The organism is Glycomyces arizonensis DSM 44726 (assembly GCF_000482705.1).
In the GTDB taxonomy this organism is placed as follows: domain Bacteria; phylum Actinomycetota; class Actinomycetes; order Mycobacteriales; family Micromonosporaceae; genus Glycomyces; species Glycomyces arizonensis.
On sequence record NZ_AXWO01000003.1, the window covers coordinates 230,687 to 288,357 of the forward strand.

The 57,671-nt window shown below is 70.9% G+C and carries 44 protein-coding genes (2 of these 44 running past the window's edge); 32 read left to right on the plus strand and 12 right to left on the minus strand.

From position 1 onward, the window contains the following. The 11 genes from uvrC to H613_RS0105510 all read left to right on the plus strand — a co-directional run. On the plus strand, positions 1-368 hold the 3' portion of the coding sequence (gene uvrC / locus H613_RS24560; protein WP_245598472.1) for an excinuclease ABC subunit UvrC. The gene continues 1,516 nt to the left of window position 1, outside the view; the window shows 368 of its 1,884 coding nt (coding positions 1,517-1,884); its start codon lies beyond the left edge, outside the window; it ends in the stop codon at positions 366-368. An 83-nt stretch (positions 369-451) separates the two neighbouring features. Then, positions 452-1,351, plus strand: a complete 900-nt coding sequence (gene rapZ / locus H613_RS0105465; RefSeq protein ID WP_026923023.1) for an RNase adapter RapZ — start codon at positions 452-454, stop codon at positions 1,349-1,351. A 122-nt stretch (positions 1,352-1,473) separates the two neighbouring features. Beyond that, the gene (locus H613_RS0105470; protein WP_026923024.1) at positions 1,474-2,394 is read left to right on the plus strand and encodes a gluconeogenesis factor YvcK family protein; all 921 of its coding nucleotides are present in this window, start codon (positions 1,474-1,476) and stop codon (positions 2,392-2,394) included. Next, a complete protein-coding gene (gene whiA, locus H613_RS0105475; protein WP_026923025.1) occupies positions 2,395-3,381 on the plus strand; it encodes a DNA-binding protein WhiA in 987 nt (328 codons plus the stop codon). Between the two features lie 248 nt (positions 3,382-3,629). Further along, a complete protein-coding gene (gene gap / locus H613_RS0105480; protein WP_026923026.1) occupies positions 3,630-4,625 on the plus strand; it encodes a type I glyceraldehyde-3-phosphate dehydrogenase in 996 nt (331 codons plus the stop codon). 7 nt (positions 4,626-4,632) lie between these two features. Next, positions 4,633-5,829: a phosphoglycerate kinase gene (locus H613_RS0105485; RefSeq protein WP_026923027.1), complete on the plus strand. Its 1,197-nt coding sequence runs from the start codon at positions 4,633-4,635 to the stop codon at positions 5,827-5,829. After that, the gene (gene tpiA / locus H613_RS0105490; RefSeq protein WP_026923028.1) at positions 5,830-6,615 is read left to right on the plus strand and encodes a triose-phosphate isomerase; all 786 of its coding nucleotides are present in this window, start codon (positions 5,830-5,832) and stop codon (positions 6,613-6,615) included. It abuts the gene before it with no gap. Positions 6,616-6,875: 260 nt separating this feature from the next. Continuing rightward, entirely contained in the window at positions 6,876-7,121 is a 246-nt protein-coding gene (gene secG / locus H613_RS0105495; protein ID WP_211234720.1) for a preprotein translocase subunit SecG, read from the plus strand. A 103-nt stretch (positions 7,122-7,224) separates the two neighbouring features. Then, on the plus strand, positions 7,225-8,136 hold the full coding sequence (locus H613_RS0105500) for an NADP-dependent oxidoreductase (protein WP_026923030.1): 912 nt from the start codon (positions 7,225-7,227) through the stop codon (positions 8,134-8,136). A gap of 153 nt (positions 8,137-8,289) precedes the next feature. Beyond that, positions 8,290-11,139: a hypothetical protein gene (locus H613_RS0105505; RefSeq protein ID WP_026923031.1), complete on the plus strand. Its 2,850-nt coding sequence runs from the start codon at positions 8,290-8,292 to the stop codon at positions 11,137-11,139. Positions 11,140-11,350: 211 nt separating this feature from the next. Next, entirely contained in the window at positions 11,351-11,698 is a 348-nt protein-coding gene (locus H613_RS0105510) for an RNA polymerase-binding protein RbpA (protein WP_026923032.1), read from the plus strand. A 243-nt stretch (positions 11,699-11,941) separates the two neighbouring features. On the opposite strand, the gene pgl is transcribed toward H613_RS0105510, so the two are convergent. Genes pgl through tkt form a run of 6 tightly spaced genes read right to left on the minus strand, consistent with a single transcriptional unit; the run spans position 11,942 to position 20,134 of the window. Then, positions 11,942-12,688, minus strand: a complete 747-nt coding sequence (pgl, locus tag H613_RS0105515) for a 6-phosphogluconolactonase (RefSeq protein ID WP_026923033.1) — start codon at positions 12,686-12,688, stop codon at positions 11,942-11,944. Beyond that, positions 12,685-13,629: a glucose-6-phosphate dehydrogenase assembly protein OpcA gene (locus H613_RS24565; protein ID WP_051392984.1), complete on the minus strand. Its 945-nt coding sequence runs from the start codon at positions 13,627-13,629 to the stop codon at positions 12,685-12,687. Before H613_RS24565 ends, pgl begins: the two co-directional genes overlap by 4 nt. 55 nt (positions 13,630-13,684) lie before the next feature. Beyond that, positions 13,685-15,205, minus strand: a complete 1,521-nt coding sequence (gene zwf, locus H613_RS0105525; RefSeq protein WP_439330238.1) for a glucose-6-phosphate dehydrogenase — start codon at positions 15,203-15,205, stop codon at positions 13,685-13,687. A gap of 23 nt (positions 15,206-15,228) precedes the next feature. Continuing rightward, positions 15,229-16,833: a phosphoglucose isomerase-related protein gene (locus H613_RS0105530; protein ID WP_026923035.1), complete on the minus strand. Its 1,605-nt coding sequence runs from the start codon at positions 16,831-16,833 to the stop codon at positions 15,229-15,231. A 7-nt stretch (positions 16,834-16,840) separates the two neighbouring features. Further along, entirely contained in the window at positions 16,841-17,971 is a 1,131-nt protein-coding gene (tal, locus tag H613_RS0105535) for a transaldolase (RefSeq protein ID WP_026923036.1), read from the minus strand. 51 nt (positions 17,972-18,022) lie between these two features. Next, positions 18,023-20,134, minus strand: a complete 2,112-nt coding sequence (gene tkt, locus H613_RS0105540) for a transketolase (protein WP_051392985.1) — start codon at positions 20,132-20,134, stop codon at positions 18,023-18,025. Positions 20,135-20,311: 177 nt separating this feature from the next. Here tkt and H613_RS24570 point away from each other — a divergent pair, with 177 nt between their 5' ends. The 3 genes from H613_RS24570 (at position 20,312) to H613_RS24575 (ending at position 28,110) form a co-directional block, all read left to right on the plus strand. Then, complete coding sequence (locus tag H613_RS24570) at positions 20,312-21,298, plus strand: heme o synthase (RefSeq protein WP_084546375.1); 987 nt, start codon at positions 20,312-20,314, stop codon at positions 21,296-21,298. Positions 21,299-21,374: 76 nt separating this feature from the next. Beyond that, positions 21,375-24,746: a DUF4132 domain-containing protein gene (locus tag H613_RS0105550; protein WP_026923038.1), complete on the plus strand. Its 3,372-nt coding sequence runs from the start codon at positions 21,375-21,377 to the stop codon at positions 24,744-24,746. A gap of 91 nt (positions 24,747-24,837) precedes the next feature. Further along, positions 24,838-28,110: a DUF4132 domain-containing protein gene (locus tag H613_RS24575; RefSeq protein ID WP_156925840.1), complete on the plus strand. Its 3,273-nt coding sequence runs from the start codon at positions 24,838-24,840 to the stop codon at positions 28,108-28,110. A 68-nt stretch (positions 28,111-28,178) separates the two neighbouring features. Here the strand turns inward: H613_RS24575 and H613_RS0105560 are convergent, their stop codons facing one another. Beyond that, on the minus strand, positions 28,179-29,006 hold the full coding sequence (locus H613_RS0105560; RefSeq protein ID WP_026923039.1) for an SAM-dependent methyltransferase: 828 nt from the start codon (positions 29,004-29,006) through the stop codon (positions 28,179-28,181). Between the two features lie 240 nt (positions 29,007-29,246). On the opposite strand from H613_RS0105560, the gene H613_RS0105565 reads away from it, so the two are divergent. The 7 genes from H613_RS0105565 to H613_RS24580 all read left to right on the plus strand — a co-directional run bounded on the left by H613_RS0105565 (position 29,247) and on the right by H613_RS24580 (position 41,866). Beyond that, the gene (locus H613_RS0105565) at positions 29,247-32,498 is read left to right on the plus strand and encodes a DUF4132 domain-containing protein (protein ID WP_156925841.1); all 3,252 of its coding nucleotides are present in this window, start codon (positions 29,247-29,249) and stop codon (positions 32,496-32,498) included. Positions 32,499-32,549: 51 nt separating this feature from the next. Further along, positions 32,550-33,632 carry an ATP-binding protein gene (locus H613_RS0105570; RefSeq protein WP_026923041.1) on the plus strand — a complete coding sequence of 361 codons (1,083 nt, stop codon included), beginning with the start codon at positions 32,550-32,552 and terminating at the stop codon, positions 33,630-33,632. After that, positions 33,632-35,944, plus strand: coding sequence for a DUF5682 family protein (locus H613_RS0105575; protein WP_026923042.1), 2,313 nt, complete (start codon positions 33,632-33,634; stop codon positions 35,942-35,944). The genes H613_RS0105570 and H613_RS0105575 overlap by 1 nt, the downstream gene beginning before the upstream one ends. After that, on the plus strand, positions 35,941-37,065 hold the full coding sequence (locus H613_RS0105580; protein ID WP_026923043.1) for a VWA domain-containing protein: 1,125 nt from the start codon (positions 35,941-35,943) through the stop codon (positions 37,063-37,065). Before H613_RS0105575 ends, H613_RS0105580 begins: the two co-directional genes overlap by 4 nt. Positions 37,066-37,183: 118 nt before the next feature. Then, positions 37,184-39,106 (plus strand): YehQ family protein, encoded by a 1,923-nt coding sequence (locus H613_RS0105585; RefSeq protein WP_026923044.1) that lies wholly within the window; start codon positions 37,184-37,186, stop codon positions 39,104-39,106. A 150-nt stretch (positions 39,107-39,256) separates the two neighbouring features. After that, a complete protein-coding gene (locus H613_RS0105590) occupies positions 39,257-40,390 on the plus strand; it encodes a malic enzyme-like NAD(P)-binding protein (RefSeq protein WP_026923045.1) in 1,134 nt (377 codons plus the stop codon). A gap of 252 nt (positions 40,391-40,642) precedes the next feature. Then, positions 40,643-41,866 (plus strand): sulfotransferase family protein, encoded by a 1,224-nt coding sequence (locus tag H613_RS24580; RefSeq protein WP_051392987.1) that lies wholly within the window; start codon positions 40,643-40,645, stop codon positions 41,864-41,866. Here the strand turns inward: H613_RS24580 and H613_RS0105600 are convergent. Continuing rightward, on the minus strand, positions 41,844-42,809 hold the full coding sequence (locus H613_RS0105600) for an ADP-ribosylglycohydrolase family protein (protein ID WP_026923046.1): 966 nt from the start codon (positions 42,807-42,809) through the stop codon (positions 41,844-41,846). The genes H613_RS24580 and H613_RS0105600 overlap by 23 nt on opposite strands. Before the next feature lie 115 nt (positions 42,810-42,924). Between H613_RS0105600 and H613_RS0105605 the strand changes: the two genes are divergently transcribed. Next, the gene (locus tag H613_RS0105605) at positions 42,925-45,435 is read left to right on the plus strand and encodes an alpha-L-arabinofuranosidase family protein (protein ID WP_211234712.1); all 2,511 of its coding nucleotides are present in this window, start codon (positions 42,925-42,927) and stop codon (positions 45,433-45,435) included. A gap of 45 nt (positions 45,436-45,480) precedes the next feature. Here H613_RS0105605 and H613_RS0105610 read toward each other — a convergent pair whose 3' ends face one another. From H613_RS0105610 to H613_RS24585, 3 genes are all read right to left on the minus strand, one after another. Beyond that, positions 45,481-45,885 (minus strand): PIN domain-containing protein, encoded by a 405-nt coding sequence (locus H613_RS0105610; RefSeq protein ID WP_026923048.1) that lies wholly within the window; start codon positions 45,883-45,885, stop codon positions 45,481-45,483. An 8-nt stretch (positions 45,886-45,893) separates the two neighbouring features. Beyond that, positions 45,894-46,145, minus strand: a complete 252-nt coding sequence (locus H613_RS0105615) for a type II toxin-antitoxin system VapB family antitoxin (protein ID WP_026923049.1) — start codon at positions 46,143-46,145, stop codon at positions 45,894-45,896. A 107-nt stretch (positions 46,146-46,252) separates the two neighbouring features. Beyond that, entirely contained in the window at positions 46,253-47,248 is a 996-nt protein-coding gene (locus H613_RS24585) for a COX15/CtaA family protein (protein WP_051392988.1), read from the minus strand. 166 nt (positions 47,249-47,414) lie between these two features. Here H613_RS24585 and H613_RS24590 point away from each other — a divergent pair, with 166 nt between their 5' ends. From H613_RS24590 to H613_RS24595, 10 genes are all read left to right on the plus strand, one after another. Continuing rightward, a complete protein-coding gene (locus tag H613_RS24590) occupies positions 47,415-48,191 on the plus strand; it encodes a helix-turn-helix transcriptional regulator (protein ID WP_084546376.1) in 777 nt (258 codons plus the stop codon). A gap of 1 nt (position 48,192) precedes the next feature. Next, positions 48,193-49,626: a Fe-S cluster assembly protein SufB gene (sufB, locus tag H613_RS0105630; protein ID WP_026923050.1), complete on the plus strand. Its 1,434-nt coding sequence runs from the start codon at positions 48,193-48,195 to the stop codon at positions 49,624-49,626. Positions 49,627-49,659: 33 nt separating this feature from the next. Beyond that, complete coding sequence (sufD, locus tag H613_RS0105635; RefSeq protein WP_026923051.1) at positions 49,660-50,844, plus strand: Fe-S cluster assembly protein SufD; 1,185 nt, start codon at positions 49,660-49,662, stop codon at positions 50,842-50,844. Then, positions 50,841-51,176, plus strand: coding sequence for a non-heme iron oxygenase ferredoxin subunit (locus H613_RS0105640; RefSeq protein WP_026923052.1), 336 nt, complete (start codon positions 50,841-50,843; stop codon positions 51,174-51,176). Before sufD ends, H613_RS0105640 begins: the two co-directional genes overlap by 4 nt. Positions 51,177-51,189: 13 nt before the next feature. Next, positions 51,190-51,951, plus strand: a complete 762-nt coding sequence (sufC, locus tag H613_RS0105645; RefSeq protein ID WP_026923053.1) for a Fe-S cluster assembly ATPase SufC — start codon at positions 51,190-51,192, stop codon at positions 51,949-51,951. A gap of 29 nt (positions 51,952-51,980) precedes the next feature. After that, entirely contained in the window at positions 51,981-53,249 is a 1,269-nt protein-coding gene (locus H613_RS0105650; RefSeq protein ID WP_026923054.1) for a cysteine desulfurase, read from the plus strand. Beyond that, positions 53,249-53,716 carry a Fe-S cluster assembly sulfur transfer protein SufU gene (gene sufU, locus H613_RS0105655; RefSeq protein ID WP_026923055.1) on the plus strand — a complete coding sequence of 156 codons (468 nt, stop codon included), beginning with the start codon at positions 53,249-53,251 and terminating at the stop codon, positions 53,714-53,716. Before H613_RS0105650 ends, sufU begins: the two co-directional genes overlap by 1 nt. Then, positions 53,713-54,051 carry a metal-sulfur cluster assembly factor gene (locus H613_RS0105660; RefSeq protein ID WP_026923056.1) on the plus strand — a complete coding sequence of 113 codons (339 nt, stop codon included), beginning with the start codon at positions 53,713-53,715 and terminating at the stop codon, positions 54,049-54,051. Before sufU ends, H613_RS0105660 begins: the two co-directional genes overlap by 4 nt. A gap of 2 nt (positions 54,052-54,053) precedes the next feature. Then, positions 54,054-54,710: an acVLRF1 family peptidyl-tRNA hydrolase gene (locus H613_RS0105665; RefSeq protein WP_026923057.1), complete on the plus strand. Its 657-nt coding sequence runs from the start codon at positions 54,054-54,056 to the stop codon at positions 54,708-54,710. Between the two features lie 112 nt (positions 54,711-54,822). Beyond that, positions 54,823-56,310 carry a serine/threonine protein kinase gene (locus H613_RS24595; RefSeq protein ID WP_051392990.1) on the plus strand — a complete coding sequence of 496 codons (1,488 nt, stop codon included), beginning with the start codon at positions 54,823-54,825 and terminating at the stop codon, positions 56,308-56,310. Between the two features lie 7 nt (positions 56,311-56,317). On the opposite strand, the gene H613_RS24600 is transcribed toward H613_RS24595, so the two are convergent. Next, positions 56,318-57,671, minus strand: the 3' portion of a protein-coding gene (locus tag H613_RS24600; protein WP_245598475.1) for an MDR family MFS transporter. Its footprint extends 254 nt past the window's final position; 1,354 of the gene's 1,608 nt are visible here — the last part of the coding sequence; its start codon lies beyond the right edge, outside the window — the gene reads right to left on this strand; its stop codon occupies positions 56,318-56,320.

Here is a 57,671-nt window from a genome sequence, read left to right on the forward strand (position 1 = left end):
ACACCATCAACCTCGCCGGGCTCGCCAAGCGGCTCGAGGAGATCTGGCTGCCCGGCGAGGAGTACCCGGTCATCCTCTCGCGCACCTCCGAGGCCCTCTACCTCATGCAGCGCGTCCGCGACGAGGCCCACCGCTTCGCGATCTCCCTGCACCGCAACCGCAGACGCAAGCGCATGCGCTTCTCGGCGCTCGACGGCGTCCCCGGGCTCGGGGAGTCCAAGCGCAAGGCGCTGCTGAAGCACTTCGGCTCGGTCAAGCGCATCAGAGAGGCCGAGCTCGAAGACCTCGAAGCGGTCCCGGGCATCGGCCCGAAGCTCGCGGAGACCTTGCGGACACATCTGCGCAACCCCGATGACAACACCGATTGAGACGCGCATGGTAGCTATACGGGGGTCAGCGTCATAGCCGTGTCACAGCGGCATCAAGATCAATCTCGGGAATACTTGTGTCTATGAGTGCGCCATCTGAGCAGTCCGCGTTCCAGGACCGAAGCGACCTGGACCTCGTCATCGTCACCGGCATCTCCGGTGGGGGCCGATCGACGGTGGCGCGCGCCTTGGAGAACGTCGGCTACTACGTCGTCGACAACCTCCCGGAGTCGCTCGTGGCCCAGACCGCCGAGCTCGCCGCGGCGGGCGGCGCCGAGGTCAAGCGGACCGCGATGGTGCTCGACGTGCGCTCGCGCGCGTTCACGACCGACCTGGTCGGTGTCATCGAGGAGCTGCGCAAGGGCGGTTTCAAGCCGCACCTGGTGTTCGTCGACGCCGACGACGACGTGATCATCCGCCGCTTCGAGAAGGTCCGCCGAGCCCACCCGCTGCAAGGGGACGGACTGCTCGCCGACGGGATCGCCGCCGAGCGCCGCCTCCTGGCCCCCGCGCGCCAATCGGCCGACACTCTCTTCGACACCACCCACATGAACGAGAATCAGCTCAGGGCCAGGGTCGAGGAGACCTTCCTCGCCCCCTCGACCGCCGGACTCCAGTTCACCTGCATGTCGTTCGGGTTCAAGTACGGCATCCCGCGCGATGCGGACTATGTGGCTGACGTACGATTCCTTCCCAACCCGTATTGGGTTCCGAGCCTGCGCGAGCTCACCGGCGCCGACAAGGACGTCTCGGACTACGTCCTGCACCAGGAAGGCGCCGCCGAGTTCGTCGAAGCCTACGCAGGGCTGCTGCTCGGCACCACCCAGGGATTCGAGCGGGAAGGCAAGCGCTACATGACGATCGCGATCGGATGCACCGGCGGCAAGCACCGCAGTGTGGCCATCGCCGAAGCGCTCGCGAGCCGCCTCAACGCGGCCGGGTTCCCCGCGAACACCCACCACCGCGACCGAGGGAACGAATGACCCACTCCACAGCGGCACCGGCCGGCGCCAGGTCCCTTCCCGAGCGCCGACGCCGCTCCGCCCAGCGCGGCGGTGAACCCGCCGGCGCGCCGAGCTCCCGTCGCCGACCGGAGTGACGGCCCATGACCAGCGTCGTCGCGTTCGGCGGCGGGCGGGGTCTGTCGGCCTCGCTGCGCGCGCTCTCCAGGCTCGACATCGACCTGACGGCCGTGGTGACCGTCGCCGATGACGGCGGCTCCTCGGGGGCGATCCGCAAGTCCAGGCCGGTGCTGCCGCCCGGCGACCTGCGCAAGGCCCTGGTCGCCACCGCCGACCCGACCAGGGCCGATGCGGCGAATCTGTTCTCGCACCGCTTCGGCGGCGACGACTTCCTGACCGGGCACCCGGTCGGCAACCTCGTCCTCACCTCGCTGCTCGAACGCCGCGCCAACCCGGTCGCCGCCATCGCCGAGGCCGCCGACCTGCTCGGCTGCCGCGCCCGCATCCTGCCCATGTCGTGCGAGCCGCTCGACATCGAGGCCGACCTCGCCGAAGGTCGGGGCGTGCGCACCATCGTCGGCCAGCACGAGGTGGCCGTCGCCGACGGCGCGGTCACCGACGTCCGGCTCGTCCCGGCCGACGCCCCGGCCTGCCCCGAGACGCTCGAGGCGGTCGCCGCGGCCGACTGGCACGTCTTCGGCCCCGGCTCCTGGTACACCAGTGTCATTCCGCACTTGCTCTTGCCAGAGCTGCGCGAGGCCGTCGCCGCGGCCTCGGCCAAGCGAATCGTGGTGCTCAACCTCTCCGAGGAGAAGGAGACCGACGGCCTCACGCTCGCCGGGCACCTCGACGCTCTGGGGCGTTACGCCGAAGGTGTCCGGTTTCACTACGTCATCTCGGGCGATACCCGAACCCTCGACGATCCCGAGTCGTTGAACACTGCGGCACAATCGTTGCGGGCCGAATTGGTGGCGGCGGACCTCGCCGCGGACGTCGTCACCCACGACGTCGCCGCACTGGCCGCGGTAATGGGAAATCTGCTCGTCGAAGATGGTGGTTCATAAATGGCGATGACCTCGGAGGTCAAGGACGAACTCAGCCGGATCGAGGTAACGAAATCCTGCTGCCAGCGCGCCGAGCTCGGCGCGCTGTTCCGGTTCGCCGGCGGGCTCCACCTGGTCGGCGGCTCCAACGTCATGGTCGAGGCCGAGATCGACGCGGGCAACGTCGCCAGGCGCGCCAAGCGCATGATCAACGAGCTGTACAACTACGACTCCGAGGTCCACGTCCTCGTCGCGGCCGGGCTGCGGCGCACCAACCACTACCTGGTGCGCGTCATGGCCGACGGCCAGGCGCTCGCCCGCCAGATCGGCCTGACCGACCAGCGCGGCTATCCCGTGCGCGGCCTGCCCGCCCATGTCGTCGGCGCCTACCCGTGCTGCGCCGAGGCCGCCTGGAGGGGTGCCTTCCTGGCGCGCGGCTCGCTCACCGAGCCCGGCCGCTCGTCTTCGCTGGAGGTGACCTGCCCCGGCCCCGAGAGCGCGCTGGCGCTGGTCGGCGCGGCCCGCCGCCTCGGCATCGGCGCCAAGTCCAGGGACGTGCGCGGGATCGACCGCGTCGTCATCCGCGACGGCGACGCCATCGGCGAGCTGCTCACCAGGCTGGGCGCCCACTCGTCGGTCCTGACCTGGGAGGAGCGCCGCGTCCGCCGCGAGGTCCGCGCCACGGCGAACCGCCTGGCGAACTTCGACGACGCGAACCTGCGCCGCTCGGCCCGCGCGGCCGTCGCCGCCGCCGCGAAGGTCACCCGCGCCCTGGAGATCCTCGGCGACGACGTGCCCGACCACCTCGCGGGGGCCGGGAAGCTGCGCCTGGAGCACCGCCAGGCGTCGCTGGAGGAGCTCGGGACCCTCGCGGACCCGCCGCTCACCAAGGACGCCATCGCCGGCCGGATCCGGCGGCTCATCAACATGGCCGCCAAGCGCGCCGCCGAGACCGGCGTGCCCGGTCCGGACGACGTCGTCGCGGAGGAGGAAGCGCTCGCCGCGTGACGCGGAAGTCCACGACTGATAGCGCTTTCTTAACCGCGATGACATCGGCTTGTGGCGAGTGTGACATGATCGGGAAGTCCCGCCTGCGACCCGGTGGAAAACCGGGGCGGTAGGGTCGAAGAGTGCTCGGCGACGAGGCCGAACAGCGATCTGTTCCACCGTCGCTCTATGGCTGAATGGATCGCGTCCGAGACCGGCTCTGGTCTCAGTCAGATATTCGAATCCTGTTCTAGCGAGGAGATGGGCACGTGACCATCCGCGTTGGTGTCAACGGCTTCGGCCGTATCGGCCGCAACTTCTTCCGGGCGGTTCTCGCCTCCGAGGCCGACATCGAAGTGGTCGCCTTCAACGACCTGGGCGACACCGAGACCATTGCAAACCTGCTGAAGTACGACAGCATCCTCGGCCGTCTGCCGTACGAGGTCAAGGTCGGCCCCGGCGAGATCACCGTCAACGGCAAGACCATCAAGGCGTTCGCCGAGCGCGACCCGGGCGCCCTGCCCTGGGGCGAGGTCGGCGCCGACGTCGTCATCGAGTCCACCGGCTTCTTCACCGACGGGACGAAGGCCGCGGCGCACCTCAAGGGCGGCGCCAAGAAGGTCATCATCTCCGCCCCGGCGAAGAACGACGACATCACCATCGTGATGGGCGTCAACCAGGACAAGTACGACGCCGAGAAGCACAACATCATCTCGAACGCCTCGTGCACCACGAACTGCCTGGCCCCCATGGCCAAGGTCATCAACGACGCCATCGGCATCGAAAAGGGCCTGATGACCACCATCCACGCCTACACGCAGGACCAGAACCTGCAGGACGGCCCGCACAAGGACCCGCGTCGCGCCCGCGCCGCGGCCCTGAACGTGGTGCCCACCACGACCGGCGCCGCCAAGGCCGTCGGCCTGGTGCTGCCCGAGCTCAACGGCAAGCTCGACGGCTACTCGCTGCGCGTCCCGGTCCCGACCGGCTCGATCACCGACCTCACCTTCGAGGCCTCCCGCGAGGTCACCGCCGAAGAGGTCAACCAGGCCCTCAAGGCCGCCGCCGAGGGCCCGCTCAAGGGCATCATGTCCTACACGGAGGACCCGATCGTCTCCAAGGACATCGAGACCGACCCGCACTCGTGCATCATCGACTCCAAGCTGACCAAGGCCATCGGCAACCAGGTCAAGGTCTTCGGCTGGTACGACAACGAGTGGGGCTTCTCCAACCGCCTCGTCGACCTCGTCAAGCTGGTCGGTTAACGGCCTGATGAAGACGCTCGACGAACTCCTGAAGGAGGGCGTCAACGGTCGGCGCGTCCTCGTGCGCGCCGACCTCAACGTTCCTCTCGACGGCAAGAACATCACCGACGACGGCCGCATCCGCGCCGTCGGGCCCACCGTCAAGGCGCTCGCCGAGGCCGGTGCCCGCGTCGTGGTGTGCTCCCACCTGGGCCGCCCCAAGGGCGAGCCGGACCCGGCGTTCTCGCTGGCCCCCGTGGCCCAGCGGCTCGGCGAGGTCCTGGGCCGCGAGGTCGCCCATGCGAGCGACACCGTCGGCGAGGACGCCGAGGCGAAGGCCGTCGCCCAGAGCGACGGCGACGTGCTGCTGCTGGAGAACCTGCGCTTCAACAAGGGCGAGACCAGCAAGGACGACACCGAGCGCGCCGAGTTCGCCGGCCAGCTGGCCGCCTTCGGCGACGTCTACGTCGACGACGCCTTCGGCGCGGTCCACCGCAAGCACGCCTCGGTCTACGACGTGGCGAAGCTCCTGCCGCACTACGCGGGCTGGCTCATCGCCAAAGAGGTCGAAGTCCTCTCCGGGCTCACCGGCGACCCCGAGCGCCCCTACGTGGTGGTGCTCGGCGGCGCCAAGGTCTCCGACAAGCTCGCCGTCATCGCCAACCTGCTCGGCAAGGTCGACACGCTCGTCATCGGCGGCGGCATGGCCTTCACCTTCCTCGCCGCCCAGGGCCACGAGGTCGGCAACTCGCTGCTGGAGAAGGACCAGATCGAGACCTGCAAGAACTACCTCGCCGAAGCCGAGAAGCTCGGCGTGGAGCTCCTGCTGCCGACCGACGTCGTCACCGCGGCCGAGTTCGCCGCCGACGCCGAGCCGCTTGAAGTGAGCGCCGACGCGATCCCCGAAGGCCGCATGGGCCTGGACATCGGGCCCGCATCGGCCCGGCTGTTCGCCGAGCGGATCGCCGCGGCGAAGACCGTGTTCTGGAACGGCCCGATGGGCGTCTTCGAGTTCCCCGACTACGCGAACGGCACCAAGACCGTCGCGCAGTCGCTCGTGGACTCCGACGCGTTCACCGTGGTCGGCGGCGGCGACTCCGCCGCCGCGGTCCGCACGCTCGGCCTGCCCGAAGACGGCTTCAGCCACATCTCCACCGGCGGGGGCGCCAGCCTCGAGTACCTCGAAGGCAAGACCCTGCCCGGCCTGGACGCACTGGAGGACTAGATGTCTGAAACCCGTAAGCCGCTCATCGCCGGCAACTGGAAGATGAACCTCAACCACCTCGAGGCGATCGCGCTCGTGCAGAAGCTGGCCTTCAGCCTCACGCCCGCGCAGCTCGAAGCGGTCGAGACCGTCGTCCTGCCGCCGTTCGTCGACATCCGCAGCGTGCAGACGCTCGTCGACGGCGACAAGCTGACCGTCGGCTACGGCGCCCAGGACGTGTCGGCGCACCCGTCCGGCGCGTACACCGGCGAGACCGCCGCGTCGATGCTGGCCAAGCTCGGCTGCTCCTACGTGACCGTGGGCCACTCCGAGCGCCGCCAGTACCACGAGGAGTCCGACGAGCTGGTGGCCGCGAAGGTCCGTCAGGCGCTGAACAACGGCATCAGCCCGATCCTGTGCGTCGGCGAGGCCCTGGACGTCCGCGAGGCCGGGAACCACGTGCCGCACACGGTGAGCCAGCTCCTGGCCGCCGTGGACGGGCTGAACGAGGAGGAACTCGCGAACGTCGTGGTGGCCTACGAGCCGGTCTGGGCGATCGGGACGGGCCGCACGGCCACGCCCGATGACGCCCAGGAGGTCATCGGGGCGCTGCGCGCGGCGCTGGGCGAGAAGTTCGGCGCAGTGGCCGAGCGGGTCCGGATCCTGTACGGCGGCTCGGTGAAGTCGGCGAACGTCGCCCAGATCATGGGCAAGCCGGACATCGACGGCGCCCTGGTGGGAGGCGCGAGCCTCGACGCCGAGGAGTTCGCCAAGATCGTTCGGTTCCCGGAGCACGCGAACGCTTAGGGATCGAAGACGCAGCTTGCGGGCGCGCAGCGCCCGCGGGCCAGAGACTGTGGGGCCGCTGTACAAAGGCGTACGGCGGCCCCGCACCCGTTTCCTGGATATCGATCGTCGTCGAGCTCGTGCGGGCGCGAGGACCGGCCTCACCTGCTTGCTCGCAGGCAGACCGATTCCGACGCAAACCGGCCCGTGAGCTAGACTCGGGGCCGGATCCACGCCCGCGTGGACGCCGAACTGTTGGAGAGGACACTCGATCGCCGATGATGACGGTATTGACTTACGCCCTGCTGATCGTCCTGCTGCTGACCAGCGCCGGTCTGATCATGCTGGTGCTGCTGCACAAGGGCAAGGGCGGCGGCCTGTCGAGCATGTTCGGCGGCGGCATGTCGTCGATGGCCTCGGGCTCCTCGGTGGCCGAGAAGAACCTCACGCGCATCACGATCGCCGTCGGTGTCATCTGGTTCGCCTGCGTGGTCGCCTACGGCCTGCTCCTGAGGTCGATGGTCTAGCCGCAAGAAGCTTTCCGAAGGCCCCGCCGAGCCCCGCTCGGCGGGGCCTTCGGCTCTCCGGGTTTCTCTGATGCGGCTCTCGATCCGTGATGTCATTCCCGGTATGAAAGCAGTGATACTGCCTCGTTACGGCGGGGCCCAAGACCTTGAAGTGGCCGATGTGCCGAAGCCGCCTTGCGGGCCGGGCGAGGTGCTCATCCGGCTCAAGGCGACCTCGGTCAATCCCGTCGACTGGCAGCTCGGGGCCGGGCGCCTCGATTCGATCATCCCGGGGGAGTTCCCGCTCATCCCCGGCTGGGACGCCGCCGGAACCGTCGTCGCGGCCGGTGCCGAGATCACCGACTACGCCGTCCTCGGCTACGTCCGCCGGCCCGTCGCCAAATGGGGCACCTACGCCGAGTACACCATCGCCGAGCCGCGCATGATCGCCCCCAAGCCCGCCTCCCTGGACTGGGACTCGGCCGCCGGGCTCTCGCTGGTCGGCCTCACCGCCGTCCAGACGCTCGACGCCGTCGCCGTCAAGGACGCCGACACGATCCTCATCCACGCCGCCGCCGGGGGAGTCGGCTCGATCGCCGTCCAGGTCGCCAAGGCCCGCGGCGCGCGCGTCATCGGCACCGCGTCGCCGCGCAACCGCGACTACCTCGTCGCGCTCGGCGCCGAACCGGTCGAGTACGGCGACGGCCTGCTGGAGCGGGTGCGGAGGCTCGCCCCGGACGGCATCGACGCGGCGCTCGACGCGATCGGCGGGGAGGAGATCGACCTGTCGATCGAGGCCGGGGCCGACCCCTCGCGGGTCGTCTCCATCGCCGACCCGAAGGTCCGCGAGAAGGGCGGCAAGTACGTCTTCATCGATCCGAGCAGCGCGGACCTGCGCACCCTCACCTCGCTCGCCGAGTCCAAGCAGCTCATCGTCCCCGTCTCGGCCACGTTCCCGCTCGAGCGGGCCGCCGAGGCGTGGGAGGCCAGCCAGACCGGCAAGGCCCGTGGAAAAATCGTCCTGAAGATCGCATAACAGGCTCACCCGTCGGCCCCGTGCGCGATCCGCTCGCGCACGGGGCTTGCTGAACTGGGCTTATGCCGACACGGACGGTATACATGGCACACTGCTGATACATCACCCGTATCGCCGCGCCACATGAACGATCCCCACATTAGAGAGTCCCTCATGTCTGACTCCTCCCCGGAACTCCGCCAGACCCTCAACCGCATCCGCGCCGAACTCAGGGGCGAAGCCCGCTCGGCGGCCCTGGAACAGCACGTCGAAGCCGTCGCCGCCGCCGCCGATCGACCACTGCTCAACGAAGCCCTCGCCGATCTGGTGAACTCCTACGAGTTCTCGATGGACGCCTCCCGCATCCTCGTGCCGTTCGCGAGGCTGCTGCACAACTACGACACCGCTCCCGAGCATTTCGACGCGAACACCACGCACCGCGTCTACTGGATGTTCAAATGGGTCGTCTACAAGATGATCGATCACCCCGACGTCCCGCTCGAATCCGTAGAGGAATGGCTGAGCCGATTCCGATCCCGCTATGCCGAAGCGGGCCACTCGCTGCACCCCGTCCACGAAGCCGAGCAAGAGCTTGCCGAGCACCTCGGCGACGCCGAACGCGCGGCGAAGGCCCTCGCCGCGATGAGCGCCGCCGAGCCCGACCACATGAGCAACTGCGAAGCGTGCCGCTGCCACAATCTGGGCCGGATCGTGGCCTTCGGCGGCGAACACGAGCGGGCCCTCGAACTGTGGAGTCCGGTCCTCGAAGGAAACCTCCGCTGCGCGCACGAACCGCACGCGGCGCTCGCGAGCTCACTGCTGTCACTGGTCGCCCTCGGCCGCCTCGACCAGGCCCGCGCCAACCACATGCGCGGCTACCTGATGGTCCGCGACAAGGACGACATGGTCTACGCCGTTGCCAAGCACCTGCGCTTCTGCGCGCTGACCGGAAACGAGGCGCGGGCGGTCGAGATCATCGCGGCCCACAGCCGCTTCTACGACCTCCCACTCTTCCTGCATGAGCGCCGCCACCTGCTCGAAGGCGTGCAGGTGACGTGCGAGGCCCTCATGAGCCGCGGCATGGGCGACGCGGAGGTCTCCGGGCCGGAGAGCCGCACCTGGCGGGCCGAGGACCTCCGCGCATGGGCCGACGCCGAACGGCGCGCCATCAACGAACGCTACGACCGGCGCAACGGCAACGACGCCCAGTCGCGACTCTCCGATGAACGGGCGGCGTTCGAGGCCACGCATCCGCACGTCCCCCTGGGACTCAAGACGCTGACGGACGTCCCGCCGCAGCGCACCCCCGTGCGGGACGAGCAGCCCTCGCCGGAGCGCTTCGCGGCCGCCCTCGCCGAGGCGCGCAAGGCGACCGCCGACTTCGCCGAAGGCAGCGACGAGTTGTGGCGGCGCGTGGACCGGCTCGCGCAGGGGCTCGGCACCGAGCTCGAACCCGCCGACCTCGCCGAAGTCCTCGTCTCCCGCATCGACCTCGACGCCGGGCTGGAGCCCGCGCTCGAACTGGCCGCGAAGGCCCGCGAGGCGTTCCTCGCGGCAGGACTCGAAGGCAGGGCCCTCAGCGGCCAAGCCTCGGTCCTCGTCTGGAGTGTCCAGGCCGACCCCGAAGCGGTGCCCGCGGAGGCACGGCGCATTCTCGACGAGGCGCAGCGCCTCGCCGCCACCGATCCGGTGAACGCCGTCCGGGCCCGAGCGCTCACCCACATCGCGCTCCTGGAGCACTGCCGCCTCGGCGGCGGGGGCCCCGATGGCGAACTGCGCTCGGCCGTCGCAGCGGTCGACGCCGCCCTCGCCGAGCTGCCCGACGAGCCGCGAGCCGGGCAGATCCGGGCGAGGCTGACGTTGACGCTGGCGTCCATGGAGACGGAGTTCGAGCCGCGCATCGCCCTGATGGGGGCGGCGTTCGAGCAGGCGTCATCGGGGGACCACCCCTTCGAGACCTTCCTCAGCGCGGGCGAATACGCCTCGATGCTCAACATGTCCGGCCGGTTCGAGGAGGGCCTGGAGGTCGCCGAGACCGGCATCGCCCGCGTCAAGCCCGACCTTCCGGCGTTCCCGGTCGCCGCGATCCACCTCACCGCCACCGAATGCGCGGTGAACCTCGGGCGCTGGGCCGCCGCCGAACGCCACGCGGTGCAGGCCGCCGCCCACTACGACCGGGCTCATGAGACCGGCTGCGCCGGTGTCGCCAGGCACCTCATGGGCCTCGCCCTGGCCTCGCAGGACCGCCACGCGGAGGCGGTCGTCATGTTCGAGGCCGCGCTGGCCGACCTGCCGTCCATGCACGAAGACGAGCACTGGCGGCTCGTCGACGCGCGGTTCCTGCTCGCGGAGGCATACGAGCGCCTGTGGGATCCCCGAAACGGCTCCGAGCACGCCCTGGAGGCCCTGCGCCTCGTGGACGGCGGCCTCGCCCACCCGAACCCGACCGTCTACCCGCGGGCCGCGCACCTGGCGGGTGTGCTCCTCAGAGGGATCGGCGAGAAGAATGCGGCCGTCGAGTGCTTCCACCGCGCCGAGGCCTCATGGCGGAAGCTCCAGGCGCTCCCGGCGGCCGCGAACTCGATCCGGGCCGCGGTATGGGTGGCCATAGACGGCGAGGACGATTCCGATCTCCGACCGGGTTCGGCGACCATGACCTCGCTGGCCGACGAACTCCGTGCCGACTGGACCAATGAGGAACTGCCGCCCGAATACCGCGAAGCGTGCCGTGGAGAACTGGCGGAGACGCTGATCCAGCACGCCGATTTCCTCGGCAGCGAGACCGCGTCGTCACCGCTGCTGAAAACGGCGCTGTCGGTAGCCGAAGAGGGCGAATTCCTCGCGCTGACGGTGTTCAACGCCACGTATCGGCTGATGCACCTGCTTGAGGAGGCCGGGGACCTCGACGAGGCTCGGGCCTGCGCCGATGTGACCCTGAAGAAGCTCGGTGCCGCCGAACACAAGCGGCTTCGCGCCGGAATCAAGAGCCACCGCCGCCGATTGGGAGATGCGATTGGACAGTGAATCGCATTGCCGAATGCGGCGCATTCCGGACGGGTGAATCCGCGAGAGCGATTCATGAATGTCTTTACAACGTGTGCGCTGCGTCATAGAATTTGCTGGAGCGGTCCCCCTGCCGCTCCGGCCAGTGACCCACGGTGACGTTCGCGGCGCCGTGCCTTCGCATGGCCGCTATCCACAGAAGATCCCCCATCTGTGAGGAGCGATCACACATATGTCCAACGGACACGCCATCCGTGGCACTCGCATCGGCGCGACATCCGGACTCCACTCGGAACGCGGCGAGCCGGTGGCCCGGCAGAACGTGAGTTACTGGTGCGCCAACGGACACGAGACCGTCCGGTTCTTCGCGCTCTATGTCGATGTCCCGGCCGAATGGGATTGCACCTGCTGCGGTTGGCCGGCCAGCCGCGACCAGGCCAATCCTCCGGAACGTCGCACCGTCAAACCGTACAAGACACACCTCACGTATGTCCGCGAGCGCCGCACCGAGGAGGAGGCCGAAGACCTCCTCGCCGAGGCGCTCGCCGCTCGCGCCGCCAGCCGCGGCGAACGACTCTGAAAAGGCACGAATGCAACGGCCGCCGACGCTGGTTGGGCAACGGCGGCGCGCATCGGCGGTCGACAGTCCGGACCGCCACGCCGTGAGCGGCTTCCTGGTGGGGGAGGCCCTGGAGGACAACCGAACAGCGGCACACCGGTAGGAACCGCCGAGAGAGTGTCCGTTCCCCGCGAGGGAACGAGCGAGGGGCCGGGCGATCATCGCGATCGCCCGGCCCCTCGCCGCTGTGTCAGAGCCGCTGTCTCAGAACTCCAGATGCTTCAGCTCCGCCGCGGCGTCGGCGTCGAGCAGCCAGCGCGTCTGGGCCTGCGCCCGCACCCGCCCGGCCGGAAGGTCCGGCCCCGACAACGCCTCGGCCACCGCCTGAGATTTGCCCGAACCGGAGGCGACGATCCACACCGACTCGGCGCCGTTGATCGCCGGCAGCGTCAGCGACACGCGCTCGGGCGGCGGCTTCGGCGAGTCGTGCACGCCCACCGCCGGGTCGCCTGACGCCGCCAGCGCCGGATTGCCCGGGAACAGCGACGCCACGTGCCCGTCCTCGCCGATGCCCAGCAGTACCAGGTCGAACGGCGGCACGCCCGCACCGCGCGCTACAGCATCGAGTTCGGCGTTGTAGACCGCCGCGGCCTCCTCCGGCGTGCCGACCACGTCGGCGGCGGCCATCGGGTGGACCCGCTCCGGATCGACCGGCAGCGCGTCCAAGAACGCCTCCCGCGCCTGCGTCTCGTTGCGCTCGGCGTCGCCCGAAGGCAGGAACCGCTCGTCGCCCCACCAGAAGTCGACCTTCGACCAGTCCACGATGCCCTTGATGCGCGAGGTCAGCACGTACCCGTACACCTTCGCGGCGATCCGCCCGCCGGTCAGCACGACCGACGCCTCGCCGCGGTGGGCCTGCGCGTCGGCCAGCCGGTTGATGAGCCGCGCCGCCACCGCTTCGGCCAGGACCTCGGCGTCCTCGTGGACGATCACCGCGTTGCCGCGGCTCATGCGGACGCCTCGGCGGGCTCGTGGTGCTCCCGGAACGTGTCCAGGACGTGCTTGTAAGCCGTATCGGGGTCGATGTGCCGCAGCTCCTCGGCCAGCAGCTGGCCGAGCGTGCGCCCCTGGAGCAGCTGGCGCCGCTTCGGCATGCCCGCCTGGCGCAGCACGGTCTCGCCGTCGGCCTTGCGCTCGATCTCCATCGTCTCGCCGTTCGCCATCGTGAACGCCACCGACGCGATCGCCGGGAGGTGCTCGGAGTTGCGTTCGACGTCGGTGTCGACGATCCGCGGCTCCACCCCGAGCCGGGTGTGGAGCCACGCGGCCATCAGCTGCGCCGACGGATCCTGGCGGTCGGCCGCGATGTCGATGCCCCGCACCTCGGCCGAGACGCCGTCGAAGGCGCTGGCGATGAGCGAGCGCCACAGCGTGATCCGCGTCCAGCAGATGTCGGTGTCACCGCCCACGTAGGTCACCGCGCGCCGGTACAGCGACTCGACCGGGTCGGTGGCCCTGGCCGAGTAGGTGATGCGGCGGTCGGCGAAGGAGCGCAGCTCCTGCTCCAGGCCGTAGCGCACCGGGTCGAGCAGCCACCAGGTCACCACCGGGATGTCCGGCGCCAGCATCGGCAGCACGATCGACGACACGTGCGCCGTCGCCGGGCCGTCGAGCCGGAGGATGATCGCCTCGGCCGCGCCCAGTCGCTCCCCGAGTGTGACCTCGGCGTCGATGCGCGGCTCCACGGCGTCGGTGTCGCGCGGGATGACCATGATCAGCCGGTACGGGTGCTCCTGGGCCGCCTCCGAGGCGGCCTGCTCGACCTCCTCGCGCTCGTCCTCGGTGGTCAGCGCCACCAGATTGAGCGCCAGGCTCGAGGTGCCGCCGACGTCGTGCAGCAGCTCGGCGAGCGCCTTCATGATCTCGCCGGTCGTGGTGTCCTTCAAGTGCATTACCGGGCCCCTCTCGCGGCGGGTACTTCGATCGCGGACATGTGCCGTGCCCTTCCTACGCCCGCCGCCAGCGCCGGCCCGACGCCTGCAGCATGAGGTCGGCGCCCGTCGGCCCCCACGTCCCGGACTCGTAGGCCTCCGGCTTGGTGCCGGCCCAGAACTCCTCGAGCGGGTCGATGACGGCCCACGAGGCGTCCACCTCGTTCGCGTCGGGGAACAGGGTCTTGTCGCCGAGCATGACGTCCAGGATGAGCCGCTCGTACGCCTCCGGGCTCGACTCGGTGAACGTCTCGCCGTAGCCGAAGCCCATGGTGATGTCGCGCAGCTCCATGCCCGTGCCCGGCACCTTGGAGCCGAACTTGACGGTGACGCCCTCGTCCGGCTGGACGCGGATGACCAGCTGGTTGTTGCCGAGGATCTGCGTGTCGTAGTCGGCGAACGGCATGTGCGGGGCCTCCTTGAAGACCACCGCGATCTCGGTGACCCGCTTGGGGAGCCGCTTGCCGGTGCGCAGGTAGAACGGGACGCCGTTCCACCGGCGGTTCTGGATGCCGATCTGCACCGCCGCGTACGTCTCGGTCGTGGAGTCGTCCGGGATGTTCGCCTCGGCGTGGTAGCCCTCGACCGGACGGCCCTGGACCCACCCGTCGGTGTACTGGCCGCGGATGGCCGTGGCCTCCAGGTCGTCGCAGAGCTTGATGGCGCGCAGCACCTTGAGCTTCTCGACGCGGATCTCCTCGGCGTCGAAGCCCACCGGCTGCTCCATCGCGGTCAGCGCCAAGAGCTGGAGCACGTGGTTCTGGAGGACGTCGCGGGCGGCGCCGTTGTCGTCGTAGAACCCCGCGCGCGTGCCGATGCCGACGTCCTCGGCCATCGTGATCTGCACGTGGTCGACGTAGTTGGAGTTCCAGATCGGCTCGAACATCGCGTTGGCGAACCGCAGCGCGAAGATGTTCTGGACGGTCTCCTTGCCCAGGTAGTGGTCGATGCGGAACACGTCGGGGGCGGTGAAGACCCGGTCGACCAGGTCGTTGAGCTCGTGGGCGGAGTCCCGGTCCGAGCCGAACGGCTTCTCGACCACGACGCGGCGCCAGCCGCCGCCGTCCTGGCGGTTGTCGGACATGCCGGTGCGCTTGAGCTGCTTGAGCACCGTCGGGAACGCCCCCGGCGGGATCGAGAAGTAGAACGCGGCGTTGCCGGGGATGCCGTGCGAATCGCGCAGCTCGTCCACCGTCGCGTCGAGGCGGTCGAACGCGTCGTCGTCGTCGAACGTCCCGGGCACGAACTTGAAGTTGCCGCACAGCCGGTCCCACACGTCCTCGCGCCACGGCGTGCGCGCGTGGGACTTCGCGGCCTCCCGCGCCATCTCCTCGAACGTGCCGTGGCTCCAGTCGCGGCGGGCGAACCCGACGATCACGAACGAGGCCGGGAGCAGCCCGCGGTTGGCCAGGTCGTAGATCGCCGGGATGAGCTTCTTCCGCGCCAGGTCGCCGGTGACGCCGAAGATGACCAGCGCGCACGGCTCGGGGATCCGCGGCAGCCGCCGGTCCGCGGGATCGCGAAGAGGATTCTGCAGTGCGACGTCGTCGAAGCCCATCGCTAGCTCAACTCCCTCACGGCGTGGAGCAGCTGGTTGATGCCCCGCTTGCGGTCGGTCAGGTGCAGGCGCACCAGCGGCCGGTTCCTCGACTCCAGCGCCTGGCGGTCGCCCGCGGCCTGCGCGGCCTGGAGACCGGCGAACGTGTAGTCCTTGCCCGGGATCTCCAGGTCCTCGCCGACGGCGCCGGTGATCTGGAGGAACACGCCGGTCTGGCGGCCGCCCTTGTGGAACTGGCCGGTCGAGTGCAGGAAGCGCGGCCCCCAGCCCCACGTGACCGGCGCGCCGGTCCGCTCGGCGAGCGCGGCGCGCAGCTGCTCGAGTGGGGCGTCGTCGATCCGGTCGAGGTAGGCCATGACGGCGACGTACGCGTCATCGGTGTCAGCGTCGACGAGCAGCTCGCCGATCGCCCCGCCGACGCTCCTGGCGTGGCTGCCGTAGATCTCGATCTCGCCGTCCACGGCGCTCGGGCGCTCGTCCGGCAGGCCCTCGTCGAGCAGCCGGTTCGTGTTCTCCTTGGACTCGGTCACGTTCGGCTGGTTGAACGGGTCGATCCCGATCAGGTACCCGGCGTAGGCCGTGGCGACCTCCCAGCACAGGAACTGCGCGCCGAGCGGCCCGTTGACCACCGTGTCCGGCATCGCCAGGTGCGAGCCGGCGTTCGGCAGCCCCGTCGAGGAGCCGCCGACGGTGGCGTAGACCCGGTCGGCGCCGCGCGAGCCCGCCGCGCCGGGGCCCTCCAGGACGACCGGCAGCGTGCCCTTGCCGTCCTTGCCGAGGGACTCGGCGATGAGCTGCTCGGCCCAGTCGCCCAGGCCGACGATGCCGGTGCCGTCGTCGGCGATGGTGATCGTCGGCTGCGCGGCGATGACCGCGCCGAGCACCACCGCCGGGTTGTCCTCCTCGCTGGTGATCGAGGCGGCGAACGTCTCGGCCTGCTCGATGAGCTCGGCGATGTTCGCCCCGGCCAGCGCGGTGGGCACGAGCCCGAACGCGGTCAGCGCCGAGTAGCGCCCGCCGACGTTCGCGTCGGCCAGGAACAGGTGCGAGCCGGTCTCGTTCGCGAGCGCCTCGAAGCGCGAGCCGGGGTCGGTGACGAACACGAACCGGTTCGCGAAGTCCTCGATGCCCACGCCCCTGAACGCGGCCTCGAAGGCGCGCCGCTGGGAGTCGGTCTCGACCGTCGAGCCGGACTTGGAGGAGACGACCACGGCGGTGCGCCGCAGCGACTCCTCGCCGATCTCGGCCAGGATCTGGCCCGGGTCGGTGGTGTCCAGGACGCTGAGCCCCAGGTCCAGCGTCCGCGAGATGACCTCGGGCGCCAGCGAGGACCCGCCCATGCCGCACAGCGCGATGTGGTCGATGCCCTGCTCGTGGAACTCGGCGCGCAGCTTCGCCAGCGGAGCGACGAGCTCCTTGGACCGCTCGAAGGTGTCGATCCAGCCCAGCCGGATCGCCGCCTCCTCCTGGGCCGCCGGGCCCCAGAGGGTCGCGTCCTTCGCCGCGAGCTTCGCCGGGACGCCTTCGCCCCGGAGACGGTCGACCGCCGCGTTCACGTCCACGCCGGTCGTGACCGCCAGGCCTCCGGCGGCTTCCATCTTCCCCATCATTCGCCTATCCTCGGTTCTCGTCATCTGCGAGCGCTGTGAGCTTGGATTCCACTTCGGCCAGCAGGTCGTTCCAGCTGGCGGCGAACTTGTCGACGCCCTCGTCCTCGAGCACCTGGACGACGTCGTCGTAGTCGACGCCGACCCGCGCCAGGTCCTCCATGACCTTGGCGGCGTCCGCGTAGTTGGGGCGAATGGTGTCGTCCTCGACCACGCCGTGGTCGGCGAAGTCCTCCATGGTCCCCTCGGGCATGGTGTTGACGCAGTTCGGCGCGATGAGCTGCTCGACGTACATCACGTCGCGGTAGTCGGGGTCCTTGACCGACGTCGAGGCCCACAGCGGGCGCTGCGGCTTGGCGCCGAAGGAGGACAGCCCGACCCACCTCGGGGTCGTGAAGACCTCCTCGTACGCCTGGTACGCCAGGCGGGCGTTCGCGATCGCGGCCTTGCCCTTGAGGGACTTGGCCTCGTCGGTGCCGATGGCATCGAGCCGCTTGTCGATCTCGGTGTCCACGCGGGAGACGAAGAACGAGGCCACCGACTGGATGGTGCTCAGGTCGTGGCCCGCCTCGCGGGCGGCCTCCATTCCCGCCAGGAACGCCTCCATGACCTCCCGGTAGCGGTCCAGCGAGAAGATCAGCGTCACGTTCACGCTGATCCCGGCGGCCAGCGTCGCGGTGATGGCCGGCAGGCCCTCCTTGGTGGCGGGGATCTTGATCATCAGGTTGGGGCGGTCGACCGCCCACCACAGCGCCTTCGCCTCGGCGATCGTCGTCGCCGCGTCGTGCGCCAGTCGCGGGTCCACCTCGAGCGAGACGCGCCCGTCGGTGCCGCTGTCGCTCTCGTAGGCCTCCCGCAGGACGTCGCACGCCCAGCGGATGTCGTAGGTGGTGATCGAGCGGACCGCCTCCTCGACCTTCACCTTGCGGCGGGCGAGCTCGGCGATCTGCTCGTCGTAGGCCCCGCCCTTGGAGACGGCCTTGGCGAAGATCGTCGGGTTCGACGTCACCCCCACCAGGCTGCGGGTGTCGATGAGCTCGGCGAGATTGCCGCTCTCGAGCCGCTCGCGCGAGATGTCGTCGAGCCACACCGAGATGCCGGCCGCCGACAGGGCGGCGAGGTTCTGATTGGTGCTCACTGGTTCCTCCAGCCGATCTGGATAGTCCTCTGTGGCTTTAAAACTGGTTTCCTACTGTGCCTTCTTGATGGACGAGCGGGCCGCGTCGGCCACGGCCTCGGCGGTGATCCCGAACTCCTGGTACAGCCGCTCGTACGGCGCCGAGGCCCCGAAGTGCTCCAGGGAGACGCTGACGCCCGCGTCGCCGACCAGGTCGCGCCACGGCATGGCGATCCCGGCCTCGACCGAGACGCGCGCCTTGACGTAGCCGGGCAGCACCGACTCGCGGTAGGCCTCGTCCTGGGCGTCGAACCACTCGCGGCACGGCATCGAGACCACGCGGGCCTTCACGCCGTCGGCGGCGAGGGCCTCGGCGGCCTGGACGGCCAGCTGCACCTCGGAGCCGGTGCCGATGAGGATCACGTCGGGCGTGCCCTCGGTGTCGGCCAGGACGTAGCCGCCCTTCGCGGCGCCCTCGGCGGAGGCGTACTTCGAACGGTCGAACGTCGGCACGGCCTGGCGGGTGAGCGCCAGCGCGGCCGGGCGCTCGGCGCTCTCCAGCACGGTCTTCCAGACCACGGCGGTCTCGTTGGCGTCGCCGGGACGGACGACGTCGAGGCCCGGGATGGCGCGCAGCGCCGCCAGGTGCTCGACCGGCTGGTGGGTCGGGCCGTCCTCGCCCAGACCGATGGAGTCGTGCGTCCACACGAACGTCACCGGCGTCTTCATCAGGGCCGCCAGGCGCACCGCCGGGCGCATGTAGTCGGAGAACACCAGGAACGTGCCGCCGTACGGGCGGGTGGGGCCGTGCAGCTTGATGCCGTTGAGGATCGCGCCCATCGCGTGCTCGCGGATGCCGAAGTGGAGGGTGCGGCCGTACGGGTTGCCGGGGAACTTCTTGCTCTGGCGCTCCTCGGGCAGGAACGACGGCTCGCCGGTCATCGTGGTGTTGTTCGACCCGGCCAGGTCGGCCGAGCCGCCCCACAGCTCGGGCAGCACCGGCGCGAGCGCCTCGAGCACCTTGCCCGAGGCCGCGCGGGTGGCGACGCCCTTCTCGGACGCCTCGAACTCGGGCAGCGCGGCCGCGAAGTCCGCCGGGAGCTCACCGGCCCACAGGCGGTCGTGCAGGGCCTTGTTCGCCGGGTTGGCCGCGGCCCACTCGTCGAAGCCGGTCTGCCAGGCCGCGCGGGCGCTCTGGCCGCGCTCGACGGCGCCGCGCGTGTACGCCACGACCTCGTCGGCCACGGCGAAGGACTCGGCCGGGTCGAAGCCCAGGGCCTCCTTGGTGGCGGCCAGCTCGTCGGCGCCGAGCTTGGAGCCGTGGATGCCGCCGGTGTTCTGCTTGTTCGGGGCGGGCCAGCCGATGATGGTCTTCAGGACGATCAGGCTCGGCTTCCCGGTCTCGGCCTTCGCGGTCTCGAGCGCCTCGTACAGGGCCTTCGGGTCCTCCTTGTACCGGGCGCCGGCGCGCCAGTCGACGGTCTGGACGTGCCAGCCGTAGGCCTCGTAGCGGGCCGCGACGTCCTCGGAGAGGGCGATGTTCGTGTCGTCCTCGATCGAGATCTCGTTGGAGTCGTAGATCAGGACCAGGTTGCCCAGCTGCTGGGTGCCCGCGACGGCCGAGGCCTCGTGGGTCACGCCCTCCTCGATGTCGCCGTCGGAGGCCAGCACGTACACGTGGTGGTCGAACGGGCTGGCGCCCTCCTCGGCCGAGGGGTCGAACAGGCCCCGCTCGCGGCGCGCCGCCATCGCCATGCCGACCGCCGTGGCCAGGCCCTGGCCGAGCGGCCCGGTGGTGGTCTCCACGCCCGCGGTGTGCCCGTGCTCGGGGTGCCCGGGAGTGAGCGAGCCCCACTGGCGCAGCTGCTTCAAGTCCTCCAGCGCCAGGCCGTACCCGGACAGGTAGAGCTGCACGTACAGGGTCAGGCTGGAGTGCCCGCAGGACAGCACGAAGCGGTCGCGGCCCTCCCAGTCCGGCTCGCTCGGGTCGTGCCGCATCACCTTCTGGAACAGGGTGTGGGCGACGGGAGCGAGGCTCATGGCCGTCCCAGGGTGGCCGTTGCCGGCCTTCTCGACCGCGTCGGCGGCCAGCAGCCGCGCCGTGTCAACCGCTTTCTGGTCGAGATCGGTCCACTCGAACTGTGCCACTGCGATACTCCTTGATACTCGTCGCGTTCGGGCCATAGGCATCTGCCTTTCGACCCTACATACACAGGCTGAACTTTATGCGCAGTCTCTCGGAGGGCGAAATTCGAACTCTTGTGAACCCGCACACGAGCAAGTCTCCCACGATGAAGGCGCAGCTAGGGGCCCTCGGCCCGGGCCCCGGTCACAGCCGGGCGGCCCGTAGGGTGGGCCGTGATGAACGAGGACCCGACCCGAGCCGCCGCCGTCGCCCCCACGCCCGCCGCCCGACCCAGCATCCGAGTGCCCGCCGAGGACCCCCAGGACGAGGCCCGCCCCAGCCTGAAGGCCCGCATCGGCGGCTACGTGTCGCTGACCAAGCCGCGCATCGTCGAGCTGCTCCTCATCACCACCGTCCCCGCGATGCTCGTCGCCGCCCGCCAGGAGTTCGACGGCCTGCCGTCCCTGGCCGCCGTCGTCGCCACCATCATCGGCGGCGCGCTCGCCGCCGGGTCGGCCAACGCCATCAACTGCTACATCGACCGCGACATCGACCAGCTCATGCGCCGCACCTCCAGGCGCCCGCTGGCCAAGCAGCAGATTCCGCCGAAGAACGCCCTGATCTTCGGGCTCACCATCGGCACCGTCGCCGTCGCGGGCATGTGGGCCGTGGTCGGGCCGCTCGCCGCCGCCCTCACCTTCGGCGCGATCGTCTACTACGACGTCGTCTACACGATCTGGCTCAAGCGCACCACCCCGTACAACACGGTGTGGGGCGGGGCCTGCGGCGCCGCACCGGTCCTCATCGGCTGGGCCGCCGTCACCGGCCACATGTCGTGGATGGCGTGGGTGCTGTTCGCGATCGTGTTCCTGTGGCAGCCGCCGCACTTCTACGTCCTGGCCATGAAGTTCAAGGACGACTACGCCGCCGCGGGCATCCCGATGCTCCCGACCGTGGCCCCCGCCAAGCGCGTCGCGGTCGAGTCGGTCGTCTACGCCTGGCTGACCCTGGCCGTCTCGGTGGTCCCGTTCTGGCTCGGCTCGACCTGGCTGTATCTGGCCGTGGCCGTCATCACCGGCGGGCTGTTCGTCCTCGAGTCCCACAAGCTCCTCGCCCGCGTTAACCGCGGCGAGGACCCCAAGCCGATGCGGCTGTTCCACTGGTCCACCAGCTACCTCACGCTGCTGTTCCTGGCCCTCGCGGTCGACTCGTTCCTGATGTAGCGGTCGCCGGATCGCAACGGGCCGTTCGAAAGTCCCGTACGACGGCATGTCGGTCGCGCCGCCTAGGCTCGGCCGCATGAACCACTCCGACAACACCGGTGGCACCGCCGACGAGGACCGCCTCCGCCTCCCCGAGAGCTGGCGTCGGCACGTGCTGCCCTGGCGCGGCCGCGACGCCGCGAACAGCGCCGACCTCGACACCGAGATCGACCCCGCCGCGTCCGAGGCGGTGGCCCGGCGGATCGAGGAGTTCCGGCCGCTCATCGAGAGGGCCATGGCCAAGGGCGGCAGCGCCGAGCACTACATCCCGCTGGTGAAGGACCACCTCGAAGGCCGACCGAACCCGGCCGGGGCCGCCGCCCTGGCGCAGATGCTGGAGAGCACCGACTACCGCAAGGCCGACCCCGCCGGGCGGCGGCGGCATCTCGACGCCTGGCTCACCGACCACGGTCTCGCCTTCGCCACCGCCGCCGTCCTGGAGTCGTCGATGATGCACGGCTACCCGCTCAAGGAATCCTCCTACCTCTCCTGGCCCATCAGCTCCTACAGCTACCTGTACCAGCACGAGGTCTGGAAGGACCTCCAGGGATCGCTGCTGCGCATCCGCTCGCTCCTCGCCCTGGCCCCCGAGTCGGAATACCGCGAGATCGTCGCCGCGATCGACCCCCTCCGCACCGATGCGGAGCGGCGCATCGCCGCCGCGCTCCTGATGCCGACCGAAGCGGCCTGGGTCAAGGACGCCTGCGACGCGCTCGACGGCTACTTCAGCCACCAGGGCGACGACTGGCCGATGTGGTCCTTCGCGGCCGCCCCCGAATACCTCGGCCTGTTCCGAAGGCGCCACGTCGAGACCGATCACATCGACGCGCGCAACCTCGCCCCGCTGCTCGCCGGGCTGGGAACCGGTGCGCTGCCGTTCCTGACCAGCGCCCTGGAATGGGGCTTCGGGAGGCTCTCCAAACCGGCCCGCGCCGCCCTGCTGACCGCGATCGGGCTGCTGCCCTCGGACGAGGCCACCGGTCACCTGATCGACAAGCTGGAGCTGTCCGGCGCGCTGAGCGCGGTCATCGACGTCGCCGAGCGGTTCCCCCACCGCACCCTCCGGGTCGTCGCGGCTCGGCTCGACGGCGCCGATCCGGCAATGCGAGCCCGACTCACGGGCGTCGTCAAGTCCTCCCCGGCACTGAACGCGGCGCTGCCCGCCGCCGACGAGCGGACCCGCGAAGCGATCGCCGCGCTCGTCGACGAACCGGGCCGCGTACCCGACGCCCCCGCCGAGGCGCTGCCGCCGCTGCTGGCCGCCCCGCCGTGGACCGCCAAGCGCCGCAGGCCGAAACCGGTCGTCGTCGACGGCCTCGAGGCGTCCGGTGCGACGCGACTGGTCTGGGCCGACGGCGAACGGGAGCGCTGGGCCTCGCTGGAGCACGACTACTACTCGCGGTACTGCGGCGAAGACTGGTGGAAGGACGAAGCCGCAAAGGCGGTGAAGCACGACCGCGCCACCGACTACACGCGCGTACTCGCCTACGCGCCCATGGAGATCGCCGCATCCCTGCCGACCGAGGCGCGGGAGCGGTTCGGCTTCCCGCACGCGGTCGGGGACCTCCAGGCCATCCTCGGACGCTTCGGCACCGAGGTGGCCGACCGGATCGTGGAGCTGATCGCCGTCGAAAGCGTCCACCACAAGGCACTGCCGCCCATCGTGAGCCCGGCGGCCGCCCGGCTCGCCGCCGACTGGCTGGCCCGCCTCAAGTCGGCGCGCGCCAGCGCGGCGGCCTGGTTCGACCGCAACGGCCGCGAGGGCGCCCCGATGCTCGTCCCCGACGCGCTGGGCACCGGCAAGCGGGCCCGCCGCTCCGCCGAGGCCGCCCTCGCCTACGTGGCGAGGCGCCACGGCGCGGACGTCGTCCTCGCCGCCGCCGAATCTTACGGCGAGACGGCTCTCGAGGCGGTGCGCGCCCTGCTCGACGCCGACCCGCTGGACCCGCGCGAGGCGAAGCTCCCCAAGACCCCCGCGTGGGCCGAGGCCGCCATGCTGCCGCAGGTGCTCCTCAAGGGGCGGCGGGCGGCCCTGCCGCCCGCGTCGGTCGGGCACCTGACCACCGTGCTCGCCATCGACAAGCCCGAATTCCCCTACGCCGGAGTCGACGTCGTCGCCGAGGCCTGCGACGGCGACTCCCTGCGCGACTTCTCCTGGGCGCTGTTCGAGCAGTGGATCGCCGTCGGAGGCCCCGCCAAGGAAGGATGGGCGTTCACCCAGCTCGCGCACTTCGCCGACGAGGAGACCATCAGGGAACTCGCCGAGATGGTCCGCGTGTGGCCCGGACAGCGCCAGCACAAGCGGGCCGTCACCGGGCTCGAAGTGCTCGGCGCGATCGGCTCGGAGAGCGCGCTGCGAGCCATCCACGTGATCTCCAGGAAGGTCAAGTTCAAGGGGATCAAGCAGGAGGCCAAGTGGCAGATCGACGCGATCGCCGAGGGACTCGGCCTCACCGTCGACCAGCTCGCCGACCGCCTCGTGCCCGACTTCGGGCTCGATGACGGGACGAGCCTGGTCCTCGACTACGGCCCCCGCCGGTTCACCGTCGGCTTCGACGAGCAGCTGAAGCCGTTCGTCGCCGACGAGGGCGGCAAGCCGCTGGGGCGCCTGCCCAAGCCCGGCGCGAAGGACGACGCCGAGCTCGCCGAGGCCGCCTACGAGCGGTTCGCGCAGCTGAGGAAGGAGCTCCGCACGGTCGCGAAGGAGCAGGTGCGCAGGTGTGAGCGGGCCATGGTCGACCAGCGCGCCTGGACGGTGCCCGAGTTCGGGGAGTTCTTCGTCGACCACCCGCTCATGCGGCACCTGGCCCGCCGCCTCGTCTGGCTCGCCGAGTCGGACGGCGAGCGGCGCGGTTTCCGGCTCGCCGAGGACACGACCGTCACCGACGTCGAGGACGACGGGTTCGAGCTGCCCGGCGACGCCGTGATCCGCCTGGCGCACCCCGTCATGCTGGGGGACCGGCTCGCGACCTGGAGCGAGCTGTTCGCCGACTACGAGATCCTCCAGCCGTTCAAGCAGCTCGCGCGCCCGATCCCCGCCTTCACCGACGAGGAGCTGAAGACCGGCCGGATCACCCGCTTCGACGGCGCGACGCTCAAGTCCGGCAGCGTCATCGGCCTGGCGACCCACTGGGGCTGGGAGCGCCCCGCCTCCGACGGCTTCTGGGTCGAACCGGGCCTCCACCGCCCGCTCCCGGCGGGCGGATTCGTCGTCGTCTCGCTCGATCCCGGCGTCGAGAGCTACCTCGGCAGGATCGACTCCTCGCAGGTCCAGACCGTGCGCGCGGTGCGCCTGTCCGCCACCGCGGACTACGGCGAGGACTCCGGCGGCGCCCACCCGACCGACATCGACGCGCTCACCGCCGCCGAAGTGCTCGGCGACCTCGCCCGCGTCACGGGGACCGCCTGACGCGCGCCGCGGCGGCCGTGTTCCATAGTGGAAATACGGCCGCCGCGGCGAACCGCCCGCGATGTCGTACCGGTTTCCTAAGCTGGCGACCATGACCGAAACCCCGACGCCGTCGCTCCCCGACGAGCACCGACTGGACCTCCCCGCCGACTGGAGCCGGTACCTGCCCCTGCGGCGCGGCCAGGGCCGCCGCGGGATCGAAGCCGACCTCGCCCGCGCCGAGCGCACCCGCTCGCGGCTCTCGGCGGACCTCGAGGAGATCGTGCGGATCCTCGAACTGGAGCCGAACGAGGGCTGCCGGGACGAGGGGCTGGCGTTCGCGGACGGGGAGCCCCACCCGTTCGGCGCGGCGGTGGTCGGCGTGATCGCCCAGCACATGCGCGCCGCCCACCGGGTGACGCCGTTCGACTTCTTCAACCTGGTGCTGGCCGACCACGGCCCGGCCGTCGCGGTGGCCGCCGCCGTGGAGTTCCTGGGCATGGTCCCCTCGTCGCGGCACGCCTCCGAAGGGCAGGTGGTGGTCCACTGGGCGAACCTGAACGGCCTCGAGCACGCCTGGAAGCCGCTCCGCTCCCTCATCGGCGCCGTCAGGGACCTGGTGGCCGCCGTCCCCGACGCCGAATACGCTTCGATCACCGCGCTCGTGGACCTCAGCCGGGGCACCGCTGTCAAACGCCTGGCGGCGGCCGTCCTCGTCCCGGAGGAGACCGCATGGGTGAAGGAGGCCTGCGCCGAGTACACCCACGGCTACCAGCGGAACTTCGTCACGCTCCTGCTGCTCCAAGCCGCGAGCGCGGCCGGGCACGCCGAGGGCGCCCTCGCCCTGTTCGCGCAGGCCTACCGCAGAAGCGCCGACTGGACGGCGCCGCTGGTGGCCGCGGCCGGGACCGACGCCCTGCCGCACCTCACCGACGCGCTGGGGTACCGGGGCAACGCGAGCGAACGCAAGGCGCTGCTCGCCGCCATCGCGGTGCTGCCCGACGACGAGGCGATGGCCCACCTCCTCGACCACCTCGGCGAACCCCAGGTCATCACGTTCGCGACCGAGGCCGCCGCCCGGTTCCCCCGTCGCGCGCTCCGCCTCGCCGCCGCCAGGGCCGCAGACGCCGCGAGCGAGGAGCGCAGGCGCCTGGCCGCGATCCTCCGCTCCGACCCGGTCCTGCTCGAGACCGCGCTGCCGACGCTCGACCGGGAGACGAGGGACGCCGTCGCGGCCGTCGTCGAGACGGGCGGGCGCCTCCCCGGCGCGTCCGAGGCCGAACTCCCCGCCCTCCTGGCGAACCCGCCCTGGGCGAGGAAGGGCGGCAAGCGCAAGGGTCCCGTCGTCGACGGCCTGGTGCCGCCGCCGGTGAACCGCGTCGAACTGGACGAGTCCGAACGCGTGGACTTCGAATGGCGGCGCTCGGGGCGGGACCAGGCCCACTTCGACGCCATGGACCGGCACTTCGGCCGGGACGGCTTCGACTACACCGAGTTCTTCGTCTTCGCGTCGGTCGAGCTCGCCAGGGCGCGGCTCGGCGACTGGCACGGCGAGACCGAGAGCACCTGGAGCGGGGAGCTCAAGGAGATCCTCCACCGCCTCGGCCCCGAAGCGACCGACCCCGTCCTGAAGGCCATCGCGGCGGAACCGGCCTACCGCGGCGAGGCGATCCTGGGAATCGTGAGCCTCGGCGCCGCCCGCACGGCCGCCGACTGGCTCGTCCGGCGCAAGTCCAGCCGCCGCCTCGCCGCGCGGTGGCTGGAGCTGCACTCCGCCGACGCCGCGCTACTGCTCATCCCCGACGCGCTCGGCGCGAAGCGGAAGGAGCGGACCGCCGCCGAGGCGGCCCTGCGGCACCTGACCGTGACGTCCGGACCAGGGGCCGTGCGCGAGGCGGCCGAGGCACACGGGCCCGAGGCCGCCGCCGCGATCGAGGAGCTGACCGGCCGCGACCCGCTGGACCCGGTCGGCAAGCGGCTCCCGAAGACCGCCGAGCAGTTCGCCCCGGCGCTCTTCCCGCAGGTCCTCCTCAAGGGACGCGAGCGGGCCCTCCCGGAGTCCGCCGTCGCGCACCTCGTCACCGTGCTGTCCATCGCCACCCCCGACTACCCGTACGCCGGGATCGGCGTCGTCGCCGAGCATTGCGACCGCGAGTCGCTCGCCCGCTTCTCGTGGGCGGTCTTCGAGCACTGGCTCAACCTCGGCGCGCCGCCCAAGCACGGCTGGGCGCTCACGCAGCTCGCCCACTTCGCCGACGACGACACCGTCCGCGACCTCACCGCGCACCTCCGCCGGTGGCCCGGCATGAACCACCACAGGCGGGCCCTCACCGGGCTGGAGGTCCTCGGCGCGATCGGCAGCGAGGCCGCCCTGCGCGCTGTTCACTCGATCGCCGAGAAGTCCGAGTTCGAGGCGCTCCGCATGGAGGCGGACACCCAGATCCGCGCCGTCGCCGACGGACTCGGCCTGAGCTGCGACCAGCTCGCCGACCGGCTCGTCCCCGACTTCGGGCTCGGCGAGGCGCAGACCCTGCTCATCGACTACGGGCCGCGCCGGTTCACCGTCGGCTTCGACGAGCAGCTCAAGCCCTTCGTCACCGACGACAAGGGCAAGCAGCGCAAGGCATTGCCGAAACCTGGCGTGAAGGACGACGAGGAGCTCGCCCAGCGCGGCAGGAAGCGGTTCACGCAGCTGAAGAAGGAGCTGCGGACCGTCTCGGCCGAGCAGGTCAAGCGCATGGAGCGGGCCATGGTCGAGGGCCGCACCTGGTCCGCGGAGGAGTTCCGCCGCCACGTCGCCGAGCACGCCCTGGTGTGGCACCTGGCGCACCGCCTGGTGTGGCTGGCCGACGCGGGCGGGAAGCGGACGGCGTTCCGCCTGGCCGAGGACCGCAGCTGCGCCGACGTCGAAGAGGACGACGTGGCGCTGCCCGGCGACGCGGTGATCCGCCTGGCGCACCCGGTGCTGCTGGGGGAGCAGGTCGGGCGGTGGTCGGAGCTCTTCGCCGACTACGAGCTCCTGCAGCCGTTCGCCCAGTTGGCGCGGCCCGCGATGGCGTTCACGCCCGAGGAGGACGCGACCGGGCGCCTGGAGCGGTTCGAGGGCCGCGAGGTCTCGACCGGCGCGCTGATGGGCCTGGCGGCCAAGGGGTGGGACCGCTCGGAGTCGTGGCGGGGCGGCTGGGAGGCGGGGATGTCCTACGTGCTGCCCGAGGCGGGCGTGCTGGCGATCGGCCTGGGCGCGGGCACGAGGGACACGACGCAGACGATCACGTCGGTGCGGTTGCACCGGTCCGAGGGGAGCGACGCGAGCCTGCTGGACGCCGACCCGGTGCTGGCCTCCGAGGTCCTGGCCGGACTCGCGAAGGTGACGAAGACGCTCTGAAGGCCGGGTGGCGGTGGGCGAGCGTCGAGCGCTCGGGCCCACCGCCGCCGAATGACGCCCGCCTCCGCTCAGGCCTTTCTCGCGATGCCCGCCATCTGCGTGCGCTCGTAGGGCTCCAGGTCCTCGACTGCGGGGACCGGCAGGTCGGGCTGCTCCGGGAACCACCGCGAGATGTACTCCAGACCGGGCGGCGCCATCTCCATGCCGAGGAAGTGGCCCTCCAGCGCCGCGACCGGGCGGATCCAGCCGTTGCCGAGCGTCTCGATGCACGCCCGTGACAGCGCCCGCTGCTCGGGCTCGCCGGTGTCGGGCCAGGAGGTGATGAACAGGCGGCTGCCCGAGGCCACCGCGCCCATCAGCGTCGCGACGATGTCGTCGGGTCGCTGCTCGTCGCTGATCTGCATGATCATTCCGATGATCATCACCGCGACCGGCCGCTCGAAGTCCAGGAAGGACAGGACCTCGGGGTCGGAGAGGATGCGCTCGGGCTCCAGCAGGTCGGCGCCGATCACGATGGCGTTGTGGTTCTCGGCGAGCAGGGACTTCGCGTGGGAGACGACCATCGGGTCGTGGTCGACGTAGACCACCCGGGCGTCGGGGTTGATGTCCTGGGCCACCTCGTGGGTGTTCCGCTCGGTGGGCAGGCCGCACCCGATGTCGATGATCTGGTCGATCCCGGCCGCCCGCACCAGGTACTCGACGCCGCGGATGAGCCCGTTCCGGTTGAGCCTGGCGCATTCGCGCGCCCGCGGGATGTGGGCGGCGAAGACCTCGGCGGCCTCGCGGTCGACTTCGAAGTTGGTGGTGCCGCCCAAGAGCGCGTCGTAGACGCGGGCGGTCGTCGGCACGGTCGCGTCGATGCCCGAAGGCGGTTCGGCGGCTGCGGTCTCGGTCATGGTCGGCCTTCCTTCCGTGAGAGGTGAGCCCCGGAGGCATGCGAACCCCACTGCCGTGAGGTGTGTCCCACATTACTGGAGTTCGGGCCGCCGGGTGAGGCGGTTTTCGCCCGAACCCTTGCCCGAGAAGGAGGTGCGGCAGAGCGGCCGTCTTGCCGACCACCGCCGGTGTTCGAACACGGCGCTGTCGCACCGGCTCCCTATGCTTCGTGGGACGCACTCGCCCGCCGAAGGACGGATATGACTGAACCTATTGCGCCCCAAGAGGATCAACTCATCCTCCCACCTGAATGGCTGGCCAGGGTCCTGCCTCGGCGGGGCAACGGCGTCAGGCGACCGGCCGGGCTCGACGGCGAGGCGCCGCTGCGCGTGCGCGAGCAGGTGGAGGCCAACCTTCCCTACCTGCACCGGTCGCTGGAGAGCCCCGATTTCGACGCCGCGCTCGCGGCCGCCGGTCTCGCCCATCTCGAAGGGGAGCCGAGTCCCGAAGGCGCCGCCGTCGTGTCGCTCCTGCTGCGCGCCACCGAGCGCTACGGCTGGCAGACGTCGGTCTACCGTGGCCTGAAAATCAAGGCGAACCGCGAACCCTTCGAGTCGTGGGCCGTCGAGTTCGGCCTCCCGTTCGCCGTCAGCGCCGCCGTCGAAGAGCTCAGCTACGACATCGGCCGCTCCGGCAGCGGCGACGGCAAGGCCTGCCGCGTGCGGCCGGGGGACGGCACCCGGTTCGTCTGGCACCTGTGGGGCGACCCCGAAGGCCCGATCGCCGCCGCGCGCGGCCTCATCGCCGAGGCCGAGGCCGAGGAGTACCGGCGGACCGTCGCCGAAGCGGCCGAGCGCCGCACCACGCGCCTGCGCCGCACGGCGACGGCCTACCTCCTGCCCGACGAGGCCGACTGGGCCGCCCGCGCCTGCGAGGAGATGAGCGGCGACAACGGCGTGTTCGACCTCGGCCTCCTGTGGCTCGTCGTCGGCGACACGGCGCAACTGGCCCCGCTGCGCCGCAAGGCCGTCCACCCCGCGCACCTCAAGGGCCAGACGGTGGCGGAACTGGTGTGCAACCTCGGCGCCGCGGCCCTGCCGATCCTGACCGACACCTTGAACTACAAGAGCCTCGAAGCGCCGCAGCGCGCCGCGCTCTTCGAAGGCATCGCCATGCTGCCGTGCGACGAGGCGATGGCGTTCCTCATCGACCGCAGCGGCGAGCCGCAGGCGCCGCCCGCCGTGCGGTCGGCCGCCGCCCGGTTCCCCGTCCGCGCCGCCAAGACCCTCGCCTCGCGCGCCACCGCCCTCTCCGGGCTCGAACTCGCCAGGCTCGGCGGCCTGCTCCGCTCCGCCGACCCCGAGCGCTTCGCAGCGGCACTCGCGCACCTCGGCGAGGGCGAGCGCGCCGCCGTCACCGGCCTCGCACCGGACGCGCCGGTCGCCGGACACGAGCGGCTGCCGCAGGTCCTGACCTCGCCGCCGTGGGCCAACCGCCGCGCGAAGGCCCCGCGCCGCCCCGCGCTGGCGCTCGAATCACCGCAGGAGATCGAGATCGTCTGGGAGCCCGCCGAATACGAGCGCGCCAGGGCGATCGAACCCGACTACCGCGAGTGGGACGAGGACGGCTACTGGAGCGGCATCAGCGGACAGGTCTACAACCAGGTCGGCCTGGCCCTCGCCGACGCCTTCTGGGGCCAGCTCGCCCGCAACGGCGCCCACGCCGCCGACGCGATCGTGGAGCGGCTGCGCACGAAACCGCGGTACGGCAAGGCCCTCGTCCCCATCCGCAGCGCCAAGGCCGCGGCGCTCGCGGTCGACTGGCTGGCACGCCGCATGTCGGCGCGCGCCCACGCCGTCGCCTGGCTCGACCGCCACGGCGAGCACGCGGTCCCGCTCCTCGCCCCCATGGCCCTCGGCTCGGACCGGCGCCGCCGCGGCGGCGCCGAGGTCGCACTGCGCCACGTGGCCGACCGGATCGGCGCCGAAGCGGCGGCCAAGGCCGCCGGGCACCACGGGCCCGAGGCCGCCGAGCGGATCGCCTCGCTGCTGGCGGGCGACGCCATGGAACCGCCCTTCGGTGTCGATCCCGCCCCCGGCGCCTGGGCGGACCCGGACATGCTGCCGCCCGTCCTGCTGCGGGACCGGGACGCCGCGCTGCCCCGTTCGGCGGTCTCGCACCTGATCGCGATCCTGTCGCTGTGGTCGCCGCTCGCGCCCTACCGCGGCGCCGACGCCGTGGCCGAGACGTGCGACCCCGAATCGCTCACCCGCTTCTGCCACGCCCTGTTCGAACTGTGGCTGTCGGCCGGCGCGCCCTCGTCCGACGCGTGGGCCGTCGGCCAGCTCGCCCGCTTCGGCACCGACGCGACCGTGGCGCTGCTCGAACCGATGGTCCGCTCCTGGCCGGGATCGAACCACGCCGACCGGGCCGTCCTCGGCCTGGAGGCCCTGGCCGCCATCGGCACCGAGGCGGCCTTCGGCGCGCTCTACCGCATGTCGCGCCTCGACAAGTTCCCCGCCACCACCCTCACCGCCCGCGAACTGGCCGAGCGGGTCGCCACCCGCCGCGGCTTCGACACCGAACGCTTCGCCGACCGGATCATCCCCGACCACGGGCTCGCCGACCCGGCCGCGCTGACGCTCGACTACGGCCCCAGGCACTTCAGCGTCCGCTTCGACGACCTGCTGCGCCCCCGCCTCGCCGACGACTCCGGCAAGCCCCGGCCCCGCCTGCCCAAACCCGGCGTGCGCGACGACGAGGCGACCGCTAGGGCGTCCATCGAGCGGTACAAGCGCCTGACCAAGGACGTCGAGCGCACCGCCGCCGAGCAGGCCCAGCGGCTCCGAGAGGCCATGCTCTCAGGCCGCACCTGGTCGGCCGGCGAGTTCCGCGCCCTCGCCGAGCACCCGATCGTCTCCTCCCTGGCCGGACGCCTCGTCTGGGCCACCGGTGAGGGCACCGGCTTCCGCCTCGCCGAGGACGGCGGCCTCGCCGACGTCCACGACCGCGAGATCGAACTCGGCCCCGACGCGGCGGTGCGCCTCGCCCACCCCGCGCTGCTCGGCGACGAACTCCCCGCCTGGATCCAGCTCTTCAGCGACTACACCGTCCTGCAACCGTTCCCGCAGCTCGCACGCCCCGCGATGGCCTTCGCCGCCGACGAGGCCGCCACCGGGCACCTGCGCCGCTTCGAAGGCGCCACCGCGACGATGGGCGCGCTCCAGGAGACGATGCGGTGGAGCGGCCGCTACGCTTCCCCCGAGGACTTCCGCACCCGCGTCTGGGGCTTCACCCGCCGAGTGACCGGCGGCTGGCTCCTGGCCGACATCGACCCCGCCCCGGGCGCCCGCGAGCCCGACCCGCGCGGACGGCACCGCCTGGTCTCCGTGCGGCTCATGGCCACCCAGAACCGGCGCGCCGAGTTCGCCAGGCCGCTGCCCGGCGAGCGCCTCGGCCCCGTCGAGGCCTCCGAACTCCTCGCCGACCTGACCGGCGCCATCGAGCACTGACCCGAACACCGCACGTCCACGACACCCGCCCCGAGCACTAGAGAGCAGGCCATGAGCCGGACCGAACCGAAACTCCAGAGGCCCCCCGCCGAACAGCGCTACGCCGACGAACTCGCCAAGCTCGCCGCCGACGACACCGCGCCCCGCCCGCCCGGCTGGGCCCTCAGCCTCCAGGCCGCCCGCACCTTCATCGTCGGCGACGAGAAGCTCGGCCTCGCCCGCAAGTTCGTCGGCGACCCGTCCCTGATCGACCGCGCCCTGGTCACCCTCGCCACCAACCGCGGCCTCATGCTCGTCGGCGACCCCGGCACCGCCAAGTCCCTGCTGTCCGAGCTCATCGCCGCCGCCGTCTCCGGCGACTCCACCCTCACCATCCAGGGCGGCGCCTCCACCACCGAGGACCAGATCGCCTACTCCTGGAACTACTCCCTGCTGGTCGCCGAGGGCCCCACCCCGCGCGCGCTCGTGCCCGCCCCCCTCTACCAGGGCATGGCCGAAGGCCGCGTCGTCCGCTTCGAGGAGATCACCCGCTGCCCCCTCGAAGTGCAGGACTCGCTGCTCTCGCCCCTGTCCGACCGGGTCCTGGCCGTCCCCGAGCTCGAAGGCGGCGACGGCATGGTCTTCGCCCGCGAGGGCTTCAACATCATCGCCACCGCCAACACCCGCGACAGAGGCGTCAACGAGATGAGCGCGGCCCTCAAGCGCCGCTTCAACTTCGAGACGGTCTTCCCCATCGGCGACTTCGCCACCGAACTCGACCTGGTCGAGGCCGAGGCCGCCGCCGCCCTCGAACGCTCCGGCGTGCCCGTGCCGCCCAGCCGCGACGTCCTCGAAGTGCTCGTCCGCGTCTTCCGCGACCTGCGCTCGGGCGACGGCTCCGGCGACCGGATGCAGTCGGTCATGTCCACCGCCGAGGCCGTCTCCGTCGCCCACGCCGTGGGCATCAAGGCCTGGTACCTGCGCGGCGGCGAGGCCGCCGCCGGGGACATCGTCGACTGCATGGCCGGGGCCGCCGCCAAGGACAGCGCCGAGGACCTCGCCAGGCTCCGCCGCTACCTCGAACAGCGCGCCTCCAAGCGCAAGAGCGGGCACTGGCAGGACCTTTACCAGGCGCGCAACCTCCTGCCGGGCTGATGACCATGCCCGCCAACGACAATCTCCACGTCATCGGGGTGCGCCACCACTCGCCGGCCTGCGCGCGCCTCGTCGCCGACGCCGTCGACCGGCTCAGGCCCGCCCGCGTCCTCATCGAGGGCCCCGCGGACTTCAACGACCGCCTCGGCGAACTCGCCCTGGCGCACACCCTCCCCATCGCCATCTACTCCTACATGGGCACCGAGGGCGGGGCCCGGCGCTCCTGGTCGCCGCTGTGCGACTACTCGCCCGAATGGGTCGCCCTCACCAAGGGCCGCGAGAGCGGCGCCGAGGTCCGCTTCATCGACCTGCCCGCCTGGCACGACGCCTTCGCCGAGATCGAGAACCGCTACTCCGACGCCGAACGCCGCTACGCCGACGCCACCGAGCGGCTGTGCCGCGAGTTCGCCGTCGACAACACCGACGCCCTGTGGGACCACCTCGTCGAGATCGCCGACCCCGGCGGCCTGGCCGAACGCCTCGAACGGTACTTCGACCTGGTGCGCGGCGAAGCCGAGACCACCGAACCCGGCAGCGCTGTTGCCGACAGCGCCCGCGAACGCCACATGGCCCAGTGGATCCGCGCCGCCCTCGCCGAGACCGACGGCCCGGTCCTGGTCGTCTGCGGCGGCTTCCACGCCCCCGCCCTGCGCCGCCTCGCCGCAGACGGCCCCAGCGCGCCGCCCGAAGTACCCCGGCCGCCGGACGGCGCCGACACCGGCAGCTTCCTCGTGCCCTACTCGTTCAAGCGGCTCGACGCCTTCGCCGGATACCAGTCCGGGATGCCCTCGCCCGAGTACTACCAGCGGCTGTGGGACGACGGCGCCGAGGCGGCCGCGGGCGCGCTCGTCGAACTCATCGCCACCCGGCTGCGCGCCAAGGACCAGGTCGTCTCGACCGCCGACCTCATCGGCGCCCGCAGCCTCACCGAAGGACTCGCGAGGCTGCGCGGCCACAGCCGCCCCGGCCGCACCGACCTGCTCGACGGCCTCGCCGCCGCCCTGGTCAGCGACGACCTCGAACAGCCGCTCCCGTGGACCAGGCGCGGCACGCTCACCGCCGGAACGCACCCGGTGGTCGTCGAGATGACCGCCGCGCTCACCGGCTCGCGCACCGGCACCCTCCACCCCGACACGCCCGCCCCGCCGCTCGTCGCCGACGTCGAGGCCGCCTTGGACCGGCTCGGCCTCGACGGCACCCGGCAGCCGAGCCTCGACCTCACCGACGGACGCGACCTCGAACGCAGCCGCACCCTGCACTGCCTGCGCCTGCTCGGCATCCCCGGGTTCGCCCGCGAGGACGGGCCCTCGGCCGGATCGGACGTGACCGCGAGCGAACGCTGGGATCTGCGCGACCGCGACGACCGGCTCCCGGCCGTGATCGAGGCCGGCGTCTACGGCGCGACCATCGGCGACGCCGCCCAGACCGTCCTGGAGCACCGGATCGACCGAGCCGGAAACGACCTCGACGCCCTCTCGGGCGTCCTGTTCGGCGCCGCGCTGTGCGGTCGGGCGCACCTGACCGACCGGCTCGGCGAGGCGATCGCCGACGGCGTCGCCGACTGCGGCGACCTCGCCGCCGTCGGCTCGGCGCTCACCGTCGCGCTCGCCCTGTGGCGCCACGACCACCTGTTCGGCACCGCGGGCAGCGACCTGTACGCCACCGTCATCACCGCGTGCGGCCACCGCGCGATGTGGCTCGCCGAAGGGCTGCACGCCGGTCCCGGCCCCGCCGAACTCGGACGGTTGAAAGCCCTGGCGGCCGTGCGGGACGCCGTCCGCCACGCCCCGGCGCTCACCCCCGCCGCCGCATCGGTGGCGGCCACGGCGACCCGCATCGCCGCCGACGGCGCCGCACCGCCGGACCTGCGCGGCGGGGCCGCCGGGCTGGCGTGGTCGCTCGGCGCGTCCCTGGACGCCGCCGGGGCCGCCGCGGGCGTCTCCACACCCGACCGGCTGGGGGACTGGCTGGCCGGACTGTTCTGGGTCGCCAGGGAAGAGGTCCTGGCCGAGACCGCCGAGCACGGCGTCGTCCACGCCGTCGACGAGATCGTCGGCGACATGACCGACGACGAGTTCCTCGTGGCACTGCCGGCATTGCGGCAGGCGTTCGCGTTCTTCCCACCGCGCGAGCGGTCCCTGATCGCCGAGCAGCTGATCGCGCTGCGAGGCACCGGCGAGAGCGCCCGCTCCCTCCTCGCCAAGCAGCACGTCGACCCGGTGCTCGTCGCCGCCGCGCACGCCCTCGAAGCCCGCGTCGACGAGGTCCTGACTCGCGAACATCTCACGGCCGCAACGAAGGAGCAGCGATGAGCGCAGACCTGGAACGGTGGCGGCTGATCCTCGGCCCCGCCGCCGAGCAGCACTGCGGAGGACTGTCGGACGAAGGCCGGGGCCGCGACGCCGCCCTCGAATGGCTCTACAGCCGCGACGACGACCTCGACAAGCGCGAGATCCGCCGCGGCGGCGCCCGCGGCGCGGGCAGCGGGGACTCCGTGCTCAACACCGTGGACTGGCTCGACGAGATCCACCGGCTCTTCCCCAAGGAGACCGTCGAACGGCTCGAGCGGGACGCCATCGAACGCTACGAGATCGACGACATCGTCACCAACGCCGACGTCCTCGAACGCGTCGAACCGAACCCGGCGCTCCTCAAGGCCGTGCTGCGCACCAAGCACCTGATGAACCCCCAGGTCCTGGCCGCCGCGCGCCGCATCGTCGCCGAAGTGGTCCGCCAGCTCGTCGAGAAGCTCTCCGTCCAGGTCCGCACCGCCTTCACCGGCAGCCGCGCCCGCCGCCCCAGCCACCACCGCCGCGCCCGCGACTTCGACCTGCGCCGCACCATCAAGGCCAACCTCAAGCACTACGACCCCGAGCGGAACCGGATCGCGATCGAGCGGCCGCACTTCCACTCGCGCACCGCCCGCAGGCTCGAGCAGTGGCAGATGATCCTCGTCGTCGACCAGTCCGGCTCGATGGCCGGATCGGTCATCCACTCCGCGGTCACCGCCTCGTGCCTGTACGCCCTGCCGGGCCTCAAGACGCACCTGGTCGCCTTCGACTCAAGCGTCGTCGACCTCACCAGCGACGTCGACGACCCGGTCGAACTGCTCATGAAGGTCCAGCTCGGCGGCGGCACCGACATCGCACGGGCCGTCGACTACGCGGCCGGGCTCGTCGAGAACCCCAGGCGCTCGATCATCGCGCTCGTCACCGACTTCTACGAGGGCGGCGACCCCTCGCGCCTCGTCAACACCGTCAAGCAGCTGTGCGAGCAGGGAACCGAGTTCCTCGGACTGGCCGCATTGGACGAGGACGCCAACCCCTCGTACGACCGGGACCTCGCCGGGCGCCTGGCGTCCGCGGGCGCCCACATCGGCGCCATGACGCCCGCGCACCTCGCCGAATTCGTCGCCGAAAGGCTGGGCAAGTGACCCACGCCCGTCACGCCCGCCCGTCGCCCACCGCCGCCCGACATCGGAAGCGCTTCGCGCTCGCGGTGCCAAGCCGGCGCCGCTTCGCGACGCCTCTCCCCAAACCGGAGTGAACACTGTGCTCAGAGAAGACCTCCTCGCCCTCACCCCCGAGGGCCTCGCCGCGCTCGCCAACCGCGGCCTGGTCAAACGCGCCGCCAAGGAACTCGACGCCGGGACCGTCCCCGAACTCGACGTCGCCGCCGACGGCGCCGTCCGCGCCATCTTCCCCGACGGCACCGAGACCACCCTGCCCGCCGAAGGCGGCCTGGAGGCCGCCGCCTGCACCTGCTCGGCCACCGCGAAATGCCGCCACCGCGTCGGCGCCGTCCTCGCCTACCAGCGCCGCCACGAAGCCCCGAGCACCACCGCCGAAGCGACCGCCACTCCCGCATCGATCACCGACGAGCAGCTGCGCGAAGCGGTCGACCGCCACGCCCTCACCGCCGCCGAGAAGACCCGCCGCGCCGGGTACACCGCCAAGCTCACCTGGCCCGGCCCCGACCGGCCCGCCGTCGCCGAACTGCCCACCTGCACCATCTCGTTCCTCGTCCCCGGACAGCTCGGCTACGTCCACTCCGACGCGACCGGCCCCGCCCGCGACACCGGCATCGTCCTCGCCGTCTGGGCCTTCCGCGAAGCCGAGGCCACCGAGGCGACCTCGATCAGCGTCGGCGGCGGCGCGAGCGAGGCCGAGCTCTCCGAGGCCACGACGCTCGCCGAGCAGGTGCTCCTCGGCGGCGTCGAGAGCGTCGACGGCGTCCTGGCCGCCGCGCTCACCCGCGAAGCCGAGTCCCTGACCAAGCGCCGGATGCACTGGCCCGCGGGCGCCATGCGCGACCTCATCGGTCAAGTCCAGCGCTACCGCGAACGCTCGGCCTCCTACGACCCGCAGCGCTTCGCCGCACTCCTGGCCGAACTGCCCGCCCGCCACCGCGCCGGCCGCTCGCCTTCGGGCACGCCGAACTCGCAGGTCCTCGGCAGCGACGAAGTCGACCAGACGCCCCTGAAACTCGTGCGGCTCACCGCCCTCGGCTGCCGCATCGGCACCGACGGCGAACGCCGGACCGCCGAGCTGTTCCTCGCCCACCCCGAGACCGGCATGGTCCTCACCGTCGCCCGCGACTGGGAGATCCCCGAAGACCGGCCCCTCACCGGCCACGACCTGGCCGGGCGCCGCCTCGCCGGGTGCCGGATCGGCACGCTCGCCGCGGGCAACGTCGTCTCCGAGGCCGCCAGCCGCACCGCCGCCCGCGCCCTCAAGCTCGGCACCGGCCGCCTCGCCAAGACCCAGGTGCTCCCGCTGGGCCGCTCCTGGGACGAGCTGCCCGCGAGCCTGCGCGTCACCGATCTCGACGCCGCCCGCGAGCAGCTGTCCGCGATGCCGCCGGGCATGATCCGCCCGCGCGTCGCCGCCGAACTCGTCCGCGTCGTCGCCGTCGACCGGATCGAGACGGCCGGATACGATCCCGCCTCGCAGACCTTCGAAGCGGTCTTCACCGCCCCGGGCGGCGGCAGCGCCCGCCTGCTGGCCGTCCACCGCGCCGCCGCCCCCGGCGCGCTCGAAGCCATCGAGGCCGCCCTGGCCCGAGGGACGCGGGCGATCGCCGGGACGCTGCGCCGCCACCGCGGCGAGCTCGTCGTCGAGCCCACCGCGCTCCTCACCGACGAGGGCCCCGTCGTCCCCGACCTCGCGCCCGGCGACGACTCGGCCGAACTCGGCGCCGCGGCTGAGACCGAACGCGATCCCCTCGCGGCCGCCCTCGACGGCGCGCTCGACGTCTGCGCCGATCTCGCCCACCGCGGGCTGCGACAGGCCCGCGAGCCCTCCCGTCAGCGCGTCGAAGCCGCCGCCGCTACACTGCACCGTGTCGGGTTGCGAAGGGCCGCAATTGATTTCGTCCACCTGTCCAAAACGTTGGGCGAAGACGACGACGCCGCGCGAACCGCGGCCTGGACCGAAGCCGCCATCCGGACGCTCGTCACCGCCGAGCTACACTGACCCGCCTCTGGGAGATCCCCGGTCTCGGCGAAGCTCGCGAGCCATGAATCAGCAGAGCTCTGTCTCCAGCCACGCGAACGACCGGCGCAGCACCGTCCGGGTTCGACAGTCGGCGATCATCATCGAAGCAATGAGGCTTGAAACCACGTGATCGACATGCAGGACCCGATATTCCTCGCCCACCGCGGCGGAAAACTGCGCACCGCCGCCACCGTCCCACTCGACAGCCGAGAGGACCTCTCCATCGCCTACACGCCCGGCGTCGCCCGCGTCTGCGAGGCCATCGCCGACGACGCCGCGCTCGCCCGCGACTACACCTGGCGGTCCAACCTGGTCGCCGTCGTCACCGACGGCACCGCCGTGCTCGGCCTCGGCGACATCGGACCGGCCGCGTCCCTGCCGGTCATGGAGGGCAAAGCGGCCCTGTTCCGGCAGTTCGCGGGCGTCGACGCCGTCCCGATCTGCCTCGACACCACCGACCCCGACGCGATCGTGGCGGCCGTGACCGCCATCGCCCCCTCCTTCGGCGGCATCAACCTCGAAGACATCGCGGCGCCGCGCTGCTTCGAGGTCGAATCGCGGCTCAAGGCCGCCCTCGACATCCCCGTCTTCCACGACGACCAGCACGGCACCGCCGTCGTCGTCCTCGCCGCGCTCCGGGGCGCCCTGCGGCTCCAGGGCCGCGAGACGGGCGACGTCACCGCCGCCGTCGTCGGGGCCGGGGCCGCGGGCGTCGCCATCACCGAGATCCTCCGCTTCGCGGGCGTCGGCGACATCATCGTCTGCGACTCGACCGGCATCATCCACCCCGGCAGGGAGCGGCTGAGCCCGGTCAAGGAGGAGCTCGCCAAGGCCACCAACCGCTTCGGGCGCACCGGCGGCGTCGCCGAGGCCCTGGACGGCACCGACGTCCTCATCGGCGTCTCCGGCGGCCTCGTCCCCGAATCGGCGCTCGCCGGGATGGCCGACGACGCGATCGTGTTCGCCCTGGCCAACCCGAGGCCCGAAGTGGACCCGGCCGTCGCCGCGAAGCACGCCGCGATCGTCGCCACCGGCCGCAGCGACTTCCCCAACCAGATCAACAACGTCCTGGCCTTCCCCGGGATCTTCCGCGGCGCCCTCGACGCCGACGCGAAGGACATCACCGAGGACATGAAGCTCGCCGCCGCGGAGGCGATCGCCGATTGCGTCGGCGACGACCTGGCCGCCGACCACATCGTGCCATCGGCGCTCGACCCGCGCGTCGCACCGGCCGTCGCCGCGGCGGTGAAGGCCGCCGCCTGAGGAACCGATGCCATGCGGCACCCGGGTGGCGCTCGACGGGCCCGGCACCGGAACGCGACGTCGCCGGCGCCCGCTCCGCGGCCGGCGAGCCGGTCCGGCCCGAGGACACCCGCTCGGCCGGACCGCCGCGGCGGCCGGCGACGGCGCGACCGCAGTGGACGGCGGACGGTCGTCGAGTGGCGGGAGGATTGCGCTACGGTACGTGAGGATTACTCCCAATGGTGATGAACGCCAGTGGAGAGAGGACACCCTATGCGCCGTACCACCGCTCGCCTGCACCTCGTCAACGCGCTGACCGCCTTCGCCGCCCGTGCCCGGCACGACCCCGGCCGCGTCTTCGACCGGCTGCTCCACGAGCAGCGCTCCGTTTCCCGAGAGGTCACTCTCACCGAGGAGGACGAAAGCGAACTCCAGCACCTCCGCACCTTCCTCGGTTTCATCGCCGAGGTCGACTCGCTCAGCGGCGTCGGCTGGCTGTCGGTCCGCGACATGGTCGAGACCCGCATCAGGAACAGGTTCGTCGTCCGCCGCCTCCAGGCCGAACACCCCGAAATCCTCAAGGAGCGGATCGAAGCACCCGTGTTCGTCATCGGCCTGCCGCGCACCGCCACGACCCTCACCCACAAGATCCTGGCGGGCGCGTCCGCCGGACGCGGACCGTACATGTGGGAGATGGACAACATCGGCCTGCCCCGGCCCGAGAGCGAGGTCGCCAAGCTCCGCAAGCGGACGCAGAAGCGTCTGGATCAGATCCTCGCGCTGAGCCCGTCGTGGTCGCGGATACATCCGGTCCGGGCCGACTGGGTGGAGGAGATCTACTTCCTGCTCAACCAGAGCCGCCTGCACAACACGATGGCGCCGATGCCGGATTACCTCGAGTTCCTGAGCACCTACGACGCCAGGCCGGACTACCGGTTCGTCCGCGACGTCCTCCAGATCCTCCAGTTCCGGCGCCCGACACCGCGGTGGGTGCTGAAGCACCCCGACTGCCTGGGCGAAACCGCCGCGATTCACCACGTCTTCCCCGACGCGAAGTTCGTGTGGACCCACCGCGACCCGCACACGGTCATGGGCTCGATGTGCTCGATGGCCGAGTCCCTGGCCTACCTGCACAACCGGCCGGGGGCCGTCGATCCGCACGCGATCGGCGGGATCTGGCTCCGGATCCTGCCCGAGATGGTCGAGCGGGCCCGCCGCGCGCGCGGCCGGATGCCCCGTGAGAACACGGTGGACGTCGCCTACCACGCGATGATGGCCGACCCGTTCGCGTACGTGCCGGAACTGTTCGAGCAGCTCGATCTGAAATGGACCGAGGCCGACGACCGCAACCTCGAAGAGGCCCTCGACCGCCCGCGCGACCAGCGCGGTCACGAGTATTCGATGGTCCACTACGGTCTCGATCCGGCCATGGTCGACGAGGCGTTCGGCGACTACGGCCTGTTCGTGGAGAACCTCACCGTCGACCGGTCGCGCTGATCCGCGCGGCCAGGTCCGCCATCGTCTGGCGGCCCTCGATCTGGGCGGTCCACTCGGCGGGGAGCGCGCCGTGGCCGTAGGCCGCGCCCAGCAGGTTCCCCAGGATCGCCCCCGTCGAGTCCGAGTCGCCGCCGTGGCTGACGGCCGCCACCAGCGCCGCACGCACGTCGTCGGTGCCCAGCAGGCAGTACACGGCGATCGCCAGGGCCTCCTCGGCGACCCAGCCCTCGCCGAGCGGGGCGCACGAGTTCGGTGCGGGCACGACGTTCCCGGCCAGCTCGAAGGCCCGCTGGAGGGCGTCGGCGGTCTCGGAGCGGTCGAGGCTCTGGCGCAGGTGCAGCATCGTGTGCGACACGGCCTTCTGGGCGCTCTCGCCGCCGAGCAGGTGGGCCGTCATCATCGCGAACGCACCGGCCGCCGCCCCGGCGGTCGGGTGGCCGTGGGTGAGCGCCGAGCACGCGTGCGCCAGCTTGTAGGCCTCGGCGGGGGAGGAGGCGAGGAGCCCGAACGGGGCCGAGCGCATGACCGTCCCGCAGCCCTTGGACTCGGGGTTGACGCCGGGCTCGGCCCCCTTCGCCAGCCCGGACAGGCACGCGTTGCCCGGGGCGCGCCGCATGTAGAGCCACGGCTCGGCGGCCAGGCCCCGCGACCCCATGGGCGGCATCGGCTTGGTCTGCGTGTCGTACCAGCGCAGGTACGCGCGGCGGACCGAGGCGACCTCGTCGCCCTCGGCGGTCTCCAGGAGCCCTTCGGCGGTGAACAGCGTCATCTGCGTGTCGTCGGAGACGTGGTTGTGGCGCAGTTCGGCCACCCCCGCCGGTCCCCACTCGCGCTCGATCTGCGGCCAGGAGTCGAATTCGACCTGGTATCCCAGTGCGTCGCCGACGGCGCCTCCGATGAGGCAGCCCAGGATCCGGTCGTCTGCGGTGAGGGGAGCAGTCACTCCCGGATTGTATTCGCGGCGTTCGAGGCCGGGAATTCGGAGGTCCTGGCCCTTGACTGCGTGATCGATAACATGAACAATGTATCGACATGCTTCAAACCGGAGGACTGAGCACATGAAGCCCCCGAAACGACCCCGAACGATGGCCGCAGTGGCCGTGGCGGCCGCGGCGACCGTCGTGGCCACGTCCCTCACCGCGAGCGGAGCCGCGGCCCACGGCCATCATCACGATCACGACGTCGACGCCGAGATCGAGGTCGACCTCGACGATGCGACCGCCATCTCGGACCGCCTCTACGGACTGTTCTACGAGGACATCAACCACGCCGCCGACGGCGGCCTCTACGCCGAGCTCGTCCAGAACCGCTCGTTCGAGTTCAGCCCCGCCGACAACGGCTCGTACCACGCGCTGACCGCCTGGACCGTCGAAGGCGATGCCGTTGTTACCGATAACGATTCGCTCAACGAGAACAACGTCAACCACCTCAGCGCCGCGGCCGGATCCACGATCGTCAACGCCGGGTACAACTCCGGCATGAACCTCCAGGCCGGTGCCGCCTACGACTTCAGCGTCTGGGCCAAGACCGGTTCCGGCGCCGAACTCACCGTGCAGCTCCTCGACGCCACCGGCACGGCCGCCAGTGAACCGGCGACCGTCACCGCTCCCGCGGGCGAATGGACGAAGCTGGAGGCCACGCTCGGCGCCACCGCGTCCACCATCGACGGACGCCTGTCGGTGAGCACCGACGCCGAGGTCGCCCTCGACATGGTCTCGCTGTTCCCCGAGGAGACCTTCATGGACCGCGAGAACGGCCTGCGGCCCGATCTCGCCCAGCTCATCGCCGAACTAGAACCGTCCTTTCTGCGCTTTCCGGGCGGCTGCCTGGTGAACACCGGTTCGTTCGATCCGGACAGCCGCCAGCGGTTCTACAACTGGAAGGACACCGTCGGCCCGGTCGAAGAGCGCAAGGCCAACTTCAACACCTGGGGCTACAACCAGACCTACGGCCTGGGCTACTACGAGTACTTCCAGTTCGCCGAGGACATCGGCGCCGAAGCCCTTCCGGTGGTGCAGGCGGGGGTGACCGGCTGCGGCTGGAACGAGGTCGCCACGCCCGAACAGGTCGACCAGCTGGTGCAGGACGCGCTCGACCTGATCGAGTTCGCCAACGGCGGCGCCGACACCGAGTGGGGCTCCCTCCGCGCCCAGATGGGCCACCCCGAGCCGTTCGGCCTGGAGTACATCGCCGTGGGCAACGAGGAGCCGAACGCCGACGGGTACGCCGCGAACTACCCCGAGTTCGACGCGGCGATCCGCGAGGCCTACCCGGAGATGCAGGTCATCGCCAACTCCGGCCCCGACGACCAGGGCACGGTCTTCGACCGCGGCTGGGAGCTCGCCCGCGAGTACGACGCGGACCTGGTCGACGAGCACTACTACAACTCGCCGGAGTGGTTCTTCTCCAACAACGACCGCTACGACTCCTACGACCGCCAGGGCCCGCACGTGTTCCTCGGCGAGTACGCCTCCCGGTCCAACACGTGGTGGAGCGCGCTGTCGGAGGCCTCGTACCTGACCGGCATCGAGCGCAACGGCGACGTGGTCGACCTGGCCTCGTACGCGCCGCTGCTGTCCAACATCGACTATGTGGACTGGGCGCCGGACATGATCTGGTTCGACAACCACCAGGCCGTGAAGTCGGCGAGCTACGAGATCCAGAAGCTGTTCAGCACCAACGCCGGTGACGAGGTCTTCGCCTCCGAATTGGAGGCCGACCCGATCGAGCAGCCCGACATCGCCGGAGGCATCGGCCTGGCCACGTGGAACACCGCCGCGACCTACGACGACGTGAAGGTCACCGCCGCCGACGGCTCGGTCCTGTTCGAGGACGACTTCGCCGATGGCGCCGGAGCCTGGACGCCCTCGGGGCCGGGAGGCACGCCCACCGGCACATGGGAAGTGGTCGACGGCGCCTACCAGCAGACCGCGATCGTCACCGACGCCCGCTCGGTGGCGGGCGAGGCCGACTGGTCGAACTACACCATGGAGGTCCAGGCCACCAAGACCGCCGGTGACGAGGGCTTCCTCATCATGTTCGGCGTCGAAGGGTCCGACGACTACTACTGGTGGAACCTCGGCGGCTGGGGCAACACCACCTCGGCGTTGGAGAAGTCCAGCGGCGGCGGCAAGTCCACGCTGGTCAACCACGACACCGTGATCGAGACCGGCCGCACCTACGACCTCCGCCTGGAGGTCCGCGGGCGCACCATCACCGGCTTCGTCGACGGCGAGCAGGTGTTCAGCGTCGTGGACGAGCAGCAGATCGAGCCGCTGTACCAGGTCGTCACGCGCGACGAGGAGACCGGCGCGGTCACGATCAAGGTCGTGAACGCCCAGGACCACCCGATGACGACCGAGATCGAGCTGGAGGGCCAGAAGCTCAAGAAGAACGGCTCGGTCACGACGATCGCGTGCGACCCGGGCTGCGACAACATCCTCGGCGAGGAGCCGGTGGTCTACCCGGTGACCGACGAGAAGGTCCATCACCTGGGCAACGAGTTCACCTACGAGTTCGAGCCCTACTCGGTGACCTTCATAGAACTGGAGCCGCGCGGCAGGCACTGACCGAACGCCGAAGCGCGGCCCGGCCTTTCTCGGACGGGCCGCGCTTCATCGCCTGATGTCGCGCTGGCGAAGCTCCGTTAGTACGGAAGCGACAGCCTTGAAGTCGTTGTCGACATGCAGCAGTGTCAGATCGTTGAGCACCGCGGTCGCGCACAGGAGCAGGTCGACGACCCCGGCGCTCCGGTGCTGGCCCATCTGAGTGAGCTTGTACTGCGCCGTTTCGATCCAGGCCCACGCCTTTTTCGGAACCGGCACATAGGCGTAGGCCAGATCGAGGTCCTCGGCCAGTTCATCCCTGTGCCGAGGACTCTGAGCGGAGAAGAGGAATTCGACCCGTGTGGCGTCGGATATGCCGACCGACTTGGCGCTGATCTCTTGTTCCCAGACCTCTCGTGTGCCGGGATTTCTGAGTAGGTGCCAGATGGCCGAAGTATCGATAAGGAAGGTCATCGCGCCGGTTACGCCGCCTGCTCTGCCTGATCGAACGCCGCCTTGCGCGCCTCTTTTGCTGCCATGTGCGCGTTGGCGGCGGCGTCGAACTCTCCTCGCTCTCCACGCTCGGCCAGCCGCCGCAGCGCCTGGAGCCGCTTGGTCCTCGCCGTGTACTCCTCCAGTGCCCGGTTCACCGTTTCTTTCTTCGTCTTAGCGCCCATGAGATCCATGGCCTCTGCCAGGGCATCGTCGTTGATGTCAATCTGCGTAAGAGACATACACACCTCACGTTAATGTACATGGAATTTATACATCATCATGATAACACAGGATAGTGAGTCGATGCGAATGAGATAGCGCTGCGCGCCAAGAGGTCTCGGAGCCGTCAGTTCGTTGCGGCGATTTCGGGCTCGGCGGTTGCCGGTTCGGGGGCGTCCGTTTCGTCTGTCGCCTCGTCGCCCACCACGATCAGGTGCGGCGCCGTCTCCAGCGGGGTGCGCTTGCGCAACGTGAACGGCACCGACAGCGCGCTGACCCACAGCAGCGACGCGCCCAGCATGTGCAGGCCGACGATCAGCTCGGGCAATCCCAGGTAGTACTGCATGTACCCGATCGCGCCCTGGAGCAGCTCCACGCCCAGCAGCACGTACGCCGCCCGCTTCGCGCGCTCGGGCGCGCCCACCGCGTGCACCGCCGCGACCATCGCCACGCTCAGGCCGATCAGCAGCCACACTCCGTCGGCGTGCAGCTGCGCCGCGAACTCGGGGTCCAGCCCGTTGCGCGGCGAGTCCGGGTCGCCCGCGTGCGGGCCCGAGCCGGTGACCATCACGCCCAGCACGATGACCGCGAACGCCACCGCCGCCACCGCCTTGGCGAGCGTCCCCACCGCGCCCGGCACCAGCGGCACCGTCGGCCCGTCCGGCTCGCCCGAGCGGAAGTACAGCGCCGTGGTGAACACCAGGATCACGATCGACGCCAGGAAGTGCAGGCCCACCACCCACGGGTTCAAATCGCTCCACACCGTGATGCCGCCGATCACCGCCTGCGCGGGCACGAAGCACAGCACGCCGAGCGAGAGCTTCACCAGCGAGGACCGGCGCGGCGTCCGCATCCACGCCGCCAGGAGCGCCCCCACCGCCAACACGACCAGCACCCACGTCAGCATGCGGTTGCCGAACTCGATCGCGCCGTGGATGCCCATCGCCTGGGTCGCCACCAAGGAGTCCTCGGTGCACTTGGGCCACTGCGCGCAGCCCAGTCCCGAGTCGGTCAGGCGCACCGCGCCTCCCGTGACGACGATGCCGACGTTCGCGATCAGGCTCGCCAGCGCCCACCGCCGCACGGCGCGCGGCTGTCCGAACCACCTCTGCAACAGCTTCACAGCGCCGAATGTAACCGGGACGCCGGACGCGGCCGCCGCCCCGGTGCCCGGATGTGGGCTGCGGCCGCCTTTTCCGAGCTGAGGTTAGGCAATCCTGCGTGCCAGATTTCACGATCGGGCCCTGTCGACACCGCGAAGCGAATTAAGTAACATTTTCCTTGTGGAAATGGTGACGAGGGTCGGCGGCAGCCACTCGACCGACGGGGAGACCCGCCGCCGAGTGTCGCAGCTGCTGCTCGAAAGCGGCCACGCCACGGTCGCCGAGCTCGCCCGCGCCCTCGGCATCACCGCCACCGCCACCCGCCGCCATCTCGACGTCATGGAGTCCGAGGGTCAGGTCGAGACGCGCGTCGTCAAGACCCCGCGGCGCGGCCGCCCGGCGAAGCAGTACCAGCTCACCTCCGCCGCCCGCGCCTCCTTCGGCCACACCTACGACGACCTCGCGATGGAGGCGCTCCGCTGGATCCGCCGCTTCGAAGGCGAGGACGCCATCGGCGCCTTCGCCGCCGAGCAGGTCACGCGCCTGGAGGCCCGGTGCACGGCCGCCCTCGGCGCGGCCGACGCCGACGACCCGATGGCCAGGGCCCAGGCGCTCGCGGACGCCCTCTCGGGCGAGGGCTACGCCGCCACGGCGTCGGTCATCGCCTCGGGCGGGCAGCTGTGCCAGCACCACTGCCCGGTGGCCGGAGTGGCGGCGGAGTTTCCGCAGCTGTGCGAGGCGGAGACCCGCGTCATCAGCAAACTGCTGGGCGTCCACGTCCAGCGACTGGCGACGATCGCCAACGGCGACGGCGTGTGCACCACGCACGTCCCGGCAAGGCACGGCGGCCGCGAAGCGGCCCCCGGTCACGGCGGCGCGGGCCCGGTGCCGCTGCCCGCCCCGCGGCGCACGAGCACGGAACGACCGGACCAATCCGAACGACAGGTCAAAGGTGAGGCTTGAGATGACCGACACGCAGAAGACCCCGCAATTGAGCCAGGAGGAGGCCCTCGCCTCCCTGGAGCGGTACGAGTACGGCTGGGCCGACTCGGACCTCGCCGGCGCGAACGCCAAACGCGGCCTGACCGAGGAGGTCGTCCGCGACATCTCGGGGCGCAAGAACGAGCCCGAGTGGATGCTCCAGCGCCGCCTCAAAGGCCACAAGCTCTTCGAGCGCAAGCCCATGCCGAACTGGGGCGCCGACCTCTCCGGCATCGACTTCGACAACATCAAGTACTACGTCGAGGCCTCCGAGAAGCAGGCCGAGTCCTGGGAAGAACTGCCCGAGGACATCAAGAAGACCTACGACAAGCTGGGCATCCCCGAGGCCGAGCGCCAGCAGCTGGTCTCCGGCGTCGCCGCCCAGTACGAGTCGACCGTGCTCTACCACTCCATCCGCGAGGACCTGGAGGAGCAGGGCGTCATCTTCATGGACACCGACACCGGCCTGCGGGAGCACCCCGAGCTGTTCGAGGAGTACTTCGGCTCGGTCATCCCCACCGGCGACAACAAGTTCGCGGCCCTGAACACGGCCGTGTGGTCCGGCGGGTCCTTCATCTACGTGCCCAAGGGCGTCCACGTCGAGATCCCGCTCCAGGCCTACTTCCGGATCAACACCGAGAACATGGGCCAGTTCGAGCGCACGCTCATCATCGCCGACGAGGGCTCGTTCGTGCACTACATCGAGGGCTGCACCGCCCCGGTCTACTCCTCGGACTCGCTGCACTCGGCGGTCGTGGAGATCATCGTCAAGAAGGACGCCCGCGTCCGCTACACGACCATCCAGAACTGGTCGTCCAACGTCTACAACCTGGTCACCAAGCGCGCGATCGCCGAGCAGGGCGCCACCATGGAATGGGTCGACGGCAACCTCGGCTCCAAGGTCACCATGAAGTACCCGGCCGTCATCCTCACCGGCGAGCACGCCAAGGGCGAGGTCCTGTCCGTGGCGATGGCCGGTGAGGGCCAGCACCAGGACACCGGCGCGAAGATGACCCACGCCGCGCCCCACACCTCCTCGACGATCGTCTCCAAGTCGATCTCCCGCGGCGGCGGGCGCACCTCTTACCGCGGCCTGGTCAAGGTCGACGACGGCTCGCACCACGCCAAGTCCACGGTCAAGTGCGACGCGCTCCTGGTCGACACGATCTCCCGCTCCGACACCTACCCGTACGTCGACATCCGCGAGGACGACGTCGACATGGGCCACGAGGCCACGGTCTCCAAGATCGGCGAGGACCAGATGTTCTACCTCATGAGCCGCGGCCTGACGGAGGACGAGGCCGCCGCCATGATCGTGCGCGGCTTCATCGAGCCGATCGCCAAGGAGCTGCCGATGGAGTACGCCCTGGAGCTCAACCGCCTCATCGAGCTGCAAATGGAAGGCGCGGTCGGTTAAGCGGCCCGTACGGACAAGGAACCAAGAGATCTGATGAGCATCGAAGTAGCATCGCGCCCGCACACTCACGGAGCGGGCGAGGCGCCGCCCAAGACGAAGTCGCAGCTGCTGCGCTCGTTCGACCCCGCCGACTTCCCGGCCCTCCACGGCCGCGAAGAGGACTGGCGGTTCACGCCGATCAAGCGCCTCGCCGGCCTCGACGACGCCGACACCGCCCGCGCGATCAAGCCCGTCGAGTACACCGCGCGCGAGCTGCCCGCCGGCGTCAAGACCGAGACGGTCGCCAAGGACGACCCGCGCCCCGGCTCGATCCTCACGCCCTTCGACCGGCCCAGCGCCGTCGCCTGGGCCGGGACCGGCCGCGCCCTCGTCGTCACCGTCGAACCCGAGGCCGAGATCGCCGAACCGGTCTGGATCGACGTGACCGGCGGCGGCCTCGACGGCGCCTCCTGGGCCCACACCTTCATCGACGTCGGCCACCACGCCGACGTCACCTTGATCCTGCGCCACACCGGCCCCGCCCGCCTCGGCGACAACGTCGAGATCGCCGTCGGCGACGGCGCGCACCTGCGCCTGGTCGCCGTCGCCGAATGGGACCGCGAATCGGTCCAGGTCGAGCACCAGAAGGCCCGCCTCGGCACCGACGCGAAGCTCGACCACATCGCCGTCAGCCTCGGCGGCGACCTGGTCCGCCAGTTCCTGTCGGTCGACTACGCCGGGCGCGGTGGCTCTGTCGACGCCTACGGCCTGTACTTCGCCGACGCCGGGCAGCACATCGAGCACCGCCAGCTGGTCGACCACTCGGTGCCCGACTGCCGCTCGAACGTCAACTACCGCGGCGCCCTCCAAGGCGAGACCGCCCACACCGTCTGGGTCGGCGACGTCCTCATCCAGGACGCCGCCACCGGCACCGACACCTACGAGATCAACCGGAACCTCGTGCTCTCCGACGGCGCCCGCGCCGACTCGGTGCCCAACCTCGAGATCGAGACCGGCGAGATCGTCGGCGCCGGGCACGCCTCGACCACCGGCCGCTTCGACGAGGAGCACCTGTTCTACCTCCAGTCGAGGGGCATCCCCGAGGACGAGGCCCGCCGCCTGGTCGTCAAGGGCTTCTTCAACGAGATCGTCCAGAAGATCCCGTCCGAGGACCTGCGCGAGGAGCTCACCGAGGCCGTCGTCGCCCGCCTCGATGCCGGAGGAGCCGTCGCCTCATGACCGACGCCGATTTCCTGCGCGTGTGCGCGCTCGACGACCTGCCGGAGTCGGAGGCCGTCGCCGCCGACATCCACGGCACGTCGATCGTGCTCGTGCGCAAGGAGGAAGAGGTGTTCGCCCTCTACGACGAGTGCTCCCACGCCGCCGTGGCGCTCTCGGAGGGCGACGTCGAGGACTGCACGCTGGAGTGCTGGCTGCACGGGTCGATGTTCGACCTGCGCACCGGCAAGCCCACCGGGCCGCCCGCCACCACACCGGTGGCGAGCTACCCCGTCGAAGTCCGCGACGGCGACGTCTACCTCAGCCTGAAGCCCAAGACCACCGAAGCCTAAGAGGAAGCCAGTAATGAGCAAGCTTGAGATCCGCGACCTGCAAGTCTCGGTCAACACCGAAGAAGGCGCCAAGCCGATCCTGCACGGCGTCGACCTCACCATCGACTCCGGCGAGACCCACGCCATCATGGGCCCCAACGGCTCGGGCAAGTCCACGCTCGCGTACTCGCTGGCCGGGCACCCGAAGTACGAGGTCACCGCCGGCACCGCCCTGCTCGACGGCGAGAACGTCCTCGAGATGGCCGTCGACGAGCGCGCCCGCGCCGGACTGTTCCTCGCCATGCAGTACCCGGTCGAGGTCCCCGGCGTGAGCGTCTCCAACTTCCTGCGCACCGCCAAGACCGCCGTCGACGGCGAGGCCCCGAAGCTCCGCACCTGGATGAAGGACCTCAAGGGCGCCATGAGCGAGCTGAAGATGGACGAGGCGTTCATCAACCGCAACGTCAACGAGGGCTTCTCCGGCGGCGAGAAGAAGCGCCACGAGATCGTCCAGATGGAGCTGCTCAAGCCCAAGATGGCGATCCTCGACGAGACCGACTCCGGTCTCGACGTCGACGCCCTGCGCGTCGTCTCCGAGGGCATCAACCACGCCAAGGAGACCACCGGCTGCGGCATCCTGCTCATCACGCACTACACCCGCATCCTGCGGTACGTGAAGCCCGACTTCGTCCACGTCTTCGTCGACGGCCGGATCGCCGAGGAGGGCGGGCCCGAGCTCGCCGACAAGCTCGAGGAAGAGGGCTACGAGTCCTACGTCGGCGCGAAGGCCGCTTAGGCCATGCCTTGAAAGGAAGTAGGACCAACGTGGAGGCAGCAAGCAAGCTCGACGTCGAGTCGATCCGGGCGGACTTCCCGATCCTGCGGCGCAAGATCGGGGACAAACCGCTCGCCTACCTCGACTCGGCGGCCACGTCGCAGAAGCCCGCCCAGGTGACCGACGCGATGCGGCGGTTCACCGACCACTCGAACGCCAACATCTCGCGTTCGGTCCACACCCTCGCCTCCGAGGCCACCGAGGCCTACGAGGGCGCGAGGGCGAAGGTCGCGGACTTCATCGGCGCGATCAGCCACGACGAGGTGGTCTTCACCAAGAACTCCACCGAGTCGATCAACCTGGTCGCCTACGCCTTCCAGAACGCGGTGGCAGAGCGCGGCGCCGACCCGCGCTTCGTGCTGGGGCCGGGCGACGAGGTCGTGGTGACCGAGATGGAGCACCACGCCAACCTCGTGCCCTGGCAGCAGCTGTGCCTGCGCACCGGCGCCACGCTCCGCTGGATCGGCATCACCGACACCGGCCGCCTCGACCTGGAGCACCTCGACGAGGTCATCAACGAGCGCACCAAGGTCGTCTCGTTCGTGCACGTCGCGAACCTGCTGGGCACGGTGAACCCGACCTCGCAGATCGTCGCCCGCGCCAAGGAGGTCGGCGCCCTGGTCGGGCTCGACTCCTCGCAGGCCGTGCCGCACCTCCCGGTCGACGTGACCGAGCTCGGAGTCGACTTCATCGCCTTCACCGGCCACAAGATGCTCGGTCCCACCGGCATCGGCGTCCTGTGGGCGAAGGCCGAACTGCTCGACGCGATGCCGCCGTTCCTGACCGGCGGCTCGATGATCGAGACGGTCACCATGGAGCGCACCACGTTCGCGAAGGCCCCGGCGAAGTTCGAGGCGGGCACGCCGCCGGTCGCCGAGGCCGTCGGCCTCGCCGCCGCCGTCGACTACCTCGCCGCGCTCGGCATGGACAACGTCCGCGCCCACGAGAAGGAGCTCGCCGCCTACATGCTCGAACGGCTGGAGACCGTCGACGGGCTGACCGTCATCGGCCCGCGCGTGCCCATCGGCCGCGGCGCGACGGTCTCGTTCGAGCTCGACGGCGTCCACCCGCACGACGTCGGCCAGGTCCTCGACTCCGAGGGCGTCGCCGTCCGCGTCGGCCACCACTGCGCCAAACCGACCTGCGTCCGCTTCGGCGTCACCGCCACCACCCGCGCCTCGGGCTACGTCTACACGACCACCGAGGAAATAGACCGCTTGGTGTCGGCGTTGGAGCAGGTGCGAAAGGTGTTTGCTTGATGAATCTCGACGAGCTGTACCAGGAAGTCATCCTCGACCACTACAAGCGGCCCCGCGGCGTCGGCCTGCGCGAGCCCTACGAGGGCGAATCGCACCAGGTCAACCCGACCTGCGGCGACGAGATCACTTTGCGCGTCCACGTCGAAGGCGGCACCGTCGCCGACGTCTCGTACGAGAACGTGGGCTGCTCGATCTCCAAGGCCTCGGCGTCGGTGCTGTACGAGCTGGTCAAGGGCGCCTCGGTCGAGGACTCGCTGGAGCGCCTCGGCGAGTTCACCGAGCTGATGAACTCCAAGGGCCAGGGCGAAGGCGACGAGGAGACCCTGGAGGACGCCGTCGCGTTCGCCGGAGTGTCGAAGTACCCCATGCGCGTCAAGTGCGCGCTGCTGGGCTGGATGGCGTTCAAGGACGCGCTGGTCCGCGCAGAAGCAGCTGTACCGACTCCTGGAGGGGGAGCCGAGCAATGACCGAAGCAACGAAGGCCAAAGAAGAGGACATCCTCGAGGCGATGAAGGACGTCGTCGACCCCGAGCTCGGCATCAACGTCGTCGACCTGGGTCTGATCTACGGCGTGCACGTCGACGAGGAGAACATCGCCACGCTCGACATGACGCTGACCTCGGCGGCCTGTCCGCTCACCGACGTCATCGAGGACCAGTCCCGCTCGGCGCTCACGAGCGGCGCCGAGGGCGGCCTGGTCTCCGACATCCGCATCAACTGGGTGTGGATCCCGCCGTGGGGCCCGGACAAGATCACCGACGAGGGCCGCGACCAGCTGCGCGCGTTGGGCTTCAACGTCTAGCGATGGCCAAGATCCGCCCCGCCTCGGGCGGCGGCCGGATCGTCGAGGTCGAACCCGAACGGCTCCCGAAGTGGGTCGCGAACTTCGCCGAACGCAACGGCGGCATCGCCTCCCACCGCGCCGACGGTGACGCCTGGACGATCGAGTCGAACGACGGAACGCCGGCGAGCGTCGCGTGGACGCTCGCCGGCGGCATCCCCGCCGAATGGCTCCTCGACGACGAGCCCGTCACGGCCGCCGAACGCCTCCGCGACTACGCCCTCGAACCGCGCCGCCTCGGCGTCCTCCTGGCGCGCAAGGGCGCCTACTCGGTCGGCGTCGTCGTGGACGGCCGCGTGGAGGCCTCCAAGACCGACACCGCCTACGTCCAGGGCAAGACGAAGGCGGGCGGCCAGTCCCAGCAGCGCTTCGCCCGCCGCCGCGAAGGCCAGGCGAAGGCCGCCGGGAAGCGCGCCGCCGAAGCCGCCGCGGCGGTGCTCGCGAACGCCGACCTCGACGCCCTGGTGACCGGGGGAGCGGTGGACGCGATCCTCGACGACCCGCGCCTGAGGCATCTCTCCCCGTCCATCCACTTCGGTGACATCGCCGAGCCCAAGCGGGCGCTGCTGACCGAGACGGCCTACCGCGCCATCGGCTTCACCGTCCACATTCCCGGTTGAGGGGGCATGCGGGCCTCCCGTTGGCGGCCGGACGGACCGATCGCACCCGACCGCTAGACTGTGGGCCGATTTTCGAAACACCCAGCACCACGGTCGAATCCGAGGATCCCGCGTGACCGAGACCCTGCTAGCGAACCGCTACCGACTCGACAGCCTCATCGCGACCGGCGGCATGGGCGCGGTGTGGCGCGCCCACGACATCCGGCTCGACCGCGCCGTCGCCGTCAAACTCCTCAAGAACTCCCTGTTCGAGGACGGCGAGCGCTCCCGGGCGCGGTTCGAGCGCGAGGCCAGGGCCGCCGCGAGGCTGAAGGGTCCCGGCATCGTCGCCGTCCACGACCACGGCGAGGCCACCCTCCAGGACGAGCAGGTGGCCTACCTCGTCATGGAGCTCGTCGAGGGCGAATCGCTGTCGGCGGTCCTCGACCGCGAGGAGCGGCTGCCCGCGGAGCGGACGCTCGACATCGCCGCGTCCGTCGCCACGGCGCTCGACGCCGCCCACCGCCAGGGCATCGTCCACCGCGACATCAAACCCGCGAACATCCTCATCGACGAGGACGGCACCGTCAAACTCGTCGACTTCGGCGTCGCCCAGGTCAGCGGGGTCACCGCCCTGACCTCCAGCGGCGTCTCGCTCGGCACCCTCACCTACGCCGCGCCCGAACAGCTCGGCCCCGGCGAGGTCACCGCCGCCACCGACCTCTACGCGCTCGGCGCGGTCGCCTACGAATGCCTCGCCGGGCGCCCGCCCTTCGACTCCACCGACCCGAAGACCGTCGTCGCCGGGCACCTGAGCACCGCGCCGCCGCCCCTGCCCGACGACGTGCCCGCCGGGGCCGCGGCCGTGATCCTCAAGGCGCTCGCGAAGGAACCGGGGCGGCGCTGGGCCTCGGGCACGGCCTTCGCCGAGGCGTGCCGGACGGCCCTGCACGAAGCGGCGACCCTCCCCATCGCCCCTCCGCGGCCCGCCCCGCCCGCCGCCCCGCCGAACCGGGACCCGATCGGCACCGCCGCGCAAGCGGCGCGGCGCCGCTGGCCGTGGAGGATCACCGTCACCGCCGCGGCGGCAGCGGCCCTGCTCCTCGCGGCCGTGCTCGTCTGGTCGCCCTGGCGCGACGCCCCCGACGGCCGCATCACCGGACAGGAGTCGGGCACCGGCGAGGACGCCGCGGCCACCACGGCGGCACCCGAGGAGGACACGACCTCCCCGGACCCGTCCCCGAGCACCGCCCCCGCATCGCCCGAGGCCACCGGCGCGGACGACGGCGCGGATGACGGCGCGGACGACGGCGCCGAGAACGGCGAGGAGGGCTCCGGCTCGGATCCGGACGGCGAGACCGGCGACGGCGCCGAAGCGGACGGGCCCGAGCCGCCCGAGGTCCCCGACGTCGTCGGCCAGTCGTCATCGGACGCCCGGGCCGAGCTCGCCGCCGCCGGTTTCGAGCACCTCGAATACTGGATGCCCCAGCCGTACGCCTACTCGCCGTGGCCCGAGGACTGCCAGGTCATGTCCCAGAGCCCGGCGGCCGGAGCGACCGCCGACACCGACGAGACGATACGGCTGGAGGTCTTCGACCCCTACCCCTCGGACTGCCCGTGACCCGGCGTCACGGTGAGGTGTCCGCCCTGATCTCGGCGGCCCTCGCGTCGGTGTCATCGCCGTAGTCGGCGGGCTTGGCCCCGCGCAGCTCCAAGTCCGGCAGGAACAGCGTCATGATGATCGCGACGGCGGCGATCGAGGCGGCCACCGTGAACACCATGTCCAGGCCGTCGGTGAACGCCAGTTGCACGACCTCCTTGATCGGATCGGGCAGGCCCTGCACCACCGTCGGCGACTCCATCACGTTCGACAGGTCGGCGTCGCTGAGGTCCGTCTGACCGCCGCCCACCTGGGCGATCGCCCCCGGCAGGTTCGCCTCCAGCTCGCCGTTGAGCCTGGAGTTCATGACCGCGCCGAGCAGCGCCGTCCCGATGGCCCCGCCGAGCGACCTGGCGAAGTTGTTGGTCGACGTCCCCGCGCCCAGGTCCTCGACCGAGACGATGTTCTGCATGGCCAGCACCAGCGGCTGCATGAACATGCCCATGCCGCCGCCGAGCACGAGCATGTAGATCGCGCTCTGCCACAGCGGCGTGTCCAGGTGCAGCTGCGTGAACAGGGTCAGCCCGGCCGTGGTGACGACGGACCCGGACACCAGGAACCACTTGTAGCGCCCGATCTTGGAGATGATGAACCCCGACGAGATCGACGTCAGGAGCATCCCGCCCATCATCGGCAGCATGAGCAGGCCGGAGCCCGTCGGCGAGTAGCCGCGCACCATCTGGAAGAACAGCGGGATGTAGACGATGCCGGAGAACATCGCGACGCCGAAGACGAGCGCGATCGCGGCGGCGAGGCTGAACGTGCCGTGGCGGAACATCCGCAGCGGCAGGATCGGCTCCTCGGCCCGCGTCTCCACGTACACGAACAGGACCCCCAGGATCGCGGCGGCGGTGAACAGGGCGATGATCACCCCCGACGTCCACGGGTACGTCTGCCCGCCCCACGTGGTGGCCAGCAGCAGGCAGACCACCGCCGGGACGAGGCAGGCCGCGCCGAGGTAGTCGATCTTGTGCTGCCGCGTGGGCAGCTTGTGGCGGCGCAGCACGAGGTCGACCGCGATGAGCGCGGCCAGGCCGGTCGGCAGGTTGATGTAGAAGATCCAGCGCCAGTCCACCTCGGCGAGCCACCCGCCGAGCACCGGCCCGGCCACCGACGAGATGGCGAACACGCCGCCGAACAGGCCCTGGTACTTGCCCCGCTCGCGGGGCGGCAGCACGTCGGAGACGATCGTGAACGCCAAGGTCATCAACCCGCCCGCGCCCAGGCCCTGGAGGCCCCGGAAGATCACCAGCTGGAGCATGTTCTGCGCCAGACCCGCCAGCGCCGAGGCGAGCAGGAACACCGTGATCGCGAGCAGGATG

Excerpts from the sequence above, each read along its gene's own strand:
- rapZ (WP_026923023.1), top strand. The coding sequence starts at position 452 with ATGAGTGCGCCATCTGAGCAGTCCGCGTTCCAGGACCGAAGCGACCTG.
- H613_RS0105470 (WP_026923024.1), top strand. The coding sequence starts at position 1,474 with ATGACCAGCGTCGTCGCGTTCGGCGGCGGGCGGGGTCTGTCGGCCTCG.
- whiA (WP_026923025.1), top strand. The coding sequence starts at position 2,395 with ATGGCGATGACCTCGGAGGTCAAGGACGAACTCAGCCGGATCGAGGTA.
- H613_RS0105485 (WP_026923027.1), top strand. The coding sequence starts at position 4,633 with ATGAAGACGCTCGACGAACTCCTGAAGGAGGGCGTCAACGGTCGGCGC.
- tpiA (WP_026923028.1), top strand. The coding sequence starts at position 5,830 with ATGTCTGAAACCCGTAAGCCGCTCATCGCCGGCAACTGGAAGATGAAC.
- secG (WP_211234720.1), top strand. The coding sequence starts at position 6,876 with ATGACGGTATTGACTTACGCCCTGCTGATCGTCCTGCTGCTGACCAGC.
- H613_RS0105500 (WP_026923030.1), top strand. The coding sequence starts at position 7,225 with ATGAAAGCAGTGATACTGCCTCGTTACGGCGGGGCCCAAGACCTTGAA.
- H613_RS0105505 (WP_026923031.1), top strand. The coding sequence starts at position 8,290 with ATGTCTGACTCCTCCCCGGAACTCCGCCAGACCCTCAACCGCATCCGC.
- H613_RS0105510 (WP_026923032.1), top strand. The coding sequence starts at position 11,351 with ATGTCCAACGGACACGCCATCCGTGGCACTCGCATCGGCGCGACATCC.
- pgl (WP_026923033.1), bottom strand. The coding sequence starts at position 12,688 with ATGAGCCGCGGCAACGCGGTGATCGTCCACGAGGACGCCGAGGTCCTG.
- H613_RS24565 (WP_051392984.1), bottom strand. The coding sequence starts at position 13,629 with ATGCACTTGAAGGACACCACGACCGGCGAGATCATGAAGGCGCTCGCC.
- H613_RS0105530 (WP_026923035.1), bottom strand. The coding sequence starts at position 16,833 with ATGGGGAAGATGGAAGCCGCCGGAGGCCTGGCGGTCACGACCGGCGTG.
- tkt (WP_051392985.1), bottom strand. The coding sequence starts at position 20,134 with ATGGCCCGAACGCGACGAGTATCAAGGAGTATCGCAGTGGCACAGTTC.
- H613_RS24570 (WP_084546375.1), top strand. The coding sequence starts at position 20,312 with ATGAACGAGGACCCGACCCGAGCCGCCGCCGTCGCCCCCACGCCCGCC.
- H613_RS0105550 (WP_026923038.1), top strand. The coding sequence starts at position 21,375 with ATGAACCACTCCGACAACACCGGTGGCACCGCCGACGAGGACCGCCTC.
- H613_RS24575 (WP_156925840.1), top strand. The coding sequence starts at position 24,838 with ATGACCGAAACCCCGACGCCGTCGCTCCCCGACGAGCACCGACTGGAC.
- H613_RS0105560 (WP_026923039.1), bottom strand. The coding sequence starts at position 29,006 with ATGACCGAGACCGCAGCCGCCGAACCGCCTTCGGGCATCGACGCGACC.
- H613_RS0105565 (WP_156925841.1), top strand. The coding sequence starts at position 29,247 with ATGACTGAACCTATTGCGCCCCAAGAGGATCAACTCATCCTCCCACCT.
- H613_RS0105570 (WP_026923041.1), top strand. The coding sequence starts at position 32,550 with ATGAGCCGGACCGAACCGAAACTCCAGAGGCCCCCCGCCGAACAGCGC.
- H613_RS0105575 (WP_026923042.1), top strand. The coding sequence starts at position 33,632 with ATGACCATGCCCGCCAACGACAATCTCCACGTCATCGGGGTGCGCCAC.
- H613_RS0105580 (WP_026923043.1), top strand. The coding sequence starts at position 35,941 with ATGAGCGCAGACCTGGAACGGTGGCGGCTGATCCTCGGCCCCGCCGCC.
- H613_RS24580 (WP_051392987.1), top strand. The coding sequence starts at position 40,643 with ATGCGCCGTACCACCGCTCGCCTGCACCTCGTCAACGCGCTGACCGCC.
- H613_RS0105605 (WP_211234712.1), top strand. The coding sequence starts at position 42,925 with ATGAAGCCCCCGAAACGACCCCGAACGATGGCCGCAGTGGCCGTGGCG.
- H613_RS0105610 (WP_026923048.1), bottom strand. The coding sequence starts at position 45,885 with ATGACCTTCCTTATCGATACTTCGGCCATCTGGCACCTACTCAGAAAT.
- H613_RS0105615 (WP_026923049.1), bottom strand. The coding sequence starts at position 46,145 with ATGTCTCTTACGCAGATTGACATCAACGACGATGCCCTGGCAGAGGCC.
- H613_RS24590 (WP_084546376.1), top strand. The coding sequence starts at position 47,415 with ATGGTGACGAGGGTCGGCGGCAGCCACTCGACCGACGGGGAGACCCGC.
- sufB (WP_026923050.1), top strand. The coding sequence starts at position 48,193 with ATGACCGACACGCAGAAGACCCCGCAATTGAGCCAGGAGGAGGCCCTC.
- sufD (WP_026923051.1), top strand. The coding sequence starts at position 49,660 with ATGAGCATCGAAGTAGCATCGCGCCCGCACACTCACGGAGCGGGCGAG.
- H613_RS0105640 (WP_026923052.1), top strand. The coding sequence starts at position 50,841 with ATGACCGACGCCGATTTCCTGCGCGTGTGCGCGCTCGACGACCTGCCG.
- sufC (WP_026923053.1), top strand. The coding sequence starts at position 51,190 with ATGAGCAAGCTTGAGATCCGCGACCTGCAAGTCTCGGTCAACACCGAA.
- sufU (WP_026923055.1), top strand. The coding sequence starts at position 53,249 with ATGAATCTCGACGAGCTGTACCAGGAAGTCATCCTCGACCACTACAAG.
- H613_RS0105660 (WP_026923056.1), top strand. The coding sequence starts at position 53,713 with ATGACCGAAGCAACGAAGGCCAAAGAAGAGGACATCCTCGAGGCGATG.
- H613_RS0105665 (WP_026923057.1), top strand. The coding sequence starts at position 54,054 with ATGGCCAAGATCCGCCCCGCCTCGGGCGGCGGCCGGATCGTCGAGGTC.